The following is a 55,271-nucleotide window of genomic DNA, read 5'->3' as shown; positions in this document are numbered from 1 at the left end:
ACATAAATTTAAGCGAAGAGGAAAAGACGATGATTGGTCACATTATTCTGAGTGTCAGCGATATCGAGCGTTCTTTGAAGTTCTACGAAGCGGCGCTGAAACCGCTGAATATCTCGATGTTCATGCCGTTCAAGGGTGTGGACGGGCATGATGACTTGTGGGGTTTTGGCGACGGCACCCGGGCGATTTTCTGGCTCAAACAAGGTACGCCCAATCCTGATGCCATTCATTGGGGTTTTGACGCGGACAATAATGAGGTCGTCGATGCCTTTTATGCAGCGGCAATAGCAGCAGGCGCGATTGATCGTATCTCTCCACGGGCCCGACTTGAATATTACCCGGGCTATTATTCCGCGGATGTTATTGATCCGGACGGGTACCACTTTGAAGTCACCCACTTGAACTAAAAGTGCAGGATATTCACTTCATGCCAACTGTATTGTTAATTGCCCTTGATCCGAAGTCAGTCGACTTTTCCGACCCGGGATTACCGCCCGGTTTAAACGCCGACATGATGCAAGGCGCCCTGAAGTTGGCCCACGAGGAAATGCTCGGGCGTGGCTGGCAGGCCGAAGTGTGCTACATCCAGCAGGATGCTAACGCGGGCGTGGTTCTGGACCGACAACTGGCCAGCAACGTCTACGATTGCGTAGTCATCGGCGCCGGCATCCGGCAGATGCCCAGCCATCTGGCGCTGTTCGAGACCGTGGCCAATGCGGTCCACCGAGGCGCCCCGCGAGCCTCAATCGCCTTCAACACCGGACCGGGGGATACGGCTGATGCGGCGGCGCGGTGGTTGGGGTGCAGTGGCGGGAACTGACGGCTGTGGTTGCCGACGTCTGGGTGCTGATTAAACGCATTTGGCGAGCAGTGTTTATTCAGCGGCGGGGTTACGTCCTGAAAGCTACAAGGCCTTGTGCCGTTGCCTACGGTTAAGACAGAATCCGCCGGCTTGTGCGTCCAGGGCACGGGTTTTATCGTTTCCGAGTCGCTGAAAACAACAGCGACCGGGTTTGGTAGCCCGTCCCCCACATGACGCATCGCGTTACCTGTACAGGTGCATTTCGCATCTGCTTGATGGTGGCCATGCGCAGGGCGCTCCCGAGCGCGCCGGATTTCCATGTGGGCCGGTCTACCAACCTTCGTATGGCCGCCACCCTTCGTTTGGTAGCGAGGGTGAAGGCTCCTTTGATCCCACATGGAGTGTCATCAATGTTCAAACCAACGCCGAACCCGCCCGAAACCGAGTCTGAAAACGACTCTGCGTCGCCCTACGAAAATCCTCATACCAAAAAATTCCACGAAGCCGCCGAGCGTGCCCTCGACTATTACCTCAACACCGAAGGCATCAAGTCCAGCTCTCGCACACCCAGCACCATGTTCGTTATCAATCCAGATTTCGACGCGGAAACTTTGTTAGTGCACGCTTGCGAATCATTGGCCTCGGCCAATGTCATGGCCGGTGACCTCGCCGGCACGCTGGAAGGTCCAAGTCGCAATGCGCTACTGGGCATCGCGCAAATCATCATGCTCGGCGAACTCGCGGTGAACCGCGCGCTGGATCGGCTGGATCCGCCTGCTTAAGCACGGCGTAGGGTGGCGGGCGCCTGCTCGCCATTTGAAGGCTAACAGCCTCGGATCAACCCATAGAGTCAATGTTCGGCTCATCCCCCACCTCAGCCGCCAGTTTCAACCGATCCGCCTTGCTCACGTATTTGGTCTTGCTGGCCGGTGCCAGTTTGGCGCTGGCCTTTTTTGCGTGGGCCTTTAGCAATTGCTGGATTTTCTTACGACGATTCATGTGTTTCTGCTCTACGGGGCAATGCGCGAATGATGTCAGCTTCGGCGAGTCGCTGCATCAATCCGTGCACTGATCCAGGCGCGGCTGTGGGTAAGCACGCGCTCGGCGAATGGCGTAGGGAAATGGATAAAACCGTGGGGAGACGCGGGCAGTACGTGGACTTCGACCGGCGCCGCTGACTGCCAGCGCTCGGCCATTTGCACGGTGTCGTCCCGCAACGGGTCGAGTTCGCCGGCAAACATCAGCGCCGGCGGGAAGCCAGTGAAGTCGCCATACAGCGGCGACAGGGGTGGCTGCCGACGCTGCTCGTCATTCAATTCCGGTGTCAGCAGACGCAATGCGTCGACCATGCCAGGTCCGTCCAGTACCAGCGTCTGCGGCGGCGCATTGTGGACGCTCGGGGTGCCGGTCAGGTCATAGACGCCGTAGTACAACAGCGCACCGCTGACCCGTTGCAGCAAATCGGGCCATTGTTTGAGCGCCAACAGGGTGGCGGCCGCCAGATGTGCGCCCGCCGATTCACCGACGACGATCACCGGCAGGCCGGCAAATTCCGCGTGGTCGCTGGCCAGCACCCAGCGCGCGGCTGCCAGACAATCGGCCATTACGCCTTCAATCGGCGTCGAGACCGCGAGCCGGTAGTCGACCGAGACCACCGTCACGTTGCAGGTCTTGACCATGGCCACGTTGAAGGCATCGTTCATCTGCGCATTGCCGATCACCCAGCCGCCGCCATGGAAATCCAGCACCACGCCTTGGCTTTGGCCTGTGGGGCGGATGATGCGCAGCGGCAGGTTGACGCCGCCGGCCGCAATCACGGTGCATTCAGCGGTGAGCCCATGTTTGAGTAACCTGGCCGCGCCGCCGATTTGGCTGGCGAGCAGTAGCGCCTGAATCACTCGCGGCGTGACGCGGTTGCGGATTTTGAAGCGCGGTAACCACGCGAGCTTTTTGTTGAAGTTGCGCACCTGGAGCAACTCTTGCTCGCTGGCGAACCAAGCGCCGTCAGCATCTTGCTGGGCATTCAGCATCAGCGGTTATGACGCAGAATCGAGAAATTCAACGCCGCCGCAACGCACAGCCACACTAGGTACGGGAACAGGATCAATCCAGTAATCAGGTCCAGTCGCAACGCCATCACCACCATGGCCGCGACCACCAGCCACAACACTGCGAGGATCACCATGCCGGCGGCGATCCGGTGCGCGCCGAAGAACACCGGTGTCCATAAGGTATTCAAGGCGATCTGCGCTGCCCATAACGCCAACACTTGCTGGCTGCCGGGTATCAGGCTCAAGCGGTAGCCGGCCCAGGCGAGCAGCAGGTAGATGATCGACCAGGCCACCGGGAACAACCAGTTGGGCGGGGTGAAGCCGGGTTTGTTGAGCGATTCGTACCATTCGCCCGGTTTGAACATCAGGCCCGTGCTGGCGGCGGCTGCGCACGCCAAGAGGAAAATAAAAAACGTCATCGCCTGTCCTTAGCTGGGGTCAGCTGTCTTGAGTGGTACGACCGTGTCGGCCGCCTTCAAGAAGGGACGTCTGCTGGCGCGAAAAGTTTGCCGGACGGGATGAGATTTATCGACGCGGCCAGAATGGAGTGGACATCAGCGCGCCCGGCACAGGCCTCTGGCTTGCTGCCGGGGGAGCGACGTCATCGGTGAAACCTACACCTTCGCCACGCATTTGATTTCAATCATTGAGGTCGATACGCCCAGCGCGACCACTTGCACCAGCGTCTGGGCCACTTGCGGTTCTTCGCCATAAGCATGGGCGCGAATGGCGAACAGTTCGTCGGCGCGGGACAGGAAGTGGCGGATATCGGTGACGAACAAAGTTTCCTCCACCACATGGTGCATCTCGGCGCCGAAACCCTGCAGCGTGGTTTTGACGTTCTGGTAAGCCATGCGCACTTGTTCGGCGATGTCGTTTTCGCCCACGGTTTGCCCGCTGGCGTCGACGCTTAACTGGCCGGAAAGGTAGATCCAGTCGCCGACTGTCACGCCGTCGTTGATCAGCCGTTTGAACGGACCTTCCCGCAATACAACTCGTTCGGAACTCATGGTTTTCGCACCTTTTAGTCAGATTCGGCAGTGGCGGATCAGGCGATTGAGCGGCCCCATTCCTGGATGTCCCGCGCGAACGCCTCGGGCACTTCCATGGCGGCGAAGTGGCCACCTTGCTCCATCACGCGCCAGTATTTGAGGTTGTAGCCGCGTTCGATCAGGCTTCTCGGCGGGTTGGGCGAGCGTGAGTCCGGGTAGGCCGAGAACCCGGTCGGCACCTCGACCCGTTGCCCGACCGGCATCTGCGTGACTTGCTCCATGCGCTCGCCGGTGTAGAACCAGGCAGCGCTGGCGAACGCATCGTTCATGATGTAGATCATCACCGAGGTCAGCAGTTGGTCCTTGCTGAACACCTGGTCGAAGGGGCGATCGCGCAAATCCGACCAATCGTGATAGCGCTCGATCAGCCACGCGGCCTGGCCCACCGGATTGTTGGCCATGGCGTAGGCGAGGGAGTGCGGTTTGGTCGACTGCAATTGGTAGTAGGCGCCGAGCCGCGATTCATATTCCGCGTGGGATGACGCGTACGCGTCCTCGGCGGCATCGCCCGGCGCGGATGCCGGCGACACGATCAGCAAGTTCAAATGGATACCGCGCAGCGAGGCGGCGTGGTCCAGACCCAGCCATCCGGCCACGCCCGCACCCCAGTCACCGCCCTGGGCGAGATAGGTTTTGTAACCCAGGCGTTCACGCATCAAGCTGTCGAACAGCCTCGCCGTGGTGCGCGCGCCAATCGGCCGTTGCGGTTTGCCGCTGGAGCCGAAACCGGGCAACGAAGGGATGACCAGGTCGAACGCATCGGCGCTGTTGCCGCCGAATTTCGAGGGGTAGGCCAGGCGTTCGGCGGCTTGCCAGAACTCAAACACCGAGCCAGGCCAGCCGTGGGTCATCAGCAGCGGCCGTTTGCCCTTGGCTTCGCCAACGACATGCAGGAAATGCACATCCAGGCCTTCGATGGTGGTGACGAATTGCGGGTAACGGTTCAGGTCAGCGACGGCTTTTTGCGGGTCGAAGCCCTTCACCCAGTAGTCACACAGCGACTTCAGGAACACCGGATCACAGCCATATCGCCAGCCGGCGCTGATGGGTTCGATGGGGAACTCATAGGCACGGACCTTCTCCAGCACCCCCGCCAGTTTGGCGCTGTCCCATTTGACCTCGAAGGGGCGTACATCTTGAGTCGCGGTTTGCGCGAGCAGCGAAAATGGCGCTGAGGATGCGGCGATCGCGGCCGCACCGACCAGGCCGGTTTTCAGCACCAGACGGCGGTTCGGGCCTTGATGTTCATCGTGGGCGACGGGAAGGGTGTCGTTCATAAGCCACCTCTACGGCGTTAAAGCGTGGGCGAAGATGCAGGCAGATTGCGCGTGGTCGTTCCAGCGATGCTCAGCGCAGCGAAACAAACGCCCGGCGCAGTTCATCGGTAAAGATTTTCGGTTGTTCCATCGCCGCGAAGTGCCCGCCCTTGTCCACTTCGTTGAAGTAGATCAATTTGGGGAAGGTTTTGATGGCCCAGCTTTTCGGCACTTGGTAGATCTCGCGGGGGAACACGCTGACCGCGACCGGCACCTCGATGGTGCCGCCGGCGAAGCTGTTGCCTGGGTTTTCCCAGTAGAAACGGCCGGCGGAGGCGCCGCTGCGGGTCAGCCAATACAAGGTGATGTCATCGAGCATTGTGGTCGTGGACAACGCTTGTTCCGGATCGCCGTTGTTATCCGACCAGACCTGGAATTTTTCGTAGATATAGGTCGCCAGCGCCACGGGGGAATCGAGCAAGCCGTACCCCATGGTTTGCGGCTTGGTCGACAGTTGCTTGAAGTAGCCGATGCCTTGGGTCTTGAAGACATTGGCTTGATCCACCGCGCGTTGCTCCTCCGCCGACAGCTTCTCGGGCAGCACTTCGGGGAACACGAACGCCCAGTTCAGGTGAATGCCGATCAGGCCTTCGGGGCGTAATTGGCCCAGCGTGCTGGTGACGCTCGCGCCCCAGTCGCCGCCTTGCGCGACCCAGCGTTTGTAGCCCAGCCGCTGCATCAGCTTGGCCCAGGTGGCTGCGGTTTTTTCGATGTTCCAGCCCGGTGCCGTGGGTTTGCCGGAAAAGGCATAACCGGGCAGCGACGGGATGACCACATCGAACGCCTCGCTGGCTTTACCACCGTGGCGCACCGGATCCGTCAGCGGGCCAATGGTCTCGATGAACTCCGAGAACGAGCCCGGCCAGCCGTGGGTAAGGATGATCGGCAGGGCATTCGGCTCGGGGGATTTGACGTGGATAAAGTGAATGTCCAGGCCGTCGATTTGCGTCAGGAACTGCGGAAACTGGTTGGCCTTGCGCTCGAAAGCGCGCCAGTCGTACCGGTCACGCCAGGCCGCGACCAGCGCTTGCGCCTTGGCCAGCGGCACACCTTGCGACCAGTCCTGCACGGTTTCTTTCTCCGGCCAGCGCGTCAGGGCCAGACGTTGGCGCAAGTCGTCGAGGTCGCTTTGCGGGATCGCGATGCGGAACGGCACGATGCTCTCGCCGGAGGTTTTCACGGCGGGCGCTGTGGCGGCCAGGCTCGGGCTGGAGATCAGCGGCAGGGCGGCACCCGTCGTCATCGCCAGGAAACCTGCGCTCGACAGCAGTGGCAGCGCGGCGCCTGCGGTTACGGCGGCCCCCAGCACTTTGCGGCGAGCGAAGGAAATCGGGTTGTCATCGGCAGAGGGTTGATGGCGGACAGCTTCACTGTGGCCGCTGTCAGCGGCAGCGCGTTTTTGCAGGTCCGACATGATTGATCAACTCTGGAAGGGCAGGTGGCAATGAGGCTAACCACCGGCCATTGATCAAACAATCCGGGCAGTCTCCAAAGGTATTTTCGACAAACTCGAACGGTGGCCGTGCTCAATGGCCGCTATGGTTGTTGGATCTTGCGCCTAAGTGCTCAGCGAAATCGCCAGGTCAATCGCGGTCAGCGGCAGGTAGGCGAGGGTGATGGCTGAATAGACTTTGCGGGATCTGGCGTAAAAGCCACAGACCGGCAAGACGATCATGATCACGTCCAGCAAGCCCCAGAGCGCAATCGGCGAGGCCTGGAATAAAGTGACATTGACGATCAGGCCGAGCACTAGATAGGTCGAGAGTGACAGCAGCGCATATCGGCCATCCTGCTCGAAATACACGCGAAGGCCTTGTTGTTCATCCTCACTGCGGCTGGGCAGCAACAGCGCGGCGGCGACGAACAGCGAGAGCGCCAGGAGCACTAACAAGAGAAACTCGGCAAACGAGAAGGTGGTTTTGATTGCTGGCAAAGAATTGACCGCCCACCAGAAATCCAGCTGCGTGGCGAACAGCATCACGGCCCAGAGCAACGCCACCCAGTCCGGCGCCGCCGCGCGACGAATGCGGAAGACCGTCAGCGCACCCAGCAGCAGGCGGGTGACCGAGAGCCCGAGGATCATCGAGAGAACCGTGGCCACGATAGGGAAGTTGCTCATCAGCGCTCCAGTGAATGAAGGCGTGATTGAGCGTAGCCAAGAACGAAAAAACCCGGCGGATTAGGCCGGGTTTTAGTCGAGTCCTGCGCTGAAGCCGTGCATTCAGACAGCCGCACGACGGTCGAGCAGACGGTCAGCACCACCTTCAGCAACCAGGTTGCCTTTCAGACGATCCGAACCATCAGCAGCAACGGCATCGCTGAACAGTGGATCGGTTTCGGCTGCGGCGACCGCATCGCTGAACAGCGGGTCGGTTTCGGCAGCGGCGACCGCATCGCTGAACAGTGGGTCGGTTTCGGCAGCGGCGACCGCATCACTGAACAGTGGGTCGGTTTCGGCAGCGGCGACCGCATCACTGAACAGTGGGTCGGTTTCGGCAGCGGCGACAGCATCGCTGAACAGTGGATCGGTTTCGGCAGCGGCGACGGCATCGCTGAACAGTGCGTCAGTTTGGGTCGCGGCAACAGCGTCGCTGAACAGTGGATCAGTTTCAGTCGCGGCAAAAGCGTTCAGGGCGAAGATTGAGAAGGCGATACCGAGGATAGTTTGGCGTTTCATGATGTTGTGTGCTCCGTGGTGTAGTGGTTGGGTATGGCGCTGAGCTTACGCCTCGGTATTAATAAGAGAACTTCATTAAGTTAATGGTTGCTATTGAGCTGATCAATGATGGTGCAAAGCCGCGAAACAGAGCGCTCGCGGGGCTTCAGGAGCCGTGCAGGAATTAGATTTGAAGCCTGTCCGCCATCGACAAACAGCTCGATGCCGTTAACGAAACTGGCGTGCACGGTGAACTGCACGCCTTTGACATTGCGGTCGAAGGTGTCGTCGTAGTGCTGTTCGGTGATTTCACCCATCGGCACCATCGAGCCGCCGCCGGCATTAGCGAACAGCTCCTCGAGGTGACCGTGGGTGGCGCCGATCTGGCTGTAAAGCGCGTCACTGCGTAGAAATCAGGGTGACTCAACCCGCCATGACGCTCATGCCGCCGTCCGCCATCACCACCGATCCGACCAGATAAGAAGCCCGCTCCGAGGCCAGGAACGCCACCACTTCGGCAATTTCATCCGCTTGCGCGGCGCGCTTGATCGGCGTGGTTTGGCCGTGGTCGGCCAAGGCACTTGGGCCGTCCTCGACGACATCATTGAGAATATTGGTCACCACATCGCCAGAACCCACGGCGTTGACTCGGATGCCATGTTCGATGACTTCCAGCGCCAACGCCCGTGTCAGTTGCACCAGCGCACCTTTCGATGCAGCGTAGGCGGCGATGGTCGGGAAGGCCTGGTACGCCGCGTATGAAGCGATGTTGACGATGGCACTCGAGCGCTGGGGAATCATCACTTTGGCCGCCTCCCTCGCGTGCAGGAAGGCTGCCGTGACGTTGACCTGTTGCACCTGCTCCCAGTCCTCTCGGGTCATGTCCACCAGCAATTTGTTGAGAATGATCCCGGCGTTGTTGACCAGGATATCCAGCCGACCGAAGTGCTCGATGGCTTTGCCCACGGCCTGTTCGGCGGCGCCGTCAAGGGTGATGTCGGCCACCAGCGGCACCAGGCCGGGGCAGGCCAATTCTTCGACTGTCGGGCTCTTGTCTTCGGCGATCACGCTGGCACCTCTGGCGTGCATCAGCAGGGCGACCGCACGGCCGATGCCGCTGCCGGCGCCGGTGACCAGAACGACTTTGCCAGCGAACTCTTTATCAAGGGAAGTCATGGGTTATACCTCATCGGTGAGTAGGGTCGAGCGTGGCTACGCTCATCGAGTGCCTACTGTGCTCCCATCGATTCATAGAGTCTGACGGCGTCTTGCGCTACTGTCGGGTTCTTGCTTTTTTATCGATCGATGGATGGCGCGGGATATTGATCACAGATGAAGACACCTGAAACCTACGACGACCCTGGACCGCTGCCACGGATTTCCGCGCCGCAGATGCCGGAGCACTTGCCGGCCAATTCCTGTAGCGGCTCGGGACGTCGACTGCATCCGGACGTGCAGATGCAGGTTTACGCCCACCGCAGCGCCACCAGCAGCATCACCGTGCCCGCCGTGGCGGAACCGATGCTGGTGCTGGTGTTGTCCGGTGGCGCGCGGGTGCAGGAACGCGCCGCCGGGGAAGACTGGAGCACGAGTGAAGTGGTGGCAGATGACTTCTTCCTGACCATGACCCACGAGCCTTACGAAATGCAGTGGCAGACCCACGGCGGTCATGAGTTTCGGGTGGTGCACCTGTACTTGAGCCAGCGCTTGCTGGACATGGCGGCCGCGAGTGTCTGGGCAGGCAAGAGCAAGAACCTGCGCCTGCTGGACGTTTCGGGCGCCAAGGATCCTCAAGTGGCGCAACTGGTGCGTCTGCTGTATCAGGAACTGGTTGAGGGCAGAGAGCCCAACACGCTGTATATCGACGGCATCGCCCAGGCGTTGGCGGTGCATCTGGTGCGTCATTACCGTGATGATCAGGTGGGGCCGAAATATCGCACGGCGTTGCCGGCTTATCGACTGCACCGCGTGCTCAAACGCATGGATCGCTCGCTGGCCAGCGCTTTCAGTCTGTCCGCCCTGGCCGCTGAAGCCGGGCTGAGCGAGTTCTACTTCAGCCGCTTGTTCCGCCAGGCAACCGGCTGCTCGCCGTCGCAATACTTTATCCAACTGCGCCTGGCGAAGGCCCGCGAATTGCTGTCGAGCACGCCGCTGAGCATCATCGAAGTGGCCCTCGAAGTCGGCTACGAGAGCCCGGGGCATTTCGCCCAGGTGTTTCGGCGCCACACGGGGATGACGCCGCGGGAATATCGCCGGTGATTTCCACTGCGCACTGTCTGGAGCGTTGATCCATTGCATTCAGTGCCGCTTCGCGTCTTAGCGCGAGCAAGTTTGATCGCCACAGGTATGGTGTTTCTTGGTCGTTATGACGCTTATCGAGTCAACATGACTCCGTTGTTCGTGGTCTCTTTGACCTGTTGAGTAGTGGGTTGATTGATTTTTATAGGATTTTTCCCTGGCACGGTTCCTGAAAGGCTGCGCAGCCCTATTCCCGTCAGTCAGAGCCGATTTTGATGAGCACCCTACAAGAAACTACTCCCGTCGAGCTGATCGACGCCCTCAATTCTGTTTTCGGCAAACACAAGGCCGCCCGAGGGTCCCACGCCAAAGGTCTGTGTGCGAACGGTGAATTTATCCCCGCTGCTGATGCCCCGCGCTGGGTCGCGTCGAGCCTGTTCGCGCAAGGCAACGTGCCGGCGGTGTTGCGCTTTTCGGTGGGCGGCGGCAACCCGAATGTCTCGGACAAAAGCCGAACGGTGCGTGGCTTGTCGCTGCGCTTGAAGAACGCCACTGAAACCTACGATTTGCTGATGATTTCCGAGCCGGTGTTTTTCGCCGCGACCCCGGCGTCGTTCGTGGCGTTCCTGCAAGCGCGGGTAGCTGATCCCGAAACCAAGAAACCCAACCCGGACAACGTCAAGGCCTACGAAGCACGGTTCCCCGACGGCAAGTTGCAACCGCAATTGCTCGCCGCGCATCCGGCGCCGGCGTCCTATGCCACGACCGCGTACTTTTCCACTCACGCTTTTCGTTTCGTCAATGCCAACGGCGAGGGCCTGTGGGGCCGGCTGGTGATGCAGCCGTTGGCCGGCACGGTGTTTCTCAGCAGCGAGCAGGAAGCAGCGCTGCCGGACACGTTCCTCACCGACGAACTGGGCACCCGCCTGCAGGGCGACGGGGCGAACTTCGCTTTGTTCATTCAGCCGGCCGGGCCGGACGACTCCCTGGTCGATCCGTCGCAGTTGTGGGGCGATAACGGCAGCGCGCCGATCGAACTGGGGCGCTTGAACGTGCAGCAGATCACCCCGGACATCGACTGCGATCGCGGCGTGTTCGACCCGTTGCGCTTGCCGACCGGCATCGAGCCTTCGGACGATCCGGTGCTCAAGGCGCGCAGCGCGGCGTACAGCGTGTCGCTGGAACGGCGGCAGTAACCGGATCGTTAGAAAAACGTCAGCACATGAGCAATGACTTCCCGTCGAGAGAAACGTAATCTTGCCGTTTCGTTTTCCACGACAAGAAAAACAACAGGAGTCATTGATGCAAGCGATCCGTCTCGGTCTGGTGGGTTACGGCAAGATTGCCCAGGATCAACATGTTCCCGCGATCAACGCCAACCCGGCATTTGAATTGGTGGCGGTGGCCACGCAAGGGCAACCCTGCGCCGGGGTGGAGAACTTCGCTTCGCTGAGTGAATTGCTGGAAAACGGCCCGGCGGTGGATGCGATCGCTTTTTGCACGCCACCCCAGGGCCGTTTTGCGTTGGTGCAGCAAGCGCTCGCGGCAGGCAAACATGTGCTGGTGGAAAAACCGCCGTGCGCCACCCTCGGCGAAGCAATGACCCTGGTGGATCAGGTGGCGCAGCAGGGTGTGAGCGGTTTGTTCGCCTGGCATTCGCGGTACGCGCCAGGCATCGCCGCCGCCCGCGACTGGCTGGCCAGCCGTACGCTGCAAAGCGTGCAGATCGACTGGAAAGAAGACGTGCGCAAGTGGCACCCCGGCCAGGCGTGGATCTGGCAACCCGGCGGTTTGGGTGTGTTCGATCCGGGCATCAATGCCTTGTCGATCGTCACTGATCTGCTGCCGTTGCCGCTGTTTGTCGAAGCCGCCGAACTGCGTGTGCCGAGCAACTGCCAGTCACCGATTGCCGCTTCGATCAAAATGTCCGACGCGCAACGGCTGGACGTGCGTGCCGAGTTCGATTTCGACCACGGCCATGACGAGCTGTGGAGCATCGAGATCCGCTGCACCGAAGGCGTCCTGCGCCTGGACAATGGGGGTGCGCTGTTGAGTATCGACGGCGTGCACCAGGGCGTATCGGAGGAGGGTGAGTACGCGGCGGTGTACCGGCACTTCCAGCAGTTGATCCGCGACAAGGCCAGCGACCTCGACCTGCAGCCATTGCGCCTGGTGGCGGACAGCTTCTTCGTCGGCAGCCGCGCGGCGGTCGAGCCGTTCTACGATTAACACCTCGACCGGAGGGGGGCGTCTCTGATGATTAAGCGTATTGGTGAGACCGAGATCAAACCGCTGCACCGCGCATCCTGCCACTGCGGCGCGGTGGTGCTCGAACTGGAATTGCCGGACGGTGTGGTTGAGCCCAAACGCTGCAATTGCTCGCTGTGCCGGCGCCGGGGGGCGGTGATGGGCACCGTACCGCTCGCGGCGTTGCGAGTGGTTGAAGGCGCTGACGTGTTGAAGAGTTATCGCTTCAACACGCAGCAGGCTTGCCATTATTTTTGCTCGATCTGCGGCATCTACACCCACCACATCCGCCGCAGCGATCCCTCGCTGTGCGGTTACAACCTCGGTTGTCTGGAGGGCGTCGAGCCCACCGACCTCGGGTTGCTGCCGGTGAGCAATGGGCGCAATCACCCGCTGGACAATCCGTAGGGGCAGGCTTTGCAGGTATCTAGCTGCGTGACGTCGACGGGATCAGCAGCAGCTTTCCAGTGGTGTTGCGGCTTTCCATGTCGGCGTGTGCCTTGGCCGCATCCGCCAGGGAATAAGTGGCGCCGATGCGGACCTGCAGCTGTTTGGCCTGGATCAGCTCGAATAGCCTCTCGGTTCGCGAGCGCAGCAATTGCGGCGTGCGGATATGGTGCATGAAGGTCGCGTAACCGATCTTGATGCTCTTTGGCAGGCTCATGATATCCAGCGCGCCCGGCCCACCCAGGACCGGGCCATACCAGCAAAAGGTCCCGCAGATTCGCAGCGCGTCGAGCGAGCCCTGGAAGGTCGATGGCCCGGAACCGTCATAGACCACATGCACACCTTCACCGCCCGTCAGGCGAAGGACCTCTTGTGCAAAATCCCCCTGGCTATCGACGATCACATGGTCGGCGCCGGCCTGCTTGGCGACAGCGACTTTGTCCGGCGAGGACACTCGACCAATCACCTGTCCGCCCCTGAGCTTGATCAATTGCGTCAGCAGCAAGCCGAGGCCGCCAGCCGCGGCGTGCACCAACGCGATGTCACCCGGTTGCACGGGGTAGAACTCGGTCGCGAAGTGGTTGGCGGTCAGCCCCTGCATCATCACCGCAGCGGCGGTTCGGGCATCGATGTGGTCAGGTATCGGCACCAGCGCGGTCGCCGGAACCACCAGTTGCTCTGCGTAACTGCCCGGTGCATAAACCCAGGCCACCCGTTGTCCGGGCGCCAGGTCCAGCACTCCATCCCCCACGGCCAGGACACGGCCCGCACCTTCAGCCCCCAGGCCTCGGGGGCAGGGGGCATCACGCCATAGGTTGCCTTGCCGGGCGCCGATGTCCATGAAATTCACGCCTGCGGCATCGACTGCCACCAGGACTTCGCCTGCACCGGGCTGAGGTGCGGGCAAGTCGACGTATTCGATGACTTCAGGGCCACCCGGTTGGGTCATGACGATTGCTTTCATAGTTCGAACCTTTGTTGTTGAACGATCATTCCAGAATGGGGCAAAAAAAGGGCTCACTTAAGAGCCTTGATAGCGAGGCGCGCCAACGCGCGTAATTCGTCCGGGTCTGCACCACCGCGCGCGGCGATGCGAATCCCCGCCACATTCGCCAGCACAAACGCCACGGCATGTTTCGGATCGAGGTCGGCTGCCAGATCGCCGGCCTGTTTCGCCTCGCGAATCGTCCGCAGTAGCGCCGCGCGCAACGAGCGGCCGGCGGGTCGGCGGACTTTGATCAGCGCGTCTTCGTGATCGCTGAATTCGTTGATCGAACCCACGCCCAGACAAGGCCGACGCGCTTCCAGCACCACCCGTTCGAGCATCTGTTCCAGACCTTCGAGAGCGGTAGGGCTGCCTTGAAGCTTTTCAATGTGCGCACGGGTTTCGCCGGCGCCGTATTTTTCCAGCGCGGCGCAGTACAGCTGCCACTTGCCGCCGAAGGTGTCGTAGAGGCTTTGTTTGCCAATGCGCATGGCCGCCGTGAGCATCTGCGCCGACGTACCGGCGAAGCCATGCTCGCGAAAAACCTCGACGGCGGCGTCGAGTGCTACATCAATGTCGAATTCTTTAGGTCTGGCCATGGTGGGGGAGCTTAAGAGTATTGGAATGATCGGTCAATAATGAAATGCGCATGCCGGAAACGGTGTTATTCGCCGGAATAGGCAAAAATCCGCTTCTATCGTGCAAGAGCCTTGTGCAGGCAACCGCCATACTCAATGTTTCGTGTTTCATTCCGCGGCACGCCACTCACTCCCCGCCGCCCTCGTTTAACGCCCCACACACGGCGCCGCCAGCCGATGCCGCCCGAAACACGATGTAATGCCAAATAAAAAAACGCGGGAACCAAGCCGCGCCCGATCGGGCCTGATTCTTCAGATGTCCGCCGCCGAAGAGGCATCACCGTGATGAACCGCCTGCCAAAACGATGAGGACCACCGTTATGACCGATTCGACCGAAAAAGACCGTTCCGACTCCGCCAGCCCTGGCCAATTGTTCGAGGAGTTGGTGACCCCCTCGCGGCGCAACTTCCTGCGCACGGTGGGCATCTCCGGCATGGCCGCGGCCACCGCGCCGGTCTGGGCCCAGGCCGCTCAGTTGGCCGAGCCACTGGACGACAGCCAGAAGCCGTTGGCCAAGGGCGAGCAACGCATCACCCTGAAGGTCAATGGCCAGGCGCACACCCTTAACGTGCCGGGCAACGCCGTGTTGCTCGACGTGCTGCGTGATCGCCTGCATCTGACTGGCACCAAAAAGGGCTGTGACCACGGCCAGTGCGGCGCCTGCACCTTGCACGTCAATGGCCAGCCGGTGAACAGCTGCCTGTCGCTGGCGGCCATGCACCAGGGCGACGAGATCACCACCATTGAAGGCCTGGAACGCAACGGTCAGTTGCATCCGATCCAGGAAGCCTTCTGGGCCCACGATGCGTTCCAGTGCGGTTACTGCACCTCGGGGCAGATGATGACGGCGGCCGCGATCATCAAGGACCCGAACATCGGCGCCGACGATGCCAGCGTGCGCGAAGCCATGAGCGGCAATATCTGCCGTTGCGGCGCTTACAAGAACATCCTCGCAGCGGTGCAGGATGCGCGTAGCAAAGTGCAAGGAGCCCGCTAATGAGAGCCCTCGAATACACTCGCGCCACCAGTCCCGAACAGGCCATCGCCACCCACGCCCGCAGCGAAGCCACGGCGTTTCTGGCGGGCGGCACCACGCTGCTGGACCTGGTGAAACTCGACATCATGCAGCCCGATCGCGTGGTCGATGTGCACACCCTGGCGCTGAATCAGATTGAGACGTTGAGCGACGGCCGCACGCGGATTGGCGCCATGGTCACTAACACGCAACTGGCCCATCATCCGCGCATCAAAAAGGACTACGCGGTGTTGTCCGAGGCGCTGCTGTCCGGCGCCACCACCCAGTTGCGCAACAAGGCGACCACCGCCGGCAATGTGATGCAGCGGGTGCGCTGTAACTATTTCCGCGACGGCGTTTCCGAGTGCAACAAACGCGTGCCCGGTTCAGGTTGCGCGGCGATTGGCGGGCACAACCGCAGCGTGCACGCGGTGCTCGGCACCAGCGACCAGTGCATCGCCACGCACCCGTCGGATATGTGCGTCGCCATGGCCGCACTCGGCGCCACCGTGCAAGTGCAGGGGCCGTCGGGCAAACGTGAGATCGACTTCCTCGACTTCCACTTGCTGCCTGGCAGCACGCCGTGGAAAGAACACGCGTTGCAGCCGAACGAGCTCATCACCCATATCACCTTGAATGCGCCGCTGGCGGGCAATCGCTCGGCGTATTTGAAGCTGCGCGATCGCGCGTCCTACCAATTCGCCCTGGCCTCCAGTGCCATCGTGCTGGTGATGGACGGCCAGGTGATTCGCGAAGCGCGCATCGCCATGGGCGGCGTCGGCACTAAACCCTGGCGCGCGCTGGAGGCCGAGCATGCATTGCGCGGCGCGGCGGCCACTCAGGAAAACTTTGCCAAGGCCGCGGCACTGGCGCTGCAAGGCGCGAAACCCTATTCGCACAACGCCTACAAAATTCCGCTGGCGCAGCAGGCCATCGTGCGCAACCTCACGACACTCGGAACAGGAGCCATCGCATGAGCGACTCAAGCATCGGGGCTTCCCCACGGCGCATCGACGGGCGCTTGAAAGTCACCGGTCGCGCCCAGTACGCGGCGGACCAACATCCCAAAGACATGGTGTTTGCCTACGGTGTGTTCAGCACCGTGGCCAGCGGTTCGATCAAGTCCCTCGACATCGCCGCCGCGCGTGGTTCGACCGGGGTGATCGAGATTCTGCACCATGGCAATTTCCCCCAGGCCTTCCACACCTCGCCAGTACCGTTTTCCCTGGCCGGCGTGCTGACCGGCTCGCGCACCGATGAAAAGCGCCTGCCGTTCGAGGACGAAGTCATCCGCTACGCCGGGCAGTTCGTGGCGCTGGTGATTGCCGACACCTTCGAACATGCCCGCGAGGCGGCGTACAAGGTCAAGGTCAGCTACAACGGCAGCGCCTCGTTCGCCAATTTGCAGCAAGGGCTCAAGCAGCGAGCGCCGGCGGATGGCGGCCAAGGGCATAAGCGTGGCGACCCGGCGACGGCGTTCGACGGCGGCGCGCAGCGCGTTGATGCGACCTACACCACCCCGGTGGAAACCCATAACCCGATGGAAATGCACGCCACGGTGGCGCTGTGGGACGACGGCCGATTGATCGTCTATGAAGCCACGCAATCGGTGGTGGTGCACCGCAACACCCTGGCGCAGATCTTTGGTTTGCCGACCGAGCGGGTAGAGGTGCGGGCGCCGTTCATTGGTTCGGGTTTTGGCGGCAAGTTGTGGATCTGGCCGCACTCGGTGGCTGCCTGTGCCGCCGCCAAAGTCGTCGGCAGGCCGGTGCAACTGGTGGTGCCGCGCGCGCAAATGTTCACCACGGTCGGCCATCGCCCGGAGACCCAGCAACGCATGCGCCTGGCCGCCGATGGCCAGGGCAAACTGGTTTCCCTGCGTCATGAGTCGCTCAACACCTGCGGTTTCGGCGACCAATACGTCGAGAATTGCGGCGGCATGAGTGCCAGCCTGTATTCCTGCGCCAACGTCGAAATCACCCATGGCACCGTGCAGGTCAACCGTGGCGCGCCGACGTCCATGCGTGCGCCTGGCGCCGCGCCGGGTTTGTTTGCCCTGGAGTCGGCCATCGATGAGCTGGCGGAAAAATGCAAGATGGACCCGCTGGCGTTCCGCCAACTCAATTGGGCCGAGCAGAACGAGCAGGAGAACCTGCCGTGGTCCGGCAATCATCTGCGCGAAGCCCTGGCCCAGGGTGCCGAGCGTTTCGGTTGGGCCCAGCGCACACCGGGCATCGGCAGCATGCGGGACGGCCATGAAGTGATCGGCTACGGCATGGCGCAGTGCAACTGGGATGCCTTCCGCACCCCGGCGGAGGCACGGGTCTCGCTCAAGTCCGATGGCCGCGCCGACGTGTATTGCGGCGCCCAGGACATCGGCACCGGCACCTACACGGTGATCGCCCAGTGCGTGAGTGAACTGACCGGGTTGCCGCTGGAGCAGATCACCGTTGAGTTGGGCAATTCGTCCTACCCACCGGCGCCGGTTTCCGGCGGTTCGTGGATTACCGCCAGCGTGCTGCCGGCGGTGGCCGAGGCAACCCGCGCGGCGCTGACCCAACTGAAAAGCTTCGCCGCCAGCGCCGACGGTGGTTTTGCCAACGTCAAACCGGACACGCTCAAAGTCAGCAACGGCCAGTTGGACGACGGTTCGAAAAAACTGGCGTTCGGTGAGGTACTCAAGCGGCTGAAGGTCGCCAGCGCCGAGGGCGAAGCCCACACCGGTATGGCCGACACCGCCAAGCATGCGTTCAGTTCGTTCGGCGCGCATTTTGTCGAAGTGCGCTGGGATCCGGGCATTTCGCGCTTGCGCGTCTCGCGGGTGGTCAGTGCGATTGATGTCGGCAAAATCGTCAACGCCACCACCGCGCGCAATCAGGTCGAAGGGGCGATTGTCATGGCCATCGGCATGGCGCTGTTCGAGTCCGCCGACTTCGACGAGCGCAACGCCATGCCGGTCAACAACAACTACGCCGAGTACATGGTGCCGGTGCATGCCGACCAACCGGACATCGACGTGATTCTGCTGGATTACCCCGACTACAACCTCAACGAGTTCGGCGCTCGCGGGGTGGGCGAAATCGGCGTGACCGGGCTCGCAGCGGCAGTGGCCAACGCCGTGTATCACGCCACCGGCAAGCGCGTGCGCGACCTGCCGATCAGCCTGGAAAAACTGATGGACGACGTACCCAAGGCTATCGCCTGACCGACAACGCCCCGCCAGGTGAATCACCTGCCGGGGGCGTTTTTTCGCAGAACAGGAACGGTCGTGCATTGCTGAAAAAGCAATAGTCATTTGTCTTTCCAATGGATTGTGGCTAATCCGACACGGGTCTAGCATCGCCACCCATAGACCCACTGCCACTTTCTTTCCCTTACATTCTGGATATCCCATGACGAATTTATTCGAAGCTTTCCCGTTGGGCGGCGCCACCCTGCAAAACCGTATTGTCATGGCGCCGTTGACCCGCTCCCGCGCCCCGGATGACGTGGCCAGCGAACGCATCGCGCTGTATTACGCACAACGCGCCACCGCCGGTTTGATCGTCAGCGAAGGCACGCCGATTTCCCGCGAAGGCCAGGGCTACCTGTTCAACCCAGGGATCTACACCCCTGAGCAAATCGCCGGTTGGCGTCTGGTCACCGATTCGGTGCACGCGGCGGGCGGCAAAATGTTCGCGCAAATCTGGCACGTCGGTCGGGTCTCGCATCCGTCGATCCAGAACGGCGGGCAACTGCCGGTCAGTGCCTCGACCAAGCAACCGGTAGGCGCCACCGCGTTTGGCTACGGCGCCAACGGCACGCCAGCCCTGGTCGAGCCGCCAGCCCCGCGTCAACTGAGCACCGCCGAGGTTGCCCGTGTGGTGGGTGAATTCGCCCAAGCCGCGCAGAACGCCATCGAGGCCGGTTTCGATGGCGTGGAAATTCACGGTGCCAACGGCTACTTGCACGAGCAGTTTTTGAATCCATTGGTCAACGACCGCACCGACCAGTATTCGGCGGGCGAGTTGGCCAATCGGTTGCGCTTCACCCTGGAGGTGATCGACGCGGTGGTCGCGCGCATCGGCGCTGATCGGGTTGGCATTCGCGTTTCGCCATACGGCCAGTTGTTCGACATGCCGCTGTACGAGCAGATCGATGAAACCTACACCGCGCTGGCCGCCGAAATCGGCGCGCGCAAACTGGCGTATGTGCATGTCATGGACCAATCGGGTTTCCCGGCGCCCGGCACGGTAGAAAGCGGCGGCGGCCCGAAAGCGGCGTTCCTCAATCTGCTCTCGGCGATGAAAGCCAAACTGCCGGAGACCGCGTTGATTCTGGCCGGCGGCATGAGCCGCATCCGCGCCGAGGAGATGATCAACGACGGCGTGATTGACCTGGCCGCGTTCGGCACCGCTTACATCAGCAACCCGGACCTGGTGGCGCGCCTGAAACACAACTGGCCGCTGGCCGAGGCCAACCGCGCCACTTTCTACGGCGGCGGCGCCGAAGGCTACATCGACTACGCCCCGCATCAGGGCTGAGATCGATAACGGGAAATGCGCCACGGCTCACTGTATCCTCGGGGTTTCAGTGTTCTGTGGCGGAGTTTTTCATGCATCTCAAAGCGCATCGCTACTTCGCCATGGTCGCCGTCACCGGCAGCTTCTCGGCAACGGCGCGGCACTTCCAGGTTCCGGCGTCGTCAGTGTCGCGCTTCATCGCGGCGCTGGAGCGGGAGGTCGGCCAGCAGTTGCTGTACCGCAACACCCGCGCGGTCAAACTGACCGATGCGGGCGAACGGTACTACGCCAGCATTCGCGAAGTGCTGGAGCTGCTGGACACCGCCGACGAAGAAATCACCGGCAAAAGCGGCGCCGTGCGCGGCCTGGTGCGCATCAATGCGCCCATCGCCTTCGGCAGCCTGCACATCGTCAAACTGCTCAATGGCCTGTACGACCAGTACCCGGAACTGACCGTGGAACTGATCGTCACCGACGCCTTCGTCGACCCAATCCAGGAAGGCGCCGACATCACCTTCCGCGTCGGACACCTGGAAGATTCGGGCTTGATCGGCCGCAAAATCTGCGACCAGCAATACGTCTTGGCCGCCAGCGCCGACTACGTGCAAAAACACGGCAAACCGCAGTCACCGCAAGACCTGCAACAACACGCCTGCCTGGTTTACAAAGGCAGCGGCGGGGCGCAACGCTGGTACTTCCGTGCGCCGGGCAGCGACACCGTGCAAATCATCGAAGTCCACGGCCCGCTGCGCAGCAACAACGGCCAGGCCCTGCTGGCCGCTGCCCTGGCCGGCCGCGGCATCGTGTTCTTCCCGTCGTGGCTGTTCAACCGCGACAGCTTCGTCAACAAACACCTCATCCGCCTCCTGCCCGAATGGCAAGGCTCGGTGGAACAATCTCCCAGCCAGATCCACCTCATCTCCCCGGAAAACCGCCTGCGTTCGCAGAAGGTTCGGGTGGTGTGGGATTACTTTCTGGCGGCGATTGGGTCGCCGCCGTATTGGGATGATTTGGGGGAGGGCGATTCGTAGAAACGGGCCAGGATGCTACGCAGCGCCCTGACAGCTGAGCATCTTAATCCCACAGCCTCTCCCCTCACCACAGAATGGAAGTGCGACGCGAGATCGGTGTGCAGGGTTTTGTGGAGTCTGGGGCAAGAAGATGGCGACCGGGTGTGCCATCGGTATTAGTGCAGTGAGGGAGCAAGCCCCCTCACTGCCGCGCCCGGCTGCTATCCAGGCTTGTGGTGATCCAGTACGTGGTTGACCGCTGACTCACTCAACAGGATGACCTGTTGCAGCATCAGCAACCGTTTACGTTGCGGGCCGTCCATTGAGTCGGCGATATCACCGGCCATGACGCTGGCTGCGCCCAGCGATTCACAGAGGTGAACGAGCAACGTTTCGTCATTCACCGCCGGGTCGACGATGAACAGGTTGCCGGGCTGCCGGGGCGGTATCTGCGTTTTCGTCGCCCCGGGGTTGAGGTAAAGGTTGAGCGCGCGATCGGCCGACGCTTTCAGTTTCTTGGGATCAAGATCGAAAGAGGCGTCGTAGGGCACTGGATCTGTGTAGGGGGGGTTGGGCGTTACTTTGAACATAGGGACTTTCTCCAGTAAGGCTGCAACCGACTCGCTACTAATACGAGAGGGTGGCGGCTGTGCACAGGTTAGTAGACCGGCAAAGTCACCTAAAACCCGGCGCGCCCAAGGGCGCCCTGTACACAACCACCATTTAATGCAGGCGATACCTGACTGGATGGCACTTGTACAACCGAAGGTGATTGCCGAGCTACTAAACCCGCTCACTGATGTGCAGTGACGGAACAAAGTTACCGGCGAGCCCCAAGGCAGACAAGCCAGCGGATTCTGGCGTGCGCGTAGGTAACGGCGCAAGGTCTTGTAGCCGCTTATGACGTAACACTGAGTGTCTTTAAACGCTTGGGAGGAATGGTTAAACGCTGCGACGGTCACCGATTGCAGTGACTGATTGGGGGCCGCTGCGCGGCCCAACGGGGGCAAGCCCCTCACCACAGAGTGCGGGTGTGACGCGAGATAGGTGCACAAGCCCCCTCACCACAGGAGCGTGGTGTCACAGGGGGGCGGGGTGGCTGAGCCGTTAGTGTGTTGCGCAGCGCTCGTTTTACCCGCGCGTTGTTAGACCTGCGTGCCAGCCCCGCCATTGAACAGCGCTTGCTGCATCGCCTGGGGCGGTTGGCCGAAGGCGCGGAGGAAGGCTTGGCGCATGCGTTCGCGGTCGCCGAAGCCGGTTTCCCTGGCGATGACTTCGACGGGGTGGCGGCTGGTTTCCATCATGATTCGGGCGGCTTCGACGCGCAGGGCTTCGATGGCTTTGGCCGGGGTTTGCCCGGTTTCTTCGCGGAACACGCGGCTGAACTGGCGCGGGCTGAGGCGCGCGACGGCGGCGAGGGCGTCCACCGAGAGGTCGTCGGTGAGGTTTTCTCGTGCGTAGGCCATCGCCAGTTGCACGCGGTCGGATTTCGGGTCCAGTTCCAACAGCGCCGACAGTTGCGATTGCTCGCTGCCACGCCGTTGGTAAATCACCAGTTTGCGCGCGATGCGGCGTGCGAGGTCGCTGCCGAAGTCGTTCTCGACCATGGCCAGCGCCAGGTCGACCCCGGCGCTCATGCCGGCACCGGTCCACACCTGGCCGTCGACCAGAAACAGTTTGTCTTCTTCCATCTGAATGTGCGGATGGCGCTTCTTGAAGGCCGGTGCATGCAGCCAATGAGTGGTGGTGCGTTTGCCCTCCAGCAAACCCGCTTCGGCGAGTACGAAGATCCCGGTGCACAGCGAGACGATGCGCCGCGACTGCGCGGAAGCGGCTTTGACGAATTCCAGCAAGTTGGTTTCCGGCGCGTGGTATTCGAGGTAGCCGCTGACGATGACGGTGTCGTAGCCCTCGGCCCTCATCGAGGTGCTGTTGACCGAAAAACCCAGGGACGACATCACCGCGCCGCCGGTTTCCGAGACCAGGTGAAAGTCGTAAGCCGGCTCGCCGAGCATCAGGTTGGCGCATTCGAACACCGAGCCGAGGGACAGGCTGAGTGATTGGAAATTCGGGTAAACCACTAATGCAACGCTGTGCATTACATCTCTCTCCAGAACGGTGATGGCTGGGCGATTGTCGGGGTTGTTTCGGTAAACGGCAACGTACTTTCAGATAAAAACGGACATCGGCGATTGAATGTCCGGAATCCTTGCGGATTTGACATTGTGGATGTTCAGGGTGGCTCATAAGATTCATTCCAACGAGCTAGACGACTGGTCTACTCAGACCGTTGGAGTTGACGATGATCGCAACTAAAAGTGTAAGGCAGAACATTCTGGATGCCGCCCAATTGATTGTGAGTAATAAAGGATTTTCCGCCGTCGGTTTGAATGAAGTGTTGCAGGCTGCCGATGTACCGAAAGGTTCTTTTTATCATTACTTCGGTTCCAAAGATGCTTTTGGCGTGGCGCTGCTGGATCACTATTTCGATGGTTATCTGGAAGACATGCGGCAGATTTTCCAGCAACACGGCGTGTCGGAAAGTCAGAAGTTGATGAACTACTGGCAGCGCTGGATCGCCAACCAGACCTTGCTGACCGATTCGGGCAAATGCCTGGCGGTGAAGCTGGGCGCCGAGGTCACCGACCTCTCGGAACCCATGCGCGCTGCGCTGGATCGCGGCACGTCGCAGATCATTGGCTTGCTCGCCGAGGCCCTGGCTCGCGGCGTCGCTGAGGGCTCGGTGACCCTCGATGATCAACCTGGCGCTGTTGCGCTGCGACTTTACGCCTTGTGGCTGGGGGCGAGTGTCATGGCCAAGATCACCCGGACGAGCGTGTCATTCGACGAAGCCATGTTGATGACGCGCAGGACGGTGGGAGGTGCCGATCACCACTGAAATCACAACTTTACGCAACACGTCTAATTAGCAGCGCCACTTAACGCTTGAATATAACTGACTCACTATCCTGTAAATCCTGGAGATATTGTCATGCCTACTGCATCCCGTCATCTTGTGTCGAATAACATCTTTGATGGCCCTTACTACTTGAGCATCGCCGGTAAGTTGGTTGAAACCAAAGATACTTTCGAAGTGTTTAACCCGGCCACTGCCACCGTACTCGCTAATGCGCCCGCCGGTACGGCTGAGCAACTTGATGAAGCCGTGGCCTCCGCGAAAAAAGCCTTTAAAAGTTGGTCGGTGCTGACTTATGACCAGCGTCAGACGTATTTGAATGCTTTTGCCGATGCCCTTGAAGTTCATCGCGACGAATTGTCCCGTTTGCTGACGTTGGAGCAAGGCAAGCCGCTGAAGACCGGCGCCGAACCGGAAGTCGATCAGTCGATTTCCTGGATTCGCCAGATCGCTGCCCGGCGGATTCCGGTGGAAATTATTGAAGACACCGACAGCCACACCGTCGAACTGCATCACACCCCGCTGGGCGTGGTCGGCGCGATCACCCCGTGGAACTTCCCGGTACTGCTGGCGCTGTGGAAAGTCGCGCCGGCGTTGCTGACCGGCAACACCATGGTCATCAAGCCGTCGCCGTTCACCCCGCTGACTACCTTGCGTTTCGGTCAGATCGCGCAATCGGTATTTCCTGCCGGCGTGTTGTCGATCGTCTCCGGCGGCAACGAGCTGGGCCCGCAAATGACCGCTCACCCGGACATCGCCAAGATCAGCTTCACCGGCTCCACCGAAACCGGCAAACACGTCATCCGTTCCGCCGCCGGCACCGTCAAGCGCCTGACTCTGGAAATGGGCGGCAACGACGCCGCCATCGTGCTGCCCGATGCTGACTGGCAAGCAGCGATCCCGCAGCTGTTCTGGGGAGCGATCGGTAACTCCGGGCAGTGGTGCGTCGGCACCAAACGCCTGTATATCCACCGTTCGTTTCATCGTGAGTTCGTCGACGCCTTTGTTGCTTATGCCCGCGAGCAGAAGCTGGGCGATGGCCTGGAACCGAGCGTCACCGTTGGCCCGGTGCAAAACAAGATGCAATTCGACAAGGTCCGCACCTTCCTCGACGACATCAAGGCCAACGGCCAGAAAATCGTGCTGGGTGGCGACGTCGACGAGAGCCGCGCCGGTTATTTCATCCCGGTGACCGTGGTGGATAACCCGCCGGAAAATTCGAAGATCGTCCAGGAAGAGCAGTTTGGCCCGATCGTGCCGATCATCGTTTATGACGATGTCGACGATGTGGTCGAGCGTGCCAACGACAGCCCGTTCGGCCTCGGCGGCTCGGTGTGGGGGCGTGACACCCAGGCAGCGGTGGCGGTGGCCAATCGCTTGGAGACCGGCATGGTGTGGGTCAACGAGATGCACACCCAAGGCGTGGACATTCCGTTCGGTGGCCACAAGCAGTCCGGTGTGGGCACCGAAGGCGGGCATGAAGGCCGCCTGCTGTTCACCAACCCGAAAACCGTGCTGATCAAGAAGTAAGTCCTGCTGCGGCCCCTGCTTCCGGGGGCCGCGCATTTTTTCCAAGTCTTTGCAGGCCTGCCTCATGTGCAGGGGCCCGGGCTTTTTATTTTTTCTTTATTGGGAGTTATCGACATGAACCATCAAGCGCCGTTTACCCCTGTTCAATTGGGTGGCCTCAACCTGAAAAACCGCATCGTGTTTCCGCCGCTGACCCGTCAGCGCAGTGCGCAACCGGGTGATGTGGCCTCGGACCTGATGTCGGTTTATTACCGTCAGCGCGCCTCGGCGGGTTTCATGGTCAGCGAAGGCACACAGATCGAACCCCGTGGCCAGGGCTACGCCTGGACGCCCGGCATCTACACCCCGGCGCAGGTCGAGGGTTGGCGCAAAGTCACCGACGCGGTGCACGCCGATGGCGGGGTGATCTTCGCCCAGCTGTGGCACGTCGGGCGGATTTCCCACCACGCCTTGCAGCCTGACGGTCAGCCGCCCGTCGCGCCATCGGCGATCCAGGCCGGCAATGCCAAAGCCTTTATCGAGACCGGCGCCGGCACCGGCGAACTGGTTGCGCCGTCCATGCCGCGCGCGCTGAGCGTGGCCGAAATCAAGGAACTGGTCGGCCTCTATGCCACCGCCGCGCGTAATGCGATCGATGCCGGGTTCGACGGTGTGGAGATCCACGCGGCGAACGGCTATTTGATCAATCAGTTCATCTCCGAGCACGCCAACCAGCGCGATGACCACTACGGTGGTTCGCTGGAAAACCGCCTGCGGTTTTTGCGTGAAGTGGTCGAGGCGGTTGTTGCGGTGGTCGGCCCGGATCGCCTGGGCGTGCGCTTCACGCCGCTGTTCACCAGCACCGACCAGGAGCGGGTGTACATCGGCCTGGTGGAGAAAGATCCGCACCAGACTTACATCGAAGCGATCAAGGTGTTGGAAGCATCGGGCATCGCCTACGTCTCGATTGCCGAAGCGGACTGGGACAACGCTCCCGACTTGCCCGAGCAGTTCCGCCGTGATGTGCGCAGCACCTTCAGTGGCCGGATCATCTACGCCGGCCGCTACACCGCCGAGCGCGGCGCGCGGCTGATTGAAGCGGGCCTGGCGGACCTGGTCGCGTTTGGCCGGCCGTTCATTGCCAACCCGGATTTGCCGGCGCGAATCGTCAATGGCTGGCCGCTCAACCCGCTGAATGCCGCCTCGCTATACGGCGGTGCCGAGGCCGGATTCACTGATTATCCGGTCTACGCCGGCTGACCACCGACCTGCTGGCCGGACCCCGCGCGACGCGGGTCCGGCCAGCCCTGGAGGATGAACCATGTTAGCCAACTCTCAGATTCCGCTGGCCGAACCGTTACCGGTGACCGCTCTTGAATCCGCGCCGCACTTGCGCCTGTGCGAGCCCGTAAGCCCGCCGCAGAAAACCCCATCGTTGCTGCTCGCGATCATCTGCATCGTGCTGGTGGCGCTGACCTTGCGCCCGGCGATTGTCTCGGTCGGGCCGTTGTTGCCGGGCATCATCGCCGACTTCGGTCTGTCCCACACCCAGGCCTCATTGCTGACCGCCATCCCCACACTGCTGATGGGCTTGATGGCGCTGCCGACGCCGTGGCTGGCGCGACGATTCGGCCGCGACCGAGTGATCCTCATCGCGCTGCTGGTGCTGCTGGCCACCACCGGATTACGCGCGGTCGCCGGCTCGATCTCCGGGCTGTTCCTGACCACCGTCGGCATCGGTGCCGGGATTGCCGTGGCGGGGGCCTTGCTGGCTGGGTTCGTCAAAGGCCATTACCCGAAGCAAGCGGCGTTGCTGATGAGCCTCTACGCCACTGCACTGGCATTGGGCAGCACGATTGCCGCCGCCGTCACCGGGCCGGTGGCCGAAGCGACCGCGAGCTGGCGCCTGGGGGCGAGCGTGTGGATGTTGCCGGTGGTGATTGCCATCGCCGCCTGGTGGTTGGTCGAACGGCATTTCCGCACGGCGGCGCAGGGCAAGGTGTCGGCCCGGCGGTATGCAATGCCCTTGGGCAACCGCACGGCGTGGTTGATCGCGTTGTTCTTCGCCTGCAACAACATTGTGTTCTACGCGTTCATCTCGTGGACCGCGCCGATGTTCGTGGAATACGGCCGGCTCCCGACCACGGCCGGGCTGATCCTGGCGAGTTTTACCCTGGCGTTCATGATCTCCAATCCACTGTTCGGCGTGCTCAGTCGCCATGAAGACCGGCGCGTGGCATTGGCGGTGAGTTCGGCGATTGCCTTGCTCGGCACGCTGTCCCTGGCCGTTGCCCCCAACGCAATGCCGTTCGTTTCGATACCGCTGGTGGCGTTCGGCACGGGTGGCGCGTTCACCCTGGCCATGACCCTGCCGTTGGACAACACTGAAAACGCCGATGAAGCGAATGCCTGGAATGCCTTTGTGTTGCTGGTCAGCTACGTGGTCGCGGCCTCTGGGCCGTTGTTGATGGGTTATCTGCGGGACTTGACCGGTGGCTTTCATCTGTCGCTGTGGCTGATGGTCGGGGTGAGTGTGGTGATGCTGGGGACCACGCCGTTTCTCAAGCCTCACCGCCGTGGTGCTGAGCTTGGCTGAGCAAGCACGACATTAGCTGCAACAATTAAACGCTGAAGACCCGGTGGTCCAGACATCCGTGAAAAGCTAAGTTGGCTGTGCAAGATTTTGTAACGAGTTGTCCAGGTTCCGACCTAGATAATCTCGTTTTCACGCGCGGCTCCCGATCCACCTCATCAGCCGAAACGGCAGGCAAACCATGTCAGATGAACCTCAAGCAGCGATCCGCCGCCTGGCGCCATTGATCGAGCGCCAGGCGGCGCGTTATGGCCTCTACACGCCCATCGAAGGCCTGATGGTGTCGCGCTTTTTCAGCCCCAGCGAACCTATCGCCACCGTGCAACGGCCGGTGTACAGCGTGATCGTGCAAGGCATGAAAGAGGCGATGCTGGGGGATCGGCTGATTCGCTACCGCGCGGGGGAATCCTTGATTGCCGGGGTCGACTTGCCCGTGACTTCACGGATTGTCGAAGCGACCAGCCAGACGCCGTATCTGTCGGTGAGTTTTGAACTTGACCACGCCACGGTGCTGGAGCTACTCGGCGAGCATCCCACCGAGCACTCGCCCGGACAACCGGTGGTGCCGTTCGAGATCAGTGAGTTCGATACGCGCCTGGCCGATCCGCTGGCGCGTTTGTTGGAGTTGCTGGATCACCCCAACGACATCCCGGTGCTGATGCCACTGATTCGCCGCGAGATTATCTGGCGCCTGTTGCAAGGGCCGTTCGCGCCGGTGCTTCGGCAATTGGCCTGGCCGGATGGCAACGTCGCGCGCATCGCTCGCGCCACTAACTGGATCCGCGACAATTTCGCCAAGCCGTTGCGGGTCGCGGAACTGGCGGATTTTGTCAGCATGAGCGCGCCGAGCCTTCACCGGCATTTCAAGACGATTACCACGGTCTCGCCGCTGCAATTCCAGAAACAGGTACGCCTGCACATGGCACGTCGACGCTTGCTGGCGTCGGAGGGGATTGGGCTGGTGGCGTATGACGTTGGCTATGAAAGCCTGTCGCAATTCAACCGCGATTACCGCAAGTTATACGGCCTGTCGCCCAGTCAGGACGTGATCCGCGTGCGCCAGGACCTGCAAGCGCCTCAGCCGCAAGTGGCGCGCTGAGGGCTTGGGTTGCCGGGCAGATCAGGCGTTGAAACCGGCGTCCACCGTGACCACCGAACCGGTCATGAAGTCCGCCGCCGGGCTGGCGAGAAAAGCCACAGCTGCAGCGATATCCGACGGTTTGCCGTAGCGGTTGAGTGAGGTCAGCCGACGGTTCGGTTCCGACCAGTCGCCATTGGCCGGGTTTTGATCCGTGTCGATAGGCCCCGGCTGCACCAGGTTGACGGTGATCGCTTGCGGCCCCAATTCACGGGCGAGGCCGCGGGTGAAGGCGAGCAGCGCCGATTTCGACATCGAATAGATCGTCAGGTTGGGGTAGGGCACTCGCTCGGCGAGGCACGAACCGACGGTGATGATCCGCCCGCCCTTTTTCAGGTGCGCAATGGCCGCTTGCGCGGCGAGGGCGGCGGCGCGGGTGTTGATGTTCAGCACCGCGTCGATGTCCACCAGGCTCATGTCCGCCAAGGGTCCGGAGCGGGCAATCCCCACGTTGTTGACCAACACGTCGAGGCCACCCAGTTTGTCCACGGCTTGCTCAACCGAGCGACGCACGGCGGCCGGGTCGGCGCTGTCGGCCTTGATCGCCAGTGCGCGCCGTCCTTTGGCCTCGATGGCCCGCACCACGGCGGCGGCCTTGTCGGGGGAATTGAGGAAGGTGATCACCACGTCTGCGCCCTTGTCCGCCATGGCCAGGGCGATCCCGGCGCCGATGCCGCGCGACGCGCCCGTCACCAGCACGCGCTTGCCGGCCAGTTCATTCGATTGGCCCTGTTTGGCCTCTTGAGCCTCGGGCTGGGCGGCGTGGGCGGTCGACGCAATCGACGCCGCGGCCACGGCGGCCATGCCAGTGGCGGCGCCGTAAATGACGTTGCGCCGGGTCATTCCAGAAGGGTGTTCACTGCTCATGGCGTTCTCCTTGATGGTCGTATCGCACTGCGGGTGATAGCGATACTAAGCGTCGCGGATTCGCCGGATTGTGCAGATCCCATCAAAGAGTGGCTGGTTTCTCTCAACCCGTGGGTGCAGCGCCAGCGGTCAAGACTATTCAGCCGCCGTTTGTGTCGGCAGCAGCAAGCCGGACGCCAATGCGATGAAACTCTCGGCGACTTTCTCCGAGGCGGTGTGAGGATCCTCGGCATGGGCGATCCACAATGAAGCGCCAAGCAGGGCGCCCATGATCAGCCGCGCGGTGGCTTCAGTGTCGACCGCGCGGATCGTGCCCTCATCGATCAGCTTTTGAATACTGCGCTGGGTGCTGCGGATGCACGCATTCTGGCTCGGCCATTGCGACGGATCACCGAGCACTGCCGGGCCGTCGAGGAACACGATGCGCTGGATCTCCGGTTCCAGCGACATTTTGATGTAGGCAATGGATTCGTCGATGAAGCCGTCCCAGGTCGTGCTCGCTTCATCGATGATCACCGCCAGGCGCGCGGTCATTTCCTCATCGATCTGCGCGATGACGGCCTGCAGCAACCCCTTTTTGTCGCCGAAGTGATGGTACAGCGCGCCACGGGTCAGGCCGGCGTTGGCGGTTAAATCATCCATTGAACTGTCGGCATAACCCTTCGCAGCGAACGCGTCTCGCGCGGCTTTAATCAGTTTGCCGCGGGTTTCCACAATCATGTCCGCACGCTTCTGCGCCATCGGTCCTCTTCCTTTCTGAAAATTTAACATTCTTGACGTATGTGAGTTGACATACGACATGTATGCCTTATTGTGTCCGACATACGAGGCGTATGCAATGACTCCAGGGCATCGTCGTTCAGCACAGGATACCGAGCAATGCGTGAACAGCGCGACTTCGATAGTTCACTCCTAGGCGCCGGCCACGGCAAAACCCTTGGGCTGATCGTCAACCCTGTGGCCGGTATGGGCGGGCGCGTCGGGCTCAAGGGCACCGACGGCCCCGAAGTCCTGGAAGAAGCCCGGCGTCGTGGCGCGCTGCCGGTGTCCAGCGAACGCGCGTTGCTCGCCCTGCAAGGCCTGGCGGCATCGGGTACGCCGTTTCGGTTACTCACGGGCTCCGGCGATCTCGGTGAAGACGTGGCGCGGGCCGCCGGCCTGGAGCCAATCGTCGTGTACACCGCAACGCCGGGCGGGAGCCGGCCGGATGACACGCGTAATGCGGCGCTGGTCATGGCTTATGCCAAGGTTGATCTGCTGCTGTTCGCTGGCGGCGACGGCACCGCGCGGGACGTGCTGGCGATGGTCAGTGACCGGGTGCCGATCCTCGGCATCCCCAGTGGCGTGAAGATGTATTCCGCAGTCTTCGGCACCAACCCACAGAACGCCGGGCGCCTGGCGGCACGGGTGATGGGCGCTGAAACCTCGGTACGTTTTCGCGAGGCCGAGGTGATGGACATCGACGAAGCCGCGATGCGCACCGATCAGATGTCGGCGCAGTTGTATGGCTACGCCCGCAGCCCGCATCAGCGGCACTTGGTGCAGAACGCCAAGTCCGGCTCCGGGGCTAACGAAAACCTCGCGCTCGACGCCGTCGCCCGGCAAGTCGTGCGGCAGATGAAACCCGGCTGCCTTTACCTGCTCGGGCCCGGCACCACCACGCGGCGGGTCATGGACGAACTCGGCCTGCCGTCGACGTTGCTGGGCGTCGACGCGGTCATGGACGGGGCGCTGCTGGGCGCCGATCTCAACGAACAAGCCTTGCTGCAACTGATGGAGGGACGCGAGACCCACATCATCGTCGGCGTGCTCGGCGGCCATGGCAGCCTGTTCGGCCGCGGCAACCAGCAGATCAGCGCCGAGATCATCCGCCGCGTCGGGCGCGAGCAGATCATCGTGATCACTTCCATGGACAAACTGATTTCCCTCGACGCCGGTTGCCTGCGCGTCGACACCGGCGATGCCGAGGTCGACGCCCTGCTCAGCGGCCATTTACGCGTGCACACCGGGCCCGACCGGTCGGTTTTCTTCAGGGTTCGAGCCTGACTATTTGTTTCATCCGAAAAATTGAGGATACCCCCATGAGTCAACATGTCGCCCACCCCTATATGGCGAACTCCGTGCCGGCGCTCCAGCAGCAAATGCTGGATTCGATCGGCGTCGACAGCATCGAAGAATTGTTCCAGCAGATCCCCGAGGCGCATCGCCTGCAACGGCCGATCGACTTGCCGCCAGCGCTAAACGAAAGCGAGCTGCGTCGGCACCTGGTCAGCACCCTGGCGAAAAACAAAACCTGCGAGCAGAACCTCAACTTCCTCGGCGCCGGTTGCTGGCAGCATCACGTGCCCGCCGCGTGCGACGAGGTGGTACGCCGCAACGAATGGCTGACCTCGGTGTTCGGCGAGCCGAGTTCCGACCATGGTCGTAACCAGGCCTGGTTCGAGTTCTGCAGCCAGCTCGGCGAATTGCTGAACATGGACCTGGTCGGGCTGCCGGTACGCAGTTGGGGTTGTGCCGCCGGCCACGCGATCCGCATGGCCACGCGCATCACCGGGCGTAACGAGGTGGCGGTGGTGCGTGCCATCGACCCGGAGCGGCTGTCGATTATCCGCAATTACTGCGAACCGGTGGACATGCCGAGCCACATCGTTGTACGCCTGGTCGACTATGACCCGGCCACCGGTTTGCTCGACCTCGACCACCTGCGCGCCTCGATCGGTGCGCAGACGGCAGCGGTGTATTTCGAAACGCCGTCGTACTTCGGCGTGATCGAACAGCAGGGCGCCGAGATTGCCGCAATTGCCCACGCGGCGGGGGCTGAAGTGATTGTCGGCGTCGACCCGATTTCCCTCGGCGTGCTGGCGGCACCGATCGATTTCGGCGCCGACATCGTGGTCGGCACCACCCAGCCTTTGGGCGTGCACATGAATTGCGGCGGCGGCGTCAGCGGCTTTATCGCCACCCGCGACGAAGAACTCTACGCGCATCAATACCCGACGCTGTTCATCAGCATCGCCGAAACCACCAAGCCCGGCGAATACGGTTTTGGTTTGAGTCTGTTCGAGCAGTCGTCCTACGGTTTGCGCGACAAGGGCAACGACTGGACTGGCCACTCGGTGTACATGTGGGCCATCGCCAATGCGGTGTACATGGCCATGATGGGCCCCAAAGGCTTCGAAGACGTTGGCACGGTGATCCTGCAGCGGGCCCACTACGCGGCGAAATTGCTGGGCGACATTCCCGGTGTGCGGGTGACGTTTGCCAAGGGCTTCTTCAAGGAGTTCGTGGTCAATTTCGACGGCACCGGGCTCAGCGTCAAAGACATCAACAAGCGCCTGCTCGCCCTCGGCATCTTCGGCGGCAAGGACCTGAGCGCGGACTTCCCGGAACTGGGCGCCAGCGCCCTGTATTGCGTCACCGAGATCCACACCCAGGCCGATCTCGAGCGGCTGACCGCCGCACTGAAAAAGGTAATCGCACAATGAGCACCACACTCAAGGAATACCATGCGCCTGTCTGGAGCGAACCGGTCATTTTGGAGATGGGCTATCCGGGCCGTCGCGGGGTGATTTTCTCCGAAGTTGAAGCCGATATAAGGGCGCAGGTCGGCGGCGTTGAGGACCTGATTCCGGCGAGCATGCGCCGCTCGCGCCCGGCGGCACTGCCGGAAATGTCCGAGCCGGAAGTGCTCTATCACTACCTGCGCCTGTCGCAGCAGACCCTGGGCATGATGAACATCAGCCTGTTCGGCACCTGCACCATGAAGTACAACGCGCAGATCAATGAAGCCATGGCCTGGCGGCCGGAAATCACCCACGTCCATCCGTATCAGGACGAAGACACTCTGCAAGGCTCGCTCGAAGTGGTGCACGGCATGGACACGATTCTGCGCGAGTTGTCGGGCATGGATCAGTTCATCTTCCAGGCCGGCGGCGGGGCCGACGCGGCGTATACCAGTTGTGCGGTGACCCGTGCCTATCACCAGTCCCGTGGCGAATTGGCGCAGCGCGACGAAATCATCACCACCATCCAGACCCACCCGAGCAGTGCCGCCACCGCTGCGGCCGCTGGTTTCAAGGTCATCACCCTGATGATCGAGGACAACGGCTATCCGTCGCTCGAATCGCTGAAGGCGGCGGTGTCCAATCGCACCGCTGCGCTGATGGTCAACAACCCGGATGACATGGGCGTGTACAACCCCGAAATCCGCGAGTGGGTGCGGGTGGTGCACGAGGCCGGTGGTCTATGCTTCTACGACCACGCCAACTTCAACGGCGCGATGACCAAGATTCGTGCGCGCGAGCTGGGCTTCGATGCCTGCATGTTCATGCTGCACAAAACCTTCGGCGCGCCGAAGAGTGGGGTGGGTGGCCCGGCGGTGGGGGCTTATGGGTGCTCGGCGGAGCTGGCACCTTTCCTGCCGGCGCCGGTGGTGGCGTTCGACGGTGAGCGCTACAGCCTGGATTACGATCGTCCGCACAGCGCCGGCAAGATTCGTGAGTTCTGGGGCAACGTGCCGGTGATTCTCAAGGCCTATGCCTGGTCGCGGGCAATGGGCGCGGCGGGGATGGCACAGGCGTCGGATATCTCGGTGCTGGCCAACAACTACATGGAAAAAGGCCTGCTGGCGATCCGTGGCGTGACCCGCTCGCACCCGGAAGCCACCAGCCCACGGATGGAGATGACCCGCTACAGTCTGGAGCAGCTCAAGGAGGACACCGGGGTCGATGTGCACGATGTGCAGAACCGCATGAGCGATTTCGGCATCGACCCGATGTGGAGCAGCCACCACCCGTGGCTGGTGCCCGAACCGTTCACGCCGGAAGCAGGGGAAATGTATGGCAAGGAGGCGCTGGACACCTGGATTGCGGTGCTCGCGCACATCTGCGACGAGGCTTACTCGAACCCGGAGATCGTCAAGACGTCACCGCACAACCAGGCCATTCACCGCTTGAAGAGCGCACCACTGGAAGACCCGCGACACTGGGCCATGACCTGGCGCGCTTATCAGCGCAAGAAACACAACGCGTAACCCTGAACAGAGCTAACAATCAGCCATCGGCGGGCTCCGGCACCGGTATCGGTGCCGGTGATCGCCCAACAGGACTCCTTCATGTCGATTTTTGAAACGGGCCTCGCGCCCTCGGCGGTCAACCACATCGCGCTGTCGCCGCTGAGCTTCATCGAACGCACGGCCGCGGTCTACGGCGATTACCCGGCGGTGATCCACGGCGCCATCCGCCGCAACTGGCGCGACACCTACGCACGCTGCCGCCAACTCGCGGGCGCACTCAGCGGCCAGGGCATCGGCAAGGGCGACACGGTGGCGGTGATGCTGCCGAACACCCCGGCGATGCTCGAAGTGCACTTCGGCGTGCCGATGATCGGCGCGGTGCTCAACACCCTCAACGTGCGCCTGGATGCGCCCGCGATTGCCTTCATGCTGGAACACGGCGAGGCCAAGGTGTTGATCACCGACCGCGAGTTTCACGCCGTCGTCAGCGAGGCCTTGAGCCTGCTGGCCAATCCGCCGCTGGTGGTCGATGTCGACGATCCGGAATATGGCGAAGGCCAGGCGATCAGCGCGCTGGACTATGAAGCCTTCCTCGGCGAAGGCGACCCGCAATTCCCCTGGCAGTGGCCGGAAGACGAATGGCAGGCCATTTCGCTCAACTACACCTCCGGCACCACCGGTAACCCCAAAGGCGTGATCTATCACCATCGCGGCGCCTACCTGAATGCCATCGGCAACCAGATGACCTGGGCCATGGGCAACCACCCGGTGTACCTCTGGACGTTGCCGATGTTCCATTGCAATGGCTGGTGCTACCCGTGGACTGTCACCGCGCTGGCCGGCACCCACGTGTTTCTACGTCGGGTCGACCCGCAGAAAATCTTCAGTCTGATCCGCGAACACCGGGTCAGTCACCTGTGCGGCGCGCCGATCGTGCTCAATGCCTTGGTCAACTGCCCGGACTCGCAAAAAGTCGCCATCGAACACCCGGTCAACGCCATGGTCGCGGGCGCGGCACCGCCGGCCAAGGTGATCGGCGCAGTCGAGGCGATGGGCATCAAAATCACCCACGTCTACGGTCTGACCGAGGTCTACGGGCCAGTGACGGTGTGTGCCTGGCATGCGCAATGGGACGAACAACCGTTGCTCGAACGGACGAAGATCAAGGCGCGCCAGGGCGTGCGTTATCCGACCCTGGAAGGGCTGATGGTGGCCGATCCGCAAACCCTGGAGCCGGTGCCGTCGGACGGGCTGACCGTTGGCGAAATCTTCATGCGCGGCAACACGGTGATGAAGGGCTACCTGAAAAACCCTGAAGCGACCCGCGAAGCCTTCGCCGGCGGATGGTTCCACACCGGCGACCTGGCGGTGCGGCACCCGGACGGTTATGTGGAGATCAAGGATCGCCTCAAAGACATCATCATTTCCGGCGGCGAGAACATTTCCACCATCGAAGTCGAGGACGTGCTCTACCGGCATCCCTCGGTGCTCGAAGCGGCGGTGGTCGCCCGGCCACACGACAAGTGGGGGGAAACCCCGTGCGCCTACGTCACCCTGAAAACCGACTGCCAGGACACCGTGGAAGCCGACATCATCGGGTTCTGCCGTGAGCATCTGGCGAGTTTCAAATTGCCGAAAACCGTGGTCTTCACCGAGTTGCCGAAAACCTCCACCGGCAAGATCCAGAAGTATGTATTGCGCGAGTGGGCCAAGACGCTCTGACGGAGCGCCCGCACCGATTCTTGGTCGAGCGGGACGGATAATCCGATGAAGCCGGTGTCGTTTCAGCTCGTGGTTTCGGCTGAATCCGACCCTGGCTCTGACGTAGGGGCTGACTCAGGAGCTTTGACGGACGACTCTGCGGGACCTGGCCAGGTCGACATGACCTGGTCCACCACCAGCTCCAGCACCTCACGGCTGAAGCCAGCCTTGGCTTGCACCGCCATGCCGTGCAGCACCGCCAGCAGGTAAGTGGCGAGCACCGCACAGTTGGCGGTCGGCGGCAGGTCGCCCTCGGCCTTCGACCGTTCCAGACGCTCGCGCAACGCCGTTTCCCCTTCGGCGCGCGCTTCGATCAGGGCGAGGCGGATCGGTTCGGAATCGTCCGTGCCAGCCAAGGCACCCTGGATGCCCATGCAGCCACGGCGATCCAGATACCGCGTATTCAGCTCGACCGAACGGCGCAGCAGGTGCTCGACCACTTCACGGGAAGTGGGCAGCTCCAGTGCCACTGGAATGAAATCCATGTAGTGCTCGTAATAGCGTGCCAACGCCAGGCGGAACAGCGCTTCTTTGTTGCCGAACGCCGAATACAGTGCCGGCCGTTCCACACCGATAGCCTGCGTCAGGTCGGTATAGGACGCGCCCTCGTAGCCTTTGCGCCAGAACACGCACAGTGCCGCGTCCAGCGCTTTTTCCACGTCGAACTCACGTTGCCTGCCCATCGAATTGCCTCGGAATTATTTCGTAACGCTCGATATTAAACCATTTGACTCGTTCTGCTGAATTGCATAACGTCCGTTACCGTAACGTGCGTTACGCAAACAGCCAAATTGATCGGTTCTGAAATTTTCCAACCATAAAAACAGAGGTTTTTCCGATGCAGCAGACATTGAAAGGCAAAGTCGCACTGGTCACTGGCGGTTCTCGTGGCCTGGGCGTGGCCATCGCCGAAGCGCTGGCCGAGCAGGGCGCTGACGTGGCAATCAGCTACGTGGCCTCGGCGGAAAAAGCCGCCGCCGTGGTCGAGTCGCTCAAGGCCAAGGGCGTGCGCGCACTCGCCATCCAGAGCGACCAGGGTGATCTGGCCGCGGCCAAGCCGCTGGTCGATGAAGTGCTCGCGCAGTTTGGCCGGCTCGACATCCTGGTCAACAACGCCGCCATCGCGGTGCAGGGCCAACTGGTCGACGATCCGGCGCCCGACACGGTCAATCTCGATCGCCAATGGCACGTCAACGTGCTTGGCGCGGTGGCGACCACTCGTGCGGCCGCGCAGGTGCTGACCGATGGCGGCCGAATCATCTTCATCGGCTCGCTGCTAGGCGGGCATGTGCCGTTCTCCGGGGTGGCGGACTACTCCGGTACCAAAGCGGCGGTGGTCGGTTATGCTAAAGGCGCGGCCCGTGACCTCGGCAAGCGCGACATCACGGTCAACGTGATCCAGCCCGGCATCATGCCCACTGACATGAAAAAAAGCGCGATGGGCGACGATGTTCCCGACGCAGTCATGGACCTGCACCCGATCCGCCGCATCGCCACCCTTGAGGAAGTCGCCGCTGCCGTGTGTTTCCTTGCCGGGCCGAACGGTGGCTACATCACCGGTGGCGTCCTCGACATGGCCGGTGGCCTGAGCATCTGATCGCGCCTGGCGCGGTTCACTCGGGCTTGCGCCAGGTACCACGCCTGCACGTACACTGAGCGCAATGCATGGGATGCATTGATTGCTGTCCTTCATGGCGGGCAGCAATCAATCATTCTCCGCAGACACTACCTCTTCAGCCAGGCAGACCTTCGCGTGAACCAACTCCTCGCCATGCGTGCCTTTGTCCGGGTCATCGAAACCGGCTCCTTCAGCCGCGCTTCCGACCAATTGTCGCTGCCGCGTTCCACCGTCAGCAAACTGATCACCGACCTCGAAAAACACCTGGGCATCAAGCTGATCCAGCGCACAACCCGCGTGCTGACACCCACGGCGGAAGGGTTGGACTATCACCGCCAGGCGCTGCGCCTGGTGGCCGAGCTGGACGCGATGGACAACGCGGTGCGCGGCCACAAGCACAAGACCCACGGCCATCTGCGGGTGGATGCGCCGGTGTCGTTCGCCACCCATTTGTTGATTCCGGCGTTGGCGGATTTTCACGCGCAATATCCCGGCATCACCGTTGCGTTGGGCATCAGTGACCGCGCGGTGAATATCATCGGGGACGGGGTGGATTGCGTGATCCGCGCCGGCAAGTTCGAAGACATGGCGATGGTCAGTCGCCCGCTGGTGGCGCTGGAATTCGTGACCTGTGCTGCGCCCAGCTATCTACAGCGCATGGGCACACCCAGTTCGCCGGAGGACTTGGAGCAACATCACCTGCGTACCGGCTACTTCTTCGCCGGGTCGGGCAAGTCGGAGCCGTTGATTTTTGAACGAGGCGAGCATCGCTACGAGGTGGGGGACTGTGCGTTTTCCACCAACGAAGGCAATGGTCTCAAGGAACTGCTGCTGGCCGGGTTCGGCGTCGGCCAGCATTTCAAGTCGATCGTTCAAGCGGATATCGAGGCGGGCCGCTTGGTGCCGCTGTTACAGGACTGGTCGCGACCGGCCCTGCCATTTCACCTGCTGTACCCGCCGAACCGACATCAGAACGCCCGGCTGAAAGTGTTTATCGACTGGGTGATCGCGACCTTCGCCGTCAGGCAATGATCGCCGTGACGCGGATCTCGACCTTCATGGTCGGCAGCCCCAGTGCTTCGACGCCGACCTGGGTCCAGATCGGGGTGTGGTTGGGCATGTAGCGGCGGTAGGCCTTGACCATCGCCTCGTTCACTTCCGGTGGGAAACCGCCGACGTGATACGAGTTGACGTGGATCACATGCTCCCAACCGGCGCCGGCCGTGGCCAGGGTGCGCTCAAGGTTGACGAAGGCCTGGGCGATCTCATCGGCGATGTTCTCGGGGATGTTGAACTGATCGTCCCAGCCACCCTGGCCAGACGTTTCCACGCGGTCGCCGACCTTCACCGCCTGCGCGTAATGCAGGTTTTCCCGCAGGAAATCGCCATACCCCGGCGTGACAAAAAATTCAGGCTTGCTCATGCTGCGTTCCTCGTTGAATGCGTGAATGGGCAAATGCTAGTGGAGGGTCGGGGCAAACAGAACCCCTGGTTTTTGACATGACTATCCACCGCTGTGGACAGTCGCCCAACAGCCCCGGTCACCCCGATTTGAATTGCGCGGCAATCACCGACACAATCGCGGCCCGATCCGGCGAACGAGGCCGGACTGTCAAGGAAACGCCGTTGAACGAACACAGCTTGTCCCTGCGCCTGGAGCGTGTCGCCGCGCATATACCGGCCGCTGCGCGCCTGGCAGATATCGGCTCGGACCACGGCTATCTGCCGGTGGCGCTGATGCGTCGTGGCGCCATCGAAGCGGCGGTGGCGGGGGAGGTGGCGCTGACGCCGTTCCATTCCGCCGAACGCACGGTGCGTGAGAACGGCTTCGAACAACGCATCCGCGTGCGCCTGGCCAGCGGCCTGGCGGCCATCGACGCGCAGGACGGCATCACCGCGATCAGCATTTGCGGCATGGGCGGCGAGACTATTCGCGACATTCTGGAACACGGCAAGGCTCGTCTCAGCGGTGCGGAACGCTTGATCCTGCAACCCAACGGCGGCGAGCAGCCCCTGCGCCAGTGGCTGATGGACAACGGCTACCGCATCCTCAGCGAAGAGCTGCTGCGGGAAAACCGTTTCTACTACGAAATCATCGTCGCCGAGCGCGCCGAAGCGGTGCGCTACAGCCCCGAAGAGCTGTACTTCGGGCCTTTGCAGATGCAGGCGCGCAGCCCGGAGTTCCTCGATAAATGGCGACGCATGCTGCGCCAGAAGCACAAAACCCTCAACAGCTTCGCCCAGGCACGACAAGCCGTGCCCGAGGCGAAGGTTGAGGAGATCACCCAGCAAGCGCAGTGGATTACCGCGCTGCTGGCGTAAGCGTTGATCGCCACACAGTGCCGATCAGGCTTGCGGAGCGCCGCGTTCGACCATGGCTTTCCATTGCTGAACGCTCGGCCGTTGTTGCACGCGGGCATGCCAGGCGCGCAGCGCTTCACATTCTTCAGGCACCGGCAGTTTGACCAGCGAGGCGAAAATCATCCCGCCCAGTACGGCGATGTCGGCCATCGAGAAACGGTCACCGGCCACGTAGGGCTGCTGCTTGAGCACGTTGTCAAAGTAGTGCATGCCACGGATCGCCTTGTCGCGCATCCGGCCGCCCCACTCAGGGTTTTGATACAGCTCCACTTCCGGGCCCAGCCCCGGCGTGGCGTGGTGGAAGTACACGCTCACCGCATCGAGAAACTCGATTTCCGCGCGCTTGGTCATCATGTGGATCACGCCTTTTTCCAGTGCTGTTTCGCCGGTCAGCACCGGGTTGCCGTCCAGGGCGTCGAGGTATTGGGTGATGGCGGTGCATTCGGCGATCAAAGTGCCGTCGGAGAGTTCGAGCACCGGCAAGGTGCCGGAGTAGTTGATCGCCAGAAACTCGGGTTTTTTGTGCTCCCCGGTCCAGAGGTTCACCGAGACAAACTCAGTGCGCGCCAGCAGGTCTTTTTCGGCCAGTGCGATGCGAACCCGCGCCGGGTAGGGGCCATCGAACCAGTCGTGGATTTTCAGTGGTGCAACTTTTTGAGCATCGTTTTGCAAGGTTGAAGAGATCATTTCGAGTTACCTGCCTGTCAAGTGGTAGGTAAACTTTGGGCGCAAAATCTGCGCGCGTCAACCCCTACCTTCCATTTGGCAGGTAAGCCGAAGTGCGCGTAGAATGCCCCCCACGTCACCCACCAGATCGAGGAAGCAACGTGAGCGAGAATGCCCGAGAGGCGATTTTGCACGCCGCGAAAACAGCGGCGCAGATGCATGGCTACAGCGGCATCAATTTCCGCAGCATCGGCGAAGCGGTGGGGATCAAGAACGCCAGTATCTATTACCATTTCGCCAGCAAGGCCGACCTCGGTGCCGCCGTCGCGCAACGTTACTGGCAGGACACCGCCGGCGTGCTAGCGGCGATGCGCGAAGCGCACCCTGATCCGGTCGATTGTTTGCAGCGCTACCCGTCGATCTTTCGCACGTCCCTGGAAAACGACAATCGCTTGTGCCTGTCGAGTTTCATGGCGGCGGAGTACGAGGACTTGCCCGATGAGGTGAAGAATGAGGTCAAGGCATTCGCGGACATCAACGTCACCTGGCTGAGCGAAGTCTTGACCCAGGCCGGCCTCGCGCCAGATCAGAGCGAACGCCGGGCCCGGGCGATCTATACCGCCGTGGCCGGCGCACAATTGATCGCCCGCACCCGGCTCGACATCGGCTTGTTTGACGAGCTGATGCTGAGCTATCGCGAGTCGGGGTTGATCCCGACTTCAGTGGCGTCGTCCGAACAGCCGTAGAACATCATCAGGCTATTCAGTCGGTGCCGGGCGTCTTCGCCAAACGGGCAAACCCGGCGGCTGTCGAGGTCCACGTGCAGCGCCGTTTGCAGCATGGTGGCGCTGAGGTAGTTGAGCTGGTCATGGTAGAGCTCAACCTGGGTCACCAGGCGTTTGTCGTCGAACCGGATCGGCTTGAGTTCCACCCTCAACGGGTCGCCGGCACGGACTTCCTTCAGGTATTTGACGTTGGCCTCAACGGTAAACAACCCGCAATTGCGCTCGCGGGTATAGCCCTCGCCAAGCCCGAAGCCTTCGAGAATCCGATGGCCCAGCTCATCCAGCAACTGGACGTAGTAGGCCATGTTCATGTGGCCGTAGAGGTCAATCCACTCGTTTTTGACGATGGCCTTCTCGCAGGGTGTGCTGCTCGCTGATGGGGTGCTCATAACCTGGCGCCTTATGGGGTAAAAAAGTCCTATTGCGGTGCAACCTCGTGACTCACGACCTTGACTGGTGCATTGATGACACCTTTCTCCAGTTCGCCGGGGAATACCGAATGCAGCCATTGCCGCAGCCGCACGATGGCCTGGTCATTCCACTTGCGCGTAGGTGCGATGAAGTAATAACCGCCCAGGCGAATGGTCATCGGCAACACGTCGACCAGTTCACCGGCGGCGATTTTTTCGTCGGCCAACAGCTCGCTGACCAGCGCCACACCCTGGCCCATGCACGCCGCTTCGAGCGTCAGGTGACCATGCCACAGTCGCGGACCGCGCAACCTGGGAATATCTGTAACACCAGCGATGCTGAACCACTGTGACCAGCGCTGGGTATTGCGCTCGTGAATCAGCGGCAGGCTCAGCAGGTCCTCGGCGCAGGTGACTTCGGCAAAACGGTTGCAGAAGGCCGGGCTGGCCACGGCGCGAATCAAGGGCCGGGCGAACAGTTCGGCGCACAGGTCATCGCCCAGGTTCAACTCTTCCAGATAGACGATTTCCGCGTCCGCTTCATTGCGGCTGAAGTCGGGCCGAGTACTGGTCGGTTCCAGCGTCAACTCACGGCCATTCAGTGCTTCTTCCAGTTCGCCGAGACGCCCGAGCAAACGCCGGGAGGCCAGGCCCGCCATGCAGCAGACGTGCAGCGCATCCTCGCCCTGGCGCAAGTCGCTGCTGGCGTCGGCGATGATGTCCAGGGCCCGGCGCAACTGCGCCGCATAGCGCTGGCCTTCGCGGGTCATCTCCAGGCCGCGCCCGGATTTTTTCACCAGTTTGGTGCCGACCGCCGCCTCCAGATTCTGGATATGCCGCGAGATCACCGTGTGCGACACCGACAGTTCCTCGGCGCACTGACGCACGCTGCCGCAACGGCTAAAGCCCTCGAAAGCACGTACCGCAAGCAGCGGTGGAAGTCGTCGGTTCATGCTGATTTCCGATTCGCAAGAGCCGTATTGCTCGCAAGTCCTGTGCCAGTCAATCGGTGCTTTCAATGCACCAATTCAGCGTTTTCTAACTGCTTGTTGCTGTGGCGCACTTTGGCGGAATTTGTGGGGCATGGTTTGCGAGCTTTTCAGGAGAGAGCCTTGAACGTTTCCGGACGCGCCGCGATTGTCGGCGCTTATGAATCACCCCGAAGGGATGCGCCGAACGTCCATCCGTTCACGATCCAGGTCGAATGTATCCAGGCCGCGCTGGAGCAGGCCGGGCTGACCCTCGCCGATGTCGACGGCCTGTGCGTGGCGTCTGGCGACTGGGCCGAGGGCGGCGGCGTCAACAGCGTGACCGAGATGGCCGAGTACCTGGGCATCGAACCGCGCTGGTTCGACAGCACCGACGTTGGCGGCTGTTCCTACCTGGTCCACGCCGCCCACGCAGCGGTGGCGATTGCCGCCGGGCTGGCCGACGTGGTGGTGATCAGTTACGCCGCGTCGCCGCGCTGGTGGCCATTGAAGACACCGTCGTTCGACCCCTTCGTGTTGTCCGCCGGCCCTGGTCAGTTTGAGTTGCCGTTCGCGCCGACACTGATCTCTACCTATGCGATGTACGCCCAGCGGCACATGCACCTCTACGGCACCACCGCCGAGCAACTGGCGCAAGTGGCGGTGACTTTCCGCCAGCACGCCGCAGCCAATCCGCAGGCCTTCCTCGGCAGCAAACCGATCACCGTCGAGGACGTGTTGAGTTCGACGATGATCGCCTCGCCGCTGCACCGTCTCGACTGCTGCGTCGTGACCGATGGCGGTGGGGCAATCGTGATGACCAGCCGCGAGCGCGCTGCTGATTGTCGGCAAAAACCGGTGTACCTCAGCGGTTTCGGCATGGCCACCCAGCGCACACAGCTCAGCCAGATCTCCCGCGAGCTGATCACTCCGGCTGCCCGCACCGGGCCACGAGCCTTTGCAATGGCTGGCGTGACGCCCAAGGACATCGACGTAGCGCAGCTCTACGATGCGTTCACCATCACGCCGATGCTGGCGCTGGAAGACCTTGGCTTCTGCCCTCGGGGCGAGAGCGGCCGCTTTGTCGAGGACGGTCACTTGAGCCTAGGCGGGTCGCTGCCGTGCAACACCGATGGCGGCGGCATGGCCTCCAACCATCCCGGCAAACGCGGTTTGCTGGCGTTGATCGAAGGGGTTCGGCAGCTGCGAGGGGAAGGCCCGGGCGTGCAAATTCAGGATGCCGAGGTCGCTTTGGTGCACGGCTTGGGCGGCACCTTTTGCGCCGCCGCCACCGTCATTCTGATTGTTTGAGGAGCGCGCGATATGTCCCTGATGAGTCCCGAGGTGATCGATAACCTCTCCGCACCCTGGTGGGCCGCCCTGCGCGAAGGCCGCTTGCTGGTGCAACGCAATCCGGTGACCGGCGTGTGGCAGTGGTACCCGCGCGAGCATTGCCTCGACGATCTGTCCACTGAGCCGCAATGGGTGCAAGCCAGCGGCCACGGCACGGTGTTCACCTATTCGGTGATCCATCGTGGCCACACGCGCCTCGATGCGCCGTATGTCTGTGCCCTGATCGAGCTCGACGAAGGACCGCTGATGCTTTCGCAATTGCACGGTATCGCCCTCGACCAGATCACGATTGGCATGCCCGTGAGCGTGGCGTTCATCGATCTTGATTCCACCACCTCGTTGCCGGTTTTCGGCCCAAGGAGCGCTGCATGAGTGCCACCCTGTATTTTGACGACCTGGCCGTCAGGCAATCGATGGTCTCGTCACGTACCACGCTGACGGAGACACATATTGTCCTGTTTGCCGGGTTGACCGGTGATTTCAACCCGCTGCATATGGATGAAGAAACAGCGCGCGAGGGTGTGTTCGGGCGGCGGATCGCCCACGGCATGTTGGCTCACTCCATGAGCACCGGGTTGCGGTCGAGTATTGATGACTGGGCGATCATCGCCTTTCTCGAGACCCAGCGCCGCTTCGTTGCGCCGGTGTTTGCCGGGGACACGCTGCATTACGTGGCCGAAGTCGAAGACCTGCGCAAGAGCAATTCCAACCCAACCCGCGGCATTGTCCGGGTCAGCCTGCGCCTGCTCAACCAGAGCGGTGAAGTGGTGCAGCAAGGTGAGGATGTGTTTGCGGTGGCTTGCCGCACGGGGAGCGAATCATGAGCAAAGGCTTGCACGGACACATTGCGCTGGTCACCGGTGGGGCGGGCGGCATTGGCTCGGCCATCTGCCAACGGCTGGCCGAAGAGGGCGCCGCGGTGATCATCGCTGATCTCGGGCCCGGTGCTGCCACCCTGGCCGGTGCCTTGGTCGAACAGGGCTACGCGGCGCTGGCGGTCAACCTCGATGTTTCGAGCCGCGCCAGTTGGACGGCAGCCATGGCCGATCTGCCGGCCGCGTTCCAGGACGTGGACATTTTGGTGAATGTGGCAGGCATTGTGCGTGATCGAACCTTGATGAAGATGACCGATGAGGACTGGAACGCGGTCATCGACGTTAACCTGCGGGGCTCGTGGATGGGCTGCCAGTTCGGTCTGGCCGCCATGGTCGGACGCGGTTGGGGCCGGATCATCAACATTGCCTCGACGGCTATTCTGGGCACTTACGGCCAGGCAAATTATTCATCGGCCAAGGCTGGCGTGGTGGGCCTGACCCACACCGTGGCCCTTGAAGCTGCGCGCCACGGGGTCTTGGTCAATGCCGTCGCACCGGGGATCGTCGAGACGCCGATCCTGGCGACGGTGCCGGAAGCCATCCGAGCGGGATGGATTGCCAAGATGCCGTTGGGCCGACCGGCACAGCCGGCGGAGATTGCCTCGGTGGTGGCGTTTCTCGCCTCCGACGATGCCAGCTACATGAGCGGGCAAGTGCTGATCGTCGATGGCGGGGCGACCACGGGCGACTACTGACCATCGCATCACCGCATAACGAAACACCGCTGTACTCACACTTAACCAGCAGCAACAGGCGAAGGGGCATCGATATGGTCGAATTTACACGGCGCAGATTTTTGCAAGCCAGCGGCATCGCGGGCGCAGGTTTAGCAGCAGGATTGATTCGTCCTTCGTTCGCTGCTGACGAATCGTTGTACGCGGCGGCGCAGAAAGAGGGCGCACTCAACCTGTACTGGGGCTCCTACGAGCAGCGCACCATCGAGGCCATCCGTGATGCGTTTACCCAGCGCTACCCGGGGATCAAGGTCAACCTGCTGCGCCAGGCGTCGCAAACCATCTACACCCGCTTGCGCCTGGAGCTGCAGAACAACGCACCGAACTGCGACTCGCTGGGCAGCACCAACATTCTTCATTACCTGGAACTGAAAAAGATCGGTGCGCTGCTGCCGTACAAACCGGCGGGCACCGAGTTTTTGCCGAAGGAATTCCAGGGCCTGGACAAGGATGACACTTACCAAGTGGGCGCTATCAGCCTGACCAGCCTCAACTACCAGTCGGACAAGGTCACGACACCCCCCGCTTCATGGGAAGCGGCGCTGGACGGGCAGTGGGCCGGCAAGCTGACGGTGGGCAGTCCGTCGTTCTCCGGTGATGTGGCCTCCTGGGTGGTGGCGATCCGTAAGAAATACGGCGATCACTACCTGAAGGAACTGGCCAAGCTGAAACCGAAAGTCGGCCAGTCCAACGTCGACACCGTGACCGACATCCTCTCCGGCGAACGCCTGGTCGGGCTCGGTGCGCCGTTCAGCTACTCGCTGACGCAGCGCGCGGCCGGCAACCCGATCAACGTGGTCACGCCTACCGACGGCACGATCCTCAACCTTGGGCTGAGCGCCATTCCGTTGAAAGCGCCACACCCGAACGCGGCCAAGCTGTTCTCCGACTTTCTGTACGACCCGGAAGTCTCGCGCATCCTCGCGGCCAATTTCTGGCCGACCTTGCGCACCGACGTGCCTTGGGCCGAGGGCCGCAACCTGTCGCAGATCGAGTGGTACCGCAACCCACCGGACGACCTGGCGGCGGAAGTCGCCGAAGGGATTGCCAAGTGGAAAGACATCATCGGTTGAACCAAACACCCGCCGGGCCGTTAACGGCCCGGTGACGGTAGATTCAGGAGTGACCCCTGCATGGGCGTTTTTGCGATAGACACATCCTCGGCGGCCGTCGGCCCCGAGCTGCGACGACACCGACCTTGGGTACGCTGGACAGTGGTGACCCTGGTCCTGGCGGCATTGTTTCTGCTGGTGGCGCAACCGGTGGGCTGGATTCTGTTCAACAGCCTGCACGATGACGCCACGCAACAGTGGACGCTGAGCAATTACCAGCGCCTGGTGACGGCCAAAGGCATGATCCAGCCGATCATCAACTCGATCATCCTGGCGTTCTCCACCGCGGCGATTTCCACCTTGCTCGGGGTGCCGCTGGCGTGGCTGGTGGCGCGCTCCAACATGCCGTGCCGCGGGCTGATCCGCATGCTCACCCTCGGTGCCTTCGTCACGCCGTCATTTATCGGCGCACTGGGCTGGATCCTGCTCGCCGCGCCGAATGCCGGGTGGCTGAATACCCTGTACCGCAGCCTGTCGGGCGCGGAATCACCGCTGTTGAACATCTACTCCATGGGCGGCGCGATTTTCGTCTGCGCCATCTACACCGTGCCGTACACCTTCACCCTGGTCGCCAGTGCGCTGGATGAAATGGCCGTGGAGCTGGAAGACGCCGCGACCACCCTCGGTGCCGGCGTGGTGCGCACCATGTTCAGCGTGACCATCCCGATGGTGATGCCGTCGGTGATCGTCGGGTTCATCCTGTCGTTCATCCAGGGTATGACCCTGTTCGGCGTTCCGGCATTCCTGCTGACGCCGTCCGGCACGTCGGTGGTTACCACCAAACTGGCGGAGTTCTATCAATTGTTTCCGCCCGAGTTGTACATGGCCGCCGCCTACTGCATGCCGCTGCTGTTGCTCACCGGCGGGCTGTTCTGGGTACGCCGCAAAATCCTCGGTCGCCGACGCTTCGTGATGATCGGTGGCAAGAGCCGCGCGGGTCGCAGTATCGATCTCAAGGGCTGGCGCTGGCCGGGGCTGTTGTTCGCGATGATCGTGCCGGTGACGGCGGTGTTGCTGCCGTACTTCGCGCTGATTGTGGTGTCGCTGTCCAAAGCCTGGGGCCTGGGCCCGTCGCTGGACAACCTGACCTTCCACTGGTATCGCTGGGCGATTTTCGAAAACGCCGAAACCCAGGCTGCGATCTTCAATTCCCTGGCCTACGCCGCGATCGGCGCCAGCCTGTGCGTGCTGCTCGGCACTTTGATCGCCTACATCGTCGAGCGGCGTCTGGTGGCCGGCACCACGATCATCGCGGCGCTGACCAACCTGCCGATTATCATTCCCGGGATCGTATTGTCGGTGGGCTTCTTCGCCGCTTACACCCAACCGCCGCTGAGCCTGTACGGCACGTCGGCGATCATCATCGCTGCGTTTGTCGCGACCTTCCTGCCCATCGCTTATTCCCACGGCGGGGCCATGCTCAAGGGCATCAGCCCGGACCTGGAACGGGTGGCGCGGATTCTCGGCGCCAGTGAGTCGAAAACCTTCACCAGCATCACCGCGCCGCTGATGCGCTCCGGGCTGATCTCTGGCTGGCTGCTGGTGTTCATCCCGATCATGCGTGAGCTGTCGGTGGCGGTGTTCCTGATTACCCCGAGCACCAACGTCATGACCACCCTGATTTACAACTACAAGGACGGCGGCAACTACGAAGCCGTGGCCGCCGCCAGTGTCTTGCTGCTGGTGGTGACCATGGTGGTGGTGGCCCTCGCTCAAATGCTCAGCGTGAAGCTGGCGAAACATAAACGTGCCAGTGTTGAAATCGGAGTACCAACATGAGCCAGATCCAGATCCGTGGTTTGCAAAAAAGCTTCGGCCAGTTCCAGGCATTGAAGGGCATCGACCTGACCGTCGAGGACGGCACCTTGCTGGCGCTGCTCGGGCCGTCCGGTTGCGGCAAGTCGACCACCCTGCAGTTGCTGGCCGGTTTCGAGACACCGACCGCCGGCGAAATCCGGGTCAATGATCGAGTGATTTCCAGCGCGCAAGGCGTGGTGCCGCCGGAGCGCCGGGACATTTCGCTGGTGTTCCAGAATTACGCGGTGTGGCCGCACAAAACCGTGGCCGAGAACGTCGCGTTCGGCTTGCAGATCCGCAAGGTGCCACGTGCGGAGCTGGACGAAAAATTGCTGAAGACCCTGAAGACCGTGCACCTCGACCATTTGGCCGATCGTTACCCCTCAGAACTGTCCGGCGGGCAACAACAGCGGGTGGCACTGGCCCGCGCGCTGATTGTCGAGCCGAGCATTCTGTTGCTCGACGAGCCGCTGTCGAACCTGGATGCGCACCTGCGCGAAGAGATGCGCTTCGAAATCCGCCGGGTCCACGACTTGCTGGGCCTGACCACGGTCTACGTCACCCACGATCAGGGTGAAGCGCTGGTGACTGCCAATCAGGTCGCGGTGATGAACGGCGGCAGCGTGCAACAACTGGGCTCGCCCCGGGAGATTTTCGAACTGCCGGCCAACGCCTTCGTTGCCGCGTTCATCGGTAGCAACAACGTGATCAACGGCGTGCTGAGCGGGCCCGGCACCTTGCGGTTTGGCGAGCAGACTTTAGTGGCAGTCGACCGCAGCGGCGCGAGCCCTGGTGCGGACATCACCCTGTGCATTCGGCCGTCCAAGGTGCGCATCGTCGGCGCGGACCAACACGTCAGCAATGTGTTGCCGGGCACGGTGCTGCGCACCGCGTACCTGGGGGAATACTGCGACGTGCTGGTGGACATCGGCGCCGGCCTCTCGGTACGCGCCTTTACGCCGCCGACGGTCGACTACCGGGTCGGCCAGGTCGTGCTGCTGCATTTGCCGGAACAGGATTGCCACTTGCTGCCGTCCGGCGATCGTGTGAACAGCTGAACCGCCATCCCTACGCTCCATCATTTGCAGGACAGGATGCACTTATGAAAATCGAAGAAAGCGCCGAGATCGTTCGGCGCAGACGCGGCAACGTTGAATGGATCATCTTCAATCGGCCGCAGGCGTTGAACGCCATGTCACCGGGCATGGAGGCGACCCTGACCGAGATCTTCCAGGCGCTGGCCGACGACTCCTCCGTCAAGGCGCTGGTGCTGACCGGCGCCACCGGTTCGCGCCCGGCTTTCATGGCCGGCGCCGATTTCGGTGCACTGGAAGACGCGAAGACCACTGAAGAATTTCTTGAGCTTGAGGGCCATAGTGAAAGCCTGATCCAGGCCCTTGAGGCGCTGACATTCCCCACCGTGGCGGCCATCGCCGGGCCGTGCGTGGGCGGCGGCGCGCTGATCGCGGCGGCCTGCGATGTACGCCTCATCAGCCGCTCGGCGCGGTTTGGGTTCCCCATCGCCCGTACCGTTGGCAATTGCCTCAGCGCTTTGAATTACCAGCGTCTGGTGGATTTGTTCGGCACTGCCGTGACCAAGGAGATGGTGTTCAGCGCACGCTTGCTCGATGCCACGGCCCTCATGGCCAGCGGGGCGTTCCGGGAGCTGGTGGAGGAAGACGCGCTGGAAGCGGCCGCCGAACGAGTCGCCGGGCATTTGGTACAGCTTGCGCCGCTGACGCTATGGGCGACCAAAACCACCTTGCGCCGACTGCGCGACGCCCAAGTAGCGAAGGTCGAGGATGAAGATGTGCTGTTGCGCTGTTATCACTCGGCGGACTTCCGAGAGGGCGTCGCGGCGTTTCAACAAAAACGTCCGCCCGTTTGGCAAGGACTCTAAGCGCCATTTGCCGATGTAACTAAACAGCCGTTCTTTTAATTCAGTTTTATTTATTCGCTGGCAACTCAGTTGCCTGGCAGGGTGAAGTCATGTCGATTAAATCTGATCTGCCCAATAAAGGCCCGTTAAGTGGTATTCGCGTCATCGATGCCACGCATATGCTGGCCGGGCCTTATTCCACGTGGTTGCTGGCCATGCTCGGCGCCGATGTCATCAAGGTTGAACGGCCGCAGGGTGGCGATTACACCCGGGGTGTCGCACCGTTCAAGGACGAAGAAAGTATTTACTTCAACAGTGTTAACCGGAACAAACGCAGTGTCGCGCTGAACTTGAAAGAGGAGGAGGGCAAAGCAGTCCTGCGCCAGTTACTGTCGACCGCCGATGTGTTCGTCGAAAACAACCGCGCCGGGGCCATGGAACGCTTGGGTTTCGGTTATGAAGCCGTGAGTGAGTTGAATCCTCGGCTGGTGTACGCGGCGATTTCCGGGTTCGGCCAGGACGGTCCGTACAAACATCTGCCATCGTTTGATGTGGTCGCGCAAGCCATGTCGGGGATGATGAGCATCACTGGCGAAGAGTTCGGCCCGCCGGCGCGGGTGGGGATTTCCCTGGGGGATATCGGCTCGGGGTTGTTCACGACCGTCGGTGTGCTGGCGGCGCTGGTGGGCCGCGGGCAGGACGGCAAGGGCTCGTTTATCGACATCTCGATGCTCGATTGCCAATTGGCGATGATGGAAAACGCCATCGCGCGGTTTCTGCAAGTGGGTGACCTGCCGCGCCGCCTGGGCAGTCGGCATGCCCTGATCGCGCCGTTCCAGGCCTTTGCCACTGCCGATGAACCGATTGCGATCTGTGTCGACACCGAAGAACAATGGCAGCGGATGTGCATCGCCATGCAGCGTCCGGAATGGATTGACGATCCGCTGCTGGTGGATGGCCCGGCCCGGGCGCTGAACCACGGGCACCTGGAACCCCTGATGATGGCCCGGTTGCACGCCGAAGGACGCGAATACTGGATGACCACGCTGCAGGCCGCCGACGTGCCGTGCAGTCCGATCAACACCGTCGCCGAAGCCATCGCCGACCCGCAGGTGCAGCATCGCGGCATGATCGTCGAAGTGCCGCCGCAGTCCGGCAATCGTTACGTCAAACACCCGCTGCACATGCCGTTCACCGAGATGGTGGAAGAGCAGCCATCGCCGGGGTTGGGCGAGCACAGCGTCAGCGTGTTGCAGGAATTGGGCTACAGCGATGAGCAAATCGGCGCATTCAAAGTGCGCGGGGTGATTTGATCGCTAAGCGTCAACCGACCGGCGCAACTGCACCGGGCTCACCCCCAGCCGTTGCCTGAACGCGGTGGCCATGTGCGCCTGGGAATTGAAACCGCAGGCGAGGGCGATCTCGGCCAGGCTGGCGCTGGAGTCGCGCAGTCGGGCGCGGGCCGTGGTCAGACGTCGGTCGATCAGGTAACTGTGCGGGCTCTTGCCGGTGGCCTGTTTGAAGGCGCGGATGAAAAAGCCTTCGGACAACCCCAGCAGTCCCGCCAACGCCTGCACACTCAGCGGCCCGGCCAGTTCGGCGTCGATGAACTCATCGAGCAAGCGCAGGCGTGCGGCAGTGATCGAGCCTTTGAGGGGGCCGGACAAGCCTGTGTGGCCGATCACCCGTTCCGTCAACGCGTGCGCCCAGGCTTCCCAATCGGCATCCACCGAGGCCGACAACAGCGCGCGGCGGATCTGCAAGGCCAGGCGAATGGCCGGCGGATCAATCCGGTTATTGAAGGCGCGCTCGCCCGGTACCGCCAGCCCTTGGGCGTGCACCACTCGCAGGTATTCGCCGCCAGCCGCAGATTCGGACAACACGTCGCAACCCACCGGGACAAACGCCAGGCTGTTGGGCGTGGCCAGGAACGGCTGCACCCGGTCGCTGCCGATGGCGTGCAGGCCGCTTTGGCTGTCGAAGGCGAAGCCGATCGCCGCTTGGCTGGCGACATAGCGGGTGGCGTAGGCAGCGCCGGGCAGCAATTCAATGGTCCAGGGCCCGGCCTCGACACGGCGGACCGGTTCGGTGGCGGGTAAGGGCGGCGGGCGATGTCGAAGGCTCATGGGCACCATAGTAGTCAGGCCGCGGGACAAAAGTCAGGTCAGTTTTTTGAAAGCCAAGCGCCGGAGCGTCTGCCTAGACTCAGCCAACGCTCAAGGAGATTGGATATGTACCGACTGACCCGCGACGACATCGAACAGGCCGCACGCCAGGTGTATCAAGTGATGCCCGCCACCGCCCAGTACGCCTGGCCGCTGCTGGCCGAGCGCTTGGGCTGCACGGTGTGGGTCAAGCACGAAAACCACACCCCGACCGGCGCGTTCAAGGTGCGCGGCGGCATCACCTTCATGCACTGGCTTAAGCGCGAACATCCAGAGGTGAAAGGCATCGTCACCGCGACCCGTGGTAATCACGGCCAGAGCCTGGCGCTGGCGGCCAACGCGCTCGGGTTGCAGGCGTTGATCGTCGTCCCGCAAGGCAACTCGGTGGAAAAGAACAACGCCATGCGCGGCTTCGGCGGCGAAGTGGTCGAGTACGGCCGCGATTTCGACGAGGCCCGCGAGGAAGCCGCACGGCTGGCGCAAGCCCGTGATCTGTTCCTGGTACCGCCATTCCACACCGAACTGGTCAAAGGCGTGGCCACCTACGCGCTGGAACTGTTCAGCGCCGCGCCGGACCTGCACACCGTCTACGTGCCGATCGGTTGCGGCTCAGGCATCTGCGCCGTGATCGCCGTCCGCGACGCGTTGGGCCTGGACACTGAAGTGGTGGGCGTGGTCTCCACCGAAGCCGCCGCCGCCAAGTTGTCGTTTGACAGCGGCGCGCTCTGCGGGACCCCTTCGGCCACCACCTTCGCTGACGGCCTCGCCGTGCGCAAACCCATCCCCGAAGCCTTCGCCATCTACAGCGCCGGCGCTGCAAGGATCATCGCCGTCAGCGACACGGACATCGCCGAAGCCATGCGCGCGTATTACACCGACACCCATAACCTTGCCGAAGGCGCCGGCGCCGCTGCCCTGGCGGCGTTGATGCAAGAGCGCGAAGCGATGGCCGGGCGCAAGGTGGGGGTTATTTTGTCAGGGGGGAATGTGGATCGAGGCGTGTATGCGCAGGTCATCGCCGATTAGCGGTGCCGCTGGGTCAATCCAACGGAATTTTTCCGCCAGGTGCCGCTCGGTAATTCATGCGTCCTCCACTTTTCGCTTAGTGCCTCGGGAGCTTCTCATGACCACCTCATTCAAAGTCGGCGACGCCGTGCGCTGGAATTCTGAAGCCGGGGAGATTCACGGCAAGGTCACCAAAGTGCACGTGAAGGATGTGCAGTTTCTGGGCAAGCATCGAGTGGCGTCGAAGGATGATCCGCAGTATGAAGTGAAGAGTGACAAGACCGGGCATTTGGCGATGCACCATGGTGCGGCGTTGCATCGGCTTTGAGCGGAATTCCGGTGGGAGCGAGCCTGCTCCGGGCGGCGTTCCGACGAAGGCGCCGAGCCTGTTGACGAGTTAATTGCGGATGTCCCCAAACCCTGTGGGAGCTGGCTTGCCAGCGATGACTATGTTTTAGGCGCTAGATTTTTTGCAGGTGTACATATCCATTTCTTTTGTGAAGGCTGATATAGGTTCCGCTCTTACAGCGGGTCACTTTGAAAAGCCCAAAGTAACCAAAGGCTTTCATCCCCTCCATTCGGTGCCTCGCCTAGGCTCGGCATACCTTCACTCCGGCCTTGCTCCGTGGGCCCGCCGCCATCCGCCATCCATGGCGGGGGGCGGCTAACCCGGCATCCATGCCGGGTTGCCCACTGCGCAAGACCTGCGTTCAGCCTCTGGTTAACGGGGCAGAGCAGATCAAAAGCCAGATCAAAAGCACAGCGCCCGAGGCGGCCTTATAGC

At 62.0% G+C, this 55,271-nt stretch carries 57 protein-coding genes and 1 pseudogene; 37 read left to right on the top strand and 21 right to left on the bottom strand.

Annotation, left to right across the window (positions count from 1 at the left end):
• Nucleotides 1-29: 29 nt before the first annotated feature.
• From RG836_RS20270 to RG836_RS20260, 3 genes are all read left to right on the top strand, one after another.
• Nucleotides 30-407, top strand: coding sequence for a VOC family protein (locus RG836_RS20270; protein WP_310848860.1), 378 nt, complete (start codon nt 30-32; stop codon nt 405-407).
• A gap of 20 nt (nt 408-427) precedes the next feature.
• Nucleotides 428-820: a hypothetical protein gene (locus RG836_RS20265; RefSeq protein ID WP_310848858.1), complete on the top strand. Its 393-nt coding sequence runs from the start codon at nt 428-430 to the stop codon at nt 818-820.
• Between the two features lie 392 nt (nt 821-1,212).
• Complete coding sequence (locus tag RG836_RS20260; RefSeq protein ID WP_310848856.1) at nt 1,213-1,584, top strand: DUF6124 family protein; 372 nt, start codon at nt 1,213-1,215, stop codon at nt 1,582-1,584.
• 55 nt (nt 1,585-1,639) lie between these two features.
• On the opposite strand, the gene RG836_RS20255 is transcribed toward RG836_RS20260, so the two are convergent.
• From RG836_RS20255 to RG836_RS20225, 7 genes are all read right to left on the bottom strand, one after another.
• Nucleotides 1,640-1,801, bottom strand: a complete 162-nt coding sequence (locus RG836_RS20255) for a DUF2986 domain-containing protein (RefSeq protein WP_310848854.1) — start codon at nt 1,799-1,801, stop codon at nt 1,640-1,642.
• Between the two features lie 35 nt (nt 1,802-1,836).
• A complete protein-coding gene (locus RG836_RS20250; RefSeq protein WP_310848852.1) occupies nt 1,837-2,832 on the bottom strand; it encodes an alpha/beta hydrolase fold domain-containing protein in 996 nt (331 codons plus the stop codon).
• Nucleotides 2,832-3,272: a tryptophan-rich sensory protein TspO gene (tspO, locus tag RG836_RS20245; RefSeq protein ID WP_310848850.1), complete on the bottom strand. Its 441-nt coding sequence runs from the start codon at nt 3,270-3,272 to the stop codon at nt 2,832-2,834. The genes RG836_RS20250 and tspO overlap by 1 nt, the downstream gene beginning before the upstream one ends.
• A gap of 195 nt (nt 3,273-3,467) precedes the next feature.
• Nucleotides 3,468-3,863, bottom strand: coding sequence for a RidA family protein (locus tag RG836_RS20240; RefSeq protein ID WP_310848849.1), 396 nt, complete (start codon nt 3,861-3,863; stop codon nt 3,468-3,470).
• A gap of 38 nt (nt 3,864-3,901) precedes the next feature.
• Complete coding sequence (locus RG836_RS20235) at nt 3,902-5,182, bottom strand: epoxide hydrolase family protein (RefSeq protein WP_310848847.1); 1,281 nt, start codon at nt 5,180-5,182, stop codon at nt 3,902-3,904.
• Between the two features lie 70 nt (nt 5,183-5,252).
• Entirely contained in the window at nt 5,253-6,635 is a 1,383-nt protein-coding gene (locus tag RG836_RS20230) for an epoxide hydrolase family protein (protein WP_310848845.1), read from the bottom strand.
• 144 nt (nt 6,636-6,779) lie between these two features.
• Nucleotides 6,780-7,340: a hypothetical protein gene (locus tag RG836_RS20225; RefSeq protein WP_310848843.1), complete on the bottom strand. Its 561-nt coding sequence runs from the start codon at nt 7,338-7,340 to the stop codon at nt 6,780-6,782.
• Between the two features lie 96 nt (nt 7,341-7,436).
• Here RG836_RS20225 and RG836_RS20220 point away from each other — a divergent pair, with 96 nt between their 5' ends.
• Nucleotides 7,437-7,865 carry a hypothetical protein gene (locus RG836_RS20220; RefSeq protein WP_310848841.1) on the top strand — a complete coding sequence of 143 codons (429 nt, stop codon included), beginning with the start codon at nt 7,437-7,439 and terminating at the stop codon, nt 7,863-7,865.
• A 113-nt stretch (nt 7,866-7,978) separates the two neighbouring features.
• Here the strand turns inward: RG836_RS20220 and RG836_RS27360 are convergent.
• Both RG836_RS27360 and RG836_RS20210 read right to left on the bottom strand, forming a co-directional pair.
• A pseudogene (locus tag RG836_RS27360) lies at nt 7,979-8,266 on the bottom strand (hypothetical protein); the annotation flags it as partial.
• Nucleotides 8,267-8,300: 34 nt separating this feature from the next.
• Nucleotides 8,301-9,053, bottom strand: coding sequence for an SDR family NAD(P)-dependent oxidoreductase (locus RG836_RS20210; RefSeq protein ID WP_310848839.1), 753 nt, complete (start codon nt 9,051-9,053; stop codon nt 8,301-8,303).
• A 156-nt stretch (nt 9,054-9,209) separates the two neighbouring features.
• Between RG836_RS20210 and RG836_RS20205 the strand changes: the two genes are divergently transcribed.
• The 4 genes from RG836_RS20205 to RG836_RS20190 all read left to right on the top strand — a co-directional run bounded on the left by RG836_RS20205 (nt 9,210) and on the right by RG836_RS20190 (nt 12,770).
• On the top strand, nt 9,210-10,136 hold the full coding sequence (locus RG836_RS20205; RefSeq protein WP_310848837.1) for a helix-turn-helix domain-containing protein: 927 nt from the start codon (nt 9,210-9,212) through the stop codon (nt 10,134-10,136).
• A gap of 254 nt (nt 10,137-10,390) precedes the next feature.
• Entirely contained in the window at nt 10,391-11,311 is a 921-nt protein-coding gene (locus tag RG836_RS20200) for a catalase family peroxidase (protein WP_310848835.1), read from the top strand.
• Nucleotides 11,312-11,417: 106 nt separating this feature from the next.
• Nucleotides 11,418-12,344 carry a Gfo/Idh/MocA family protein gene (locus RG836_RS20195; RefSeq protein ID WP_310848832.1) on the top strand — a complete coding sequence of 309 codons (927 nt, stop codon included), beginning with the start codon at nt 11,418-11,420 and terminating at the stop codon, nt 12,342-12,344.
• Between the two features lie 27 nt (nt 12,345-12,371).
• Entirely contained in the window at nt 12,372-12,770 is a 399-nt protein-coding gene (locus tag RG836_RS20190) for a GFA family protein (protein ID WP_310848831.1), read from the top strand.
• 19 nt (nt 12,771-12,789) lie between these two features.
• Here RG836_RS20190 and RG836_RS20185 read toward each other — a convergent pair whose 3' ends face one another.
• Nucleotides 12,790-13,773: a quinone oxidoreductase family protein gene (locus tag RG836_RS20185; protein WP_310848829.1), complete on the bottom strand. Its 984-nt coding sequence runs from the start codon at nt 13,771-13,773 to the stop codon at nt 12,790-12,792.
• Between the two features lie 53 nt (nt 13,774-13,826).
• Entirely contained in the window at nt 13,827-14,393 is a 567-nt protein-coding gene (locus tag RG836_RS20180; protein ID WP_310848827.1) for a TetR/AcrR family transcriptional regulator, read from the bottom strand.
• A 359-nt stretch (nt 14,394-14,752) separates the two neighbouring features.
• Between RG836_RS20180 and RG836_RS20175 the strand changes: the two genes are divergently transcribed.
• From RG836_RS20175 to RG836_RS20155, 5 genes are all read left to right on the top strand, one after another.
• Entirely contained in the window at nt 14,753-15,430 is a 678-nt protein-coding gene (locus RG836_RS20175) for a (2Fe-2S)-binding protein (RefSeq protein ID WP_310848825.1), read from the top strand.
• The gene (locus tag RG836_RS20170; RefSeq protein WP_310848823.1) at nt 15,430-16,425 is read left to right on the top strand and encodes an FAD binding domain-containing protein; all 996 of its coding nucleotides are present in this window, start codon (nt 15,430-15,432) and stop codon (nt 16,423-16,425) included. The genes RG836_RS20175 and RG836_RS20170 overlap by 1 nt, the downstream gene beginning before the upstream one ends.
• Nucleotides 16,422-18,653, top strand: coding sequence for a xanthine dehydrogenase family protein molybdopterin-binding subunit (locus RG836_RS20165; protein ID WP_310848821.1), 2,232 nt, complete (start codon nt 16,422-16,424; stop codon nt 18,651-18,653). The genes RG836_RS20170 and RG836_RS20165 overlap by 4 nt, the downstream gene beginning before the upstream one ends.
• Nucleotides 18,654-18,840: 187 nt before the next feature.
• Nucleotides 18,841-19,971 (top strand): alkene reductase, encoded by a 1,131-nt coding sequence (locus tag RG836_RS20160; protein ID WP_310848820.1) that lies wholly within the window; start codon nt 18,841-18,843, stop codon nt 19,969-19,971.
• 71 nt (nt 19,972-20,042) lie between these two features.
• Nucleotides 20,043-20,981, top strand: coding sequence for a LysR family transcriptional regulator (locus RG836_RS20155; protein WP_310848818.1), 939 nt, complete (start codon nt 20,043-20,045; stop codon nt 20,979-20,981).
• Nucleotides 20,982-21,181: 200 nt separating this feature from the next.
• On the opposite strand, the gene RG836_RS20150 is transcribed toward RG836_RS20155, so the two are convergent.
• Together RG836_RS20150 and RG836_RS20145 are read right to left on the bottom strand one after the other, a co-directional pair.
• The gene (locus tag RG836_RS20150) at nt 21,182-21,550 is read right to left on the bottom strand and encodes a DUF6124 family protein (protein ID WP_310848816.1); all 369 of its coding nucleotides are present in this window, start codon (nt 21,548-21,550) and stop codon (nt 21,182-21,184) included.
• A gap of 555 nt (nt 21,551-22,105) precedes the next feature.
• Entirely contained in the window at nt 22,106-23,059 is a 954-nt protein-coding gene (locus RG836_RS20145) for a GlxA family transcriptional regulator (RefSeq protein ID WP_310848814.1), read from the bottom strand.
• 203 nt (nt 23,060-23,262) lie between these two features.
• Here RG836_RS20145 and RG836_RS20140 point away from each other — a divergent pair, with 203 nt between their 5' ends.
• The 5 genes from RG836_RS20140 to RG836_RS20120 all read left to right on the top strand — a co-directional run bounded on the left by RG836_RS20140 (nt 23,263) and on the right by RG836_RS20120 (nt 29,078).
• Nucleotides 23,263-23,859, top strand: coding sequence for a TetR/AcrR family transcriptional regulator (locus RG836_RS20140; protein ID WP_310848812.1), 597 nt, complete (start codon nt 23,263-23,265; stop codon nt 23,857-23,859).
• 93 nt (nt 23,860-23,952) lie between these two features.
• The gene (locus RG836_RS20135) at nt 23,953-25,407 is read left to right on the top strand and encodes an aldehyde dehydrogenase family protein (RefSeq protein WP_310848811.1); all 1,455 of its coding nucleotides are present in this window, start codon (nt 23,953-23,955) and stop codon (nt 25,405-25,407) included.
• A gap of 114 nt (nt 25,408-25,521) precedes the next feature.
• A complete protein-coding gene (locus RG836_RS20130) occupies nt 25,522-26,646 on the top strand; it encodes an alkene reductase (RefSeq protein ID WP_310848809.1) in 1,125 nt (374 codons plus the stop codon).
• Nucleotides 26,647-26,707: 61 nt separating this feature from the next.
• Nucleotides 26,708-27,982, top strand: coding sequence for an MFS transporter (locus RG836_RS20125; protein WP_310848807.1), 1,275 nt, complete (start codon nt 26,708-26,710; stop codon nt 27,980-27,982).
• 178 nt (nt 27,983-28,160) lie between these two features.
• The gene (locus RG836_RS20120; protein WP_310848805.1) at nt 28,161-29,078 is read left to right on the top strand and encodes an AraC family transcriptional regulator; all 918 of its coding nucleotides are present in this window, start codon (nt 28,161-28,163) and stop codon (nt 29,076-29,078) included.
• Nucleotides 29,079-29,099: 21 nt separating this feature from the next.
• On the opposite strand, the gene RG836_RS20115 is transcribed toward RG836_RS20120, so the two are convergent.
• Both RG836_RS20115 and RG836_RS20110 read right to left on the bottom strand, forming a co-directional pair.
• Nucleotides 29,100-29,984, bottom strand: a complete 885-nt coding sequence (locus tag RG836_RS20115; protein WP_310848803.1) for an SDR family NAD(P)-dependent oxidoreductase — start codon at nt 29,982-29,984, stop codon at nt 29,100-29,102.
• Between the two features lie 135 nt (nt 29,985-30,119).
• Nucleotides 30,120-30,725 carry a TetR/AcrR family transcriptional regulator gene (locus RG836_RS20110; RefSeq protein ID WP_310848801.1) on the bottom strand — a complete coding sequence of 202 codons (606 nt, stop codon included), beginning with the start codon at nt 30,723-30,725 and terminating at the stop codon, nt 30,120-30,122.
• Nucleotides 30,726-30,863: 138 nt separating this feature from the next.
• Between RG836_RS20110 and RG836_RS20105 the strand changes: the two genes are divergently transcribed.
• The 4 genes from RG836_RS20105 to RG836_RS20090 all read left to right on the top strand — a co-directional run bounded on the left by RG836_RS20105 (nt 30,864) and on the right by RG836_RS20090 (nt 36,720).
• Nucleotides 30,864-32,030, top strand: a complete 1,167-nt coding sequence (locus RG836_RS20105; protein WP_310848799.1) for an ATP-NAD kinase family protein — start codon at nt 30,864-30,866, stop codon at nt 32,028-32,030.
• A 35-nt stretch (nt 32,031-32,065) separates the two neighbouring features.
• Nucleotides 32,066-33,469: an aminomethyl-transferring glycine dehydrogenase subunit GcvPA gene (gcvPA, locus tag RG836_RS20100; RefSeq protein ID WP_310848797.1), complete on the top strand. Its 1,404-nt coding sequence runs from the start codon at nt 32,066-32,068 to the stop codon at nt 33,467-33,469.
• Entirely contained in the window at nt 33,466-35,016 is a 1,551-nt protein-coding gene (gene gcvPB, locus RG836_RS20095; RefSeq protein WP_310848794.1) for an aminomethyl-transferring glycine dehydrogenase subunit GcvPB, read from the top strand. The genes gcvPA and gcvPB overlap by 4 nt, the downstream gene beginning before the upstream one ends.
• An 81-nt stretch (nt 35,017-35,097) precedes the next feature.
• On the top strand, nt 35,098-36,720 hold the full coding sequence (locus tag RG836_RS20090; protein ID WP_310848793.1) for an acyl-CoA synthetase: 1,623 nt from the start codon (nt 35,098-35,100) through the stop codon (nt 36,718-36,720).
• Between the two features lie 62 nt (nt 36,721-36,782).
• Here RG836_RS20090 and RG836_RS20085 read toward each other — a convergent pair whose 3' ends face one another.
• Nucleotides 36,783-37,442, bottom strand: a complete 660-nt coding sequence (locus RG836_RS20085) for a TetR/AcrR family transcriptional regulator (protein ID WP_310848791.1) — start codon at nt 37,440-37,442, stop codon at nt 36,783-36,785.
• Nucleotides 37,443-37,597: 155 nt separating this feature from the next.
• Here RG836_RS20085 and RG836_RS20080 point away from each other — a divergent pair, with 155 nt between their 5' ends.
• Both RG836_RS20080 and RG836_RS20075 read left to right on the top strand, forming a co-directional pair.
• Nucleotides 37,598-38,356, top strand: coding sequence for an SDR family NAD(P)-dependent oxidoreductase (locus RG836_RS20080; RefSeq protein WP_310848789.1), 759 nt, complete (start codon nt 37,598-37,600; stop codon nt 38,354-38,356).
• A 156-nt stretch (nt 38,357-38,512) separates the two neighbouring features.
• Entirely contained in the window at nt 38,513-39,409 is an 897-nt protein-coding gene (locus RG836_RS20075; protein ID WP_310848788.1) for a LysR family transcriptional regulator, read from the top strand.
• Here RG836_RS20075 and RG836_RS20070 read toward each other — a convergent pair.
• Nucleotides 39,399-39,800 (bottom strand): RidA family protein, encoded by a 402-nt coding sequence (locus tag RG836_RS20070; RefSeq protein ID WP_310848786.1) that lies wholly within the window; start codon nt 39,798-39,800, stop codon nt 39,399-39,401. The genes RG836_RS20075 and RG836_RS20070 overlap by 11 nt on opposite strands.
• A 203-nt stretch (nt 39,801-40,003) precedes the next feature.
• Here RG836_RS20070 and RG836_RS20065 point away from each other — a divergent pair, with 203 nt between their 5' ends.
• Nucleotides 40,004-40,699, top strand: a complete 696-nt coding sequence (locus RG836_RS20065; protein WP_310848784.1) for a tRNA (adenine(22)-N(1))-methyltransferase — start codon at nt 40,004-40,006, stop codon at nt 40,697-40,699.
• A 24-nt stretch (nt 40,700-40,723) separates the two neighbouring features.
• On the opposite strand, the gene RG836_RS20060 is transcribed toward RG836_RS20065, so the two are convergent.
• Nucleotides 40,724-41,380 carry a glutathione S-transferase gene (locus RG836_RS20060; protein WP_310848883.1) on the bottom strand — a complete coding sequence of 219 codons (657 nt, stop codon included), beginning with the start codon at nt 41,378-41,380 and terminating at the stop codon, nt 40,724-40,726.
• A 185-nt stretch (nt 41,381-41,565) separates the two neighbouring features.
• On the opposite strand from RG836_RS20060, the gene RG836_RS20055 reads away from it, so the two are divergent.
• Entirely contained in the window at nt 41,566-42,150 is a 585-nt protein-coding gene (locus RG836_RS20055; protein WP_310848782.1) for a TetR/AcrR family transcriptional regulator, read from the top strand.
• Here RG836_RS20055 and RG836_RS20050 read toward each other — a convergent pair.
• Nucleotides 42,096-42,578 (bottom strand): thioesterase family protein, encoded by a 483-nt coding sequence (locus tag RG836_RS20050; protein WP_310848780.1) that lies wholly within the window; start codon nt 42,576-42,578, stop codon nt 42,096-42,098. The genes RG836_RS20055 and RG836_RS20050 overlap by 55 nt on opposite strands.
• Before the next feature lie 29 nt (nt 42,579-42,607).
• Nucleotides 42,608-43,552, bottom strand: a complete 945-nt coding sequence (locus RG836_RS20045) for a LysR family transcriptional regulator (protein WP_310848779.1) — start codon at nt 43,550-43,552, stop codon at nt 42,608-42,610.
• Nucleotides 43,553-43,711: 159 nt separating this feature from the next.
• Here RG836_RS20045 and RG836_RS20040 point away from each other — a divergent pair, with 159 nt between their 5' ends.
• The 9 genes from RG836_RS20040 (at nt 43,712) to RG836_RS20000 (ending at nt 52,630) form a co-directional block, all read left to right on the top strand.
• Complete coding sequence (locus RG836_RS20040) at nt 43,712-44,878, top strand: thiolase C-terminal domain-containing protein (RefSeq protein ID WP_310848777.1); 1,167 nt, start codon at nt 43,712-43,714, stop codon at nt 44,876-44,878.
• Nucleotides 44,879-44,890: 12 nt separating this feature from the next.
• Nucleotides 44,891-45,292: a Zn-ribbon domain-containing OB-fold protein gene (locus RG836_RS20035; RefSeq protein ID WP_310848775.1), complete on the top strand. Its 402-nt coding sequence runs from the start codon at nt 44,891-44,893 to the stop codon at nt 45,290-45,292.
• Nucleotides 45,289-45,744 (top strand): MaoC family dehydratase, encoded by a 456-nt coding sequence (locus RG836_RS20030; protein WP_310848773.1) that lies wholly within the window; start codon nt 45,289-45,291, stop codon nt 45,742-45,744. Before RG836_RS20035 ends, RG836_RS20030 begins: the two co-directional genes overlap by 4 nt.
• Nucleotides 45,741-46,490 (top strand): SDR family oxidoreductase, encoded by a 750-nt coding sequence (locus tag RG836_RS20025; protein WP_310848772.1) that lies wholly within the window; start codon nt 45,741-45,743, stop codon nt 46,488-46,490. Before RG836_RS20030 ends, RG836_RS20025 begins: the two co-directional genes overlap by 4 nt.
• A 74-nt stretch (nt 46,491-46,564) precedes the next feature.
• Entirely contained in the window at nt 46,565-47,602 is a 1,038-nt protein-coding gene (locus RG836_RS20020; protein WP_310848770.1) for an ABC transporter substrate-binding protein, read from the top strand.
• Between the two features lie 144 nt (nt 47,603-47,746).
• The gene (locus RG836_RS20015; RefSeq protein ID WP_310848769.1) at nt 47,747-49,420 is read left to right on the top strand and encodes an ABC transporter permease; all 1,674 of its coding nucleotides are present in this window, start codon (nt 47,747-47,749) and stop codon (nt 49,418-49,420) included.
• Nucleotides 49,417-50,496 carry an ABC transporter ATP-binding protein gene (locus RG836_RS20010; RefSeq protein ID WP_310848768.1) on the top strand — a complete coding sequence of 360 codons (1,080 nt, stop codon included), beginning with the start codon at nt 49,417-49,419 and terminating at the stop codon, nt 50,494-50,496. The genes RG836_RS20015 and RG836_RS20010 overlap by 4 nt, the downstream gene beginning before the upstream one ends.
• Nucleotides 50,497-50,540: 44 nt before the next feature.
• A complete protein-coding gene (locus RG836_RS20005; protein WP_310848766.1) occupies nt 50,541-51,338 on the top strand; it encodes an enoyl-CoA hydratase in 798 nt (265 codons plus the stop codon).
• Nucleotides 51,339-51,427: 89 nt separating this feature from the next.
• Nucleotides 51,428-52,630, top strand: coding sequence for a CaiB/BaiF CoA transferase family protein (locus tag RG836_RS20000; RefSeq protein WP_310848764.1), 1,203 nt, complete (start codon nt 51,428-51,430; stop codon nt 52,628-52,630).
• Between the two features lie 3 nt (nt 52,631-52,633).
• On the opposite strand, the gene RG836_RS19995 is transcribed toward RG836_RS20000, so the two are convergent.
• A complete protein-coding gene (locus RG836_RS19995; protein ID WP_409078098.1) occupies nt 52,634-53,443 on the bottom strand; it encodes a helix-turn-helix transcriptional regulator in 810 nt (269 codons plus the stop codon).
• A gap of 105 nt (nt 53,444-53,548) precedes the next feature.
• Between RG836_RS19995 and RG836_RS19990 the strand changes: the two genes are divergently transcribed.
• Nucleotides 53,549-54,508, top strand: coding sequence for a threonine dehydratase (locus RG836_RS19990; RefSeq protein WP_310848760.1), 960 nt, complete (start codon nt 53,549-53,551; stop codon nt 54,506-54,508).
• Nucleotides 54,509-54,605: 97 nt separating this feature from the next.
• Nucleotides 54,606-54,815 carry a hypervirulence associated TUDOR domain-containing protein gene (locus tag RG836_RS19985; protein ID WP_310848759.1) on the top strand — a complete coding sequence of 70 codons (210 nt, stop codon included), beginning with the start codon at nt 54,606-54,608 and terminating at the stop codon, nt 54,813-54,815.
• The last annotated feature ends 456 nt before the right edge of the window (nt 54,816-55,271 follow it).

This window comes from Pseudomonas rhizozeae (assembly GCF_031583775.1).
Taxonomy (GTDB): Bacteria; Pseudomonadota; Gammaproteobacteria; order Pseudomonadales; family Pseudomonadaceae; genus Aquipseudomonas.
This window is presented reverse-complemented; position numbering and strand designations above follow the sequence as displayed.

Excerpts from the sequence above, each read along its gene's own strand:
- RG836_RS20250 (WP_310848852.1), bottom strand. The coding sequence starts at position 2,832 with ATGCTGAATGCCCAGCAAGATGCTGACGGCGCTTGGTTCGCCAGCGAG.
- RG836_RS20000 (WP_310848764.1), top strand. The coding sequence starts at position 51,428 with ATGTCGATTAAATCTGATCTGCCCAATAAAGGCCCGTTAAGTGGTATT.
- RG836_RS20035 (WP_310848775.1), top strand. The coding sequence starts at position 44,891 with ATGTCCCTGATGAGTCCCGAGGTGATCGATAACCTCTCCGCACCCTGG.
- RG836_RS20010 (WP_310848768.1), top strand. The coding sequence starts at position 49,417 with ATGAGCCAGATCCAGATCCGTGGTTTGCAAAAAAGCTTCGGCCAGTTC.
- RG836_RS20120 (WP_310848805.1), top strand. The coding sequence starts at position 28,161 with ATGTCAGATGAACCTCAAGCAGCGATCCGCCGCCTGGCGCCATTGATC.
- RG836_RS20085 (WP_310848791.1), bottom strand. The coding sequence starts at position 37,442 with ATGGGCAGGCAACGTGAGTTCGACGTGGAAAAAGCGCTGGACGCGGCA.
- RG836_RS20135 (WP_310848811.1), top strand. The coding sequence starts at position 23,953 with ATGCCTACTGCATCCCGTCATCTTGTGTCGAATAACATCTTTGATGGC.
- RG836_RS20050 (WP_310848780.1), bottom strand. The coding sequence starts at position 42,578 with ATGAGCACCCCATCAGCGAGCAGCACACCCTGCGAGAAGGCCATCGTC.
- RG836_RS20125 (WP_310848807.1), top strand. The coding sequence starts at position 26,708 with ATGTTAGCCAACTCTCAGATTCCGCTGGCCGAACCGTTACCGGTGACC.
- RG836_RS20140 (WP_310848812.1), top strand. The coding sequence starts at position 23,263 with ATGATCGCAACTAAAAGTGTAAGGCAGAACATTCTGGATGCCGCCCAA.
- RG836_RS20105 (WP_310848799.1), top strand. The coding sequence starts at position 30,864 with ATGCGTGAACAGCGCGACTTCGATAGTTCACTCCTAGGCGCCGGCCAC.
- RG836_RS20175 (WP_310848825.1), top strand. The coding sequence starts at position 14,753 with ATGACCGATTCGACCGAAAAAGACCGTTCCGACTCCGCCAGCCCTGGC.
- tspO (WP_310848850.1), bottom strand. The coding sequence starts at position 3,272 with ATGACGTTTTTTATTTTCCTCTTGGCGTGCGCAGCCGCCGCCAGCACG.
- RG836_RS20145 (WP_310848814.1), bottom strand. The coding sequence starts at position 23,059 with ATGCACAGCGTTGCATTAGTGGTTTACCCGAATTTCCAATCACTCAGC.
- RG836_RS20235 (WP_310848847.1), bottom strand. The coding sequence starts at position 5,182 with ATGAACGACACCCTTCCCGTCGCCCACGATGAACATCAAGGCCCGAAC.
- RG836_RS20110 (WP_310848801.1), bottom strand. The coding sequence starts at position 30,725 with ATGGCGCAGAAGCGTGCGGACATGATTGTGGAAACCCGCGGCAAACTG.
- gcvPB (WP_310848794.1), top strand. The coding sequence starts at position 33,466 with ATGAGCACCACACTCAAGGAATACCATGCGCCTGTCTGGAGCGAACCG.
- RG836_RS20205 (WP_310848837.1), top strand. The coding sequence starts at position 9,210 with ATGAAGACACCTGAAACCTACGACGACCCTGGACCGCTGCCACGGATT.
- RG836_RS20210 (WP_310848839.1), bottom strand. The coding sequence starts at position 9,053 with ATGACTTCCCTTGATAAAGAGTTCGCTGGCAAAGTCGTTCTGGTCACC.
- RG836_RS20265 (WP_310848858.1), top strand. The coding sequence starts at position 428 with ATGCCAACTGTATTGTTAATTGCCCTTGATCCGAAGTCAGTCGACTTT.
- RG836_RS20115 (WP_310848803.1), bottom strand. The coding sequence starts at position 29,984 with ATGAGCAGTGAACACCCTTCTGGAATGACCCGGCGCAACGTCATTTAC.
- RG836_RS19985 (WP_310848759.1), top strand. The coding sequence starts at position 54,606 with ATGACCACCTCATTCAAAGTCGGCGACGCCGTGCGCTGGAATTCTGAA.
- RG836_RS19990 (WP_310848760.1), top strand. The coding sequence starts at position 53,549 with ATGTACCGACTGACCCGCGACGACATCGAACAGGCCGCACGCCAGGTG.
- RG836_RS20200 (WP_310848835.1), top strand. The coding sequence starts at position 10,391 with ATGAGCACCCTACAAGAAACTACTCCCGTCGAGCTGATCGACGCCCTC.
- RG836_RS20170 (WP_310848823.1), top strand. The coding sequence starts at position 15,430 with ATGAGAGCCCTCGAATACACTCGCGCCACCAGTCCCGAACAGGCCATC.
- RG836_RS20005 (WP_310848766.1), top strand. The coding sequence starts at position 50,541 with ATGAAAATCGAAGAAAGCGCCGAGATCGTTCGGCGCAGACGCGGCAAC.
- RG836_RS20255 (WP_310848854.1), bottom strand. The coding sequence starts at position 1,801 with ATGAATCGTCGTAAGAAAATCCAGCAATTGCTAAAGGCCCACGCAAAA.
- RG836_RS20070 (WP_310848786.1), bottom strand. The coding sequence starts at position 39,800 with ATGAGCAAGCCTGAATTTTTTGTCACGCCGGGGTATGGCGATTTCCTG.
- RG836_RS20240 (WP_310848849.1), bottom strand. The coding sequence starts at position 3,863 with ATGAGTTCCGAACGAGTTGTATTGCGGGAAGGTCCGTTCAAACGGCTG.
- RG836_RS20030 (WP_310848773.1), top strand. The coding sequence starts at position 45,289 with ATGAGTGCCACCCTGTATTTTGACGACCTGGCCGTCAGGCAATCGATG.
- RG836_RS20080 (WP_310848789.1), top strand. The coding sequence starts at position 37,598 with ATGCAGCAGACATTGAAAGGCAAAGTCGCACTGGTCACTGGCGGTTCT.
- RG836_RS20020 (WP_310848770.1), top strand. The coding sequence starts at position 46,565 with ATGGTCGAATTTACACGGCGCAGATTTTTGCAAGCCAGCGGCATCGCG.
- RG836_RS20225 (WP_310848843.1), bottom strand. The coding sequence starts at position 7,340 with ATGAGCAACTTCCCTATCGTGGCCACGGTTCTCTCGATGATCCTCGGG.
- RG836_RS20230 (WP_310848845.1), bottom strand. The coding sequence starts at position 6,635 with ATGTCGGACCTGCAAAAACGCGCTGCCGCTGACAGCGGCCACAGTGAA.
- RG836_RS20190 (WP_310848831.1), top strand. The coding sequence starts at position 12,372 with ATGATTAAGCGTATTGGTGAGACCGAGATCAAACCGCTGCACCGCGCA.
- RG836_RS20195 (WP_310848832.1), top strand. The coding sequence starts at position 11,418 with ATGCAAGCGATCCGTCTCGGTCTGGTGGGTTACGGCAAGATTGCCCAG.
- RG836_RS20185 (WP_310848829.1), bottom strand. The coding sequence starts at position 13,773 with ATGAAAGCAATCGTCATGACCCAACCGGGTGGCCCTGAAGTCATCGAA.
- RG836_RS20025 (WP_310848772.1), top strand. The coding sequence starts at position 45,741 with ATGAGCAAAGGCTTGCACGGACACATTGCGCTGGTCACCGGTGGGGCG.
- RG836_RS20165 (WP_310848821.1), top strand. The coding sequence starts at position 16,422 with ATGAGCGACTCAAGCATCGGGGCTTCCCCACGGCGCATCGACGGGCGC.
- RG836_RS20180 (WP_310848827.1), bottom strand. The coding sequence starts at position 14,393 with ATGGCCAGACCTAAAGAATTCGACATTGATGTAGCACTCGACGCCGCC.
- RG836_RS20090 (WP_310848793.1), top strand. The coding sequence starts at position 35,098 with ATGTCGATTTTTGAAACGGGCCTCGCGCCCTCGGCGGTCAACCACATC.
- RG836_RS20130 (WP_310848809.1), top strand. The coding sequence starts at position 25,522 with ATGAACCATCAAGCGCCGTTTACCCCTGTTCAATTGGGTGGCCTCAAC.
- gcvPA (WP_310848797.1), top strand. The coding sequence starts at position 32,066 with ATGAGTCAACATGTCGCCCACCCCTATATGGCGAACTCCGTGCCGGCG.
- RG836_RS20150 (WP_310848816.1), bottom strand. The coding sequence starts at position 21,550 with ATGTTCAAAGTAACGCCCAACCCCCCCTACACAGATCCAGTGCCCTAC.
- RG836_RS20160 (WP_310848820.1), top strand. The coding sequence starts at position 18,841 with ATGACGAATTTATTCGAAGCTTTCCCGTTGGGCGGCGCCACCCTGCAA.
- RG836_RS19995 (WP_409078098.1), bottom strand. The coding sequence starts at position 53,443 with ATGAGCCTTCGACATCGCCCGCCGCCCTTACCCGCCACCGAACCGGTC.
- RG836_RS20260 (WP_310848856.1), top strand. The coding sequence starts at position 1,213 with ATGTTCAAACCAACGCCGAACCCGCCCGAAACCGAGTCTGAAAACGAC.
- RG836_RS20270 (WP_310848860.1), top strand. The coding sequence starts at position 30 with ATGATTGGTCACATTATTCTGAGTGTCAGCGATATCGAGCGTTCTTTG.
- RG836_RS20045 (WP_310848779.1), bottom strand. The coding sequence starts at position 43,552 with ATGAACCGACGACTTCCACCGCTGCTTGCGGTACGTGCTTTCGAGGGC.
- RG836_RS20155 (WP_310848818.1), top strand. The coding sequence starts at position 20,043 with ATGCATCTCAAAGCGCATCGCTACTTCGCCATGGTCGCCGTCACCGGC.